This is a genomic window from Formivibrio citricus, from assembly GCF_900115065.1.
Lineage (GTDB): Bacteria > Pseudomonadota > Gammaproteobacteria > Burkholderiales > Chitinibacteraceae > Formivibrio > Formivibrio citricus.
Genome location: NZ_FOVE01000011.1, coordinates 54,924 through 101,841, shown reverse-complemented (window position 1 = coordinate 101,841; position 46,918 = coordinate 54,924). Strand labels below are relative to the sequence as shown.

Sequence of the window (46,918 nt, the reverse complement as noted above, 5' to 3'; positions counted from 1 at the left end):
ATGGGTGGCGAGTTCGGCGGCTTGCCGGGAGTTGCTTTCGGTTTCCCGGGCGCTGGAGGAGATGTGGCTGATGCTGACGGTCATCTGTTCCACTGCAGCAGCCGTGGAGGCGGTGGCTTCGGAGGTCTGCTGGCTGCCGCGGCTGATCTGTTCGGTTTCTTCGGTCAGTTGCTGCGAGGCAGTGGCGAGCGTAGTGGAGGCCTGGTTGAAGCGGGCGACGATGTCGTGCAGCCCTTGCTGCATGACGCGCATGGAGCCCAGCAGGCTGTCGGCCTTGCCGTGGGCGTCAATGCTGCGCGAGAGGTCGCCGTTGGCAATGCCTTGCGCGATTTCGGCGGCGTATTGCGGCTCGCCCCCGAGCTGGCCGAGGATGCTGCGCATGGTGCGGATCGCGAGGAAGGCGACAACGGCCAGCAAGACTGCACCCATACCGAGGAAGGCGGCGGCACGCTTCCAGAAGGTTTGCTCGATATCGTCGGTGAAGAAACCGATGCCGGGCATCCAGCCCCACGGCTCGAACTTCAGTACGCCATTCAATTTGGGATACCGTGCGTCCTTATCCTTGTCTCCCGGCTTGGGTGCCATGATGGAGAAGAACGCCTTGTTATCCTTGCTCTGCGCCAAGCTATCCCGATAGGCTTGGGCTGTGGAACGCCCGTCCGGCATCTTGCCGCCATCGTCCTTCACGCCCACTCGGCTCGGGATGGGATGGAGAACGAACATGTCCTCCTTGAGGGAGCGAATGAAGAAATAGTCGCTGCCTTTTTTCTGTGCGGCAATGGATTCCTTGGCGCGCGCCTGCGCTTCTTCCCGGCTCAGCTTGCCGCTCGTTTCCTGCCCGTGGAAATATTTAAGCTGGGCATCGGCAAAATCCAGCAATTGGGCAATCTGCGCGCGACGCTCTTCCAGCAGGCTCTGGCGCATCTGGTACAAGCCGTCCACAGCCATCACCAGCAACCCCAGCAAGGATGCTGCCACCATGATCCAGATTCGCGTACTCAATCGCATAGCCCGCCTCCAGTTTTGTGTTTTTAATGTTTAAAACAAAAAACGCACGATACCACAGCAGAATTAAATCAACGACAATAGATTTCCCTTTGTATTCAATACCATATTTTTAACTCTTGCCACCATTTCAAATTTTCATCGTGCGTCAGCACAAAGAAACACCTGCAAGTAACAAAAGAAAGTTACTTCAACAGTCGGCGCACTGGGGCGGGCAGCCCGAGTGTTTCGATATCGACAAGGTCAAACCAGCCTGTCCCGGAATCCGTCACGACAACAGCTCCGTTCACGGCACCGGGAAGTGGCGTTATCGCCAGATGGAAGTGGGTAAACGTGTGCCGGACATCCGGCAAAGGGGGATCAAAGTCGACGTTCACGCCATAACGGCAAGCGCAGAGGCTGGCCGCCGACAGGGTGTCCTGCGCTTCGGGCAGGCTCCAGAGCCCGCCCCAGATTCCGGCGGGCGGGCGCCGTTCCAGAAAAATGCGCCCGCGTGCATCGCGGATCAGCAACAGGACCACATGCCGTTCCGGAATGGTCTTGCGCGGTTTGGGCGCAGGCAATTGGGACTGTCGACCGGCAATACAGGCAACGCAATCCTCTTTGACCGGACAAGCCCCGCAACACGGTCGGGTTCGCGTACAAACCTGACTCCCCAGGTCCATGAGTCCTTGCGTATAACCGGCGATACCGGATGACGGCAACAGCGATTCGGCAAGCTGCCACAACGTGTTTTCGACGCGTTTTTCGCCCGGCCAGCCTTCGATCCCGGCCCAGCGCGCCAATACCCGCTTGACATTGCCGTCCAGAATGGCGGCGCGCGCGCCAAAGGCGAAAACGGCGATGGCGGCCGCGGTCGAGCGCCCCACTCCCGGCAATTCGATCAAGGCTTCGGGCGCTTGCGGAAAATGGCCGCCATGGCTGTTCACCAGCATTTGCGCGGCGCGGTGCAGATTGCGCGCCCGGCTGTAATAGCCAAGACCGCTCCATGCTGCCAACACATCGTCCGGCGAAGCAGAAGCCAGTGCAGCCACGTCGGGAAAGCGTGCGATGAAATTCAGGAAATAGGGAATAACCGTGCCGACCTGAGTTTGCTGCAGCATCACCTCGGACAGCCAGATACGGTAAGGATCGCTTACCTGCCAGGGCAAGTCATGCCGCCCGTACTGCTCCTGCCAGGCAATCAGTCGGTCGGCAAAAAGGGGATTGGAAGCCGTCACTTTTTCTTGTCGGTCTTTTTCTTGGCCCGGGACGTGCTCTTTTTGGCTGCGCGGGCCTTCGCCTCTTCCTGCACCTTTTTCCGGGCAACGATCTGCTCGCGCAAGCTGGCATAGTCAACCTTGTAGTCCGGGGCGGACAAAGCGCCGGAAAACAGGATTGGCAACTCCAGCCCGGCCAATTCGGCGAGTTCCGGCACTTTGGGATTGGCGCTGGCTTTCACCGCGTAATCCAGGCTGGAAGCGTCCAGATTGATAGTTCCGCCGCCCTTCAACTTCAACACGCCGGCCGTGACCGCCAGGTCGTTGTTGCTGGCGACACCATGACGCAATACCAGCGAAGCCCTCAGCTCGCTGAAACTGGTACGGGCATCGAGATTGGCTTGCTGCACCGGCGCATTTTCGCCGTTGAGCAACTTCAATTGCCGGTTGGCCGCGCGCAGAACCGATTCGACATCAATGCCGCGGATCGCGCCCTTGTTCAGGACCAGCCGCACACCACCACCGGCGGTTTTGCGCAAGTCAGAAATCTTGCGCCCGACCGCAGCCACATCGAGGTCCAAATGCCCGCGCCCTTCGAAGCGACTGGTCTGCATGGTGTCGGTGAGCAAGGCGTTGATATTCATGTTGGTCAAGCGTTGCTGCAAGCGCCATGCCGGCGCGCGACGACTGGCATCGACCTCGGCACGTCCGGTGAGTTGCCCCTCGTAGATGGTTGCAAACAGTGGATCAACCACGAATTTGCGCTTGCTCACCGCCAGCTTTCCGGAAAGATTGTTGACGTGCAGGCGGCGCATCACAAGCTCGCCGATCTTGAGGATGCCCTGCGCCTCCAACTTGTCCAGCCACCACAAGTCGAACGGCTCGTCCGGATTGATCGCCTTGGCATTTTCGGCCACGGCAGGCAGATAGGGACTCAAATCCAGCTTGGCCAGATCGACATCAAACTTGTACCGCGGCGCCACGAAATCATCGACCCGGACACTGGCGGAAACGGGGGCCCGATCCAAAGTGCCCCGGCTCACCAGCTCAGCATATTCACCCCGCAAATCCAGTTTGCCGTCGCCTTGCAGATCGAAGGGGATCACGCCGCGCGGCAGGTTGCGGTTGCCATAACTCCCTTCCAACCGGTAGCCAGGTAACGATATCTGCGTCCCTCCCAGCAACTCCAGCGGGCTGGAAAACGCCAATGCCAGATTCTGCTCCGGGCTGGTCAACTTCATTTCGATCTGGGCGGTATCCGCGCGCAATACGCCATACCGCTCACCGGCCAAGGCCGGAACCTGGGCCTGAACGGAAAACCCGCCCGAGGGACTTTGCATCGCGGCCTGGAGCTTCAACCGCCCCAGATCAAGACGGGATTCCTTGAAGCGAATCTCCGGCAAGTCGATTTCTGTTTTCCACTTCTGGTCGGCCCGCTGCACCTCTCCGGCCAGCTTGAGCTCGCCGCCGGTCAGGCGCAGGGGGCGCCAGCCATAAATCAGGTTTCCGGTCACCGACAAACTGGTGTTCGCAATGCGCAACGCCTCGGAACTCGTGCCCTCCTGCTGCAGCCTGACATCCAGATCGGCCACTAGCAAACGTCGGTCGTTCGCGCTGTAACGCATCGCGGCACTGCCACTTAGACGGCCTCGCCAGTCTTCGGCCTTGCCTTCCTTGCCAACGACCAGCGAGCCGGACAAATCCAGGTGCCCGTTCTTGGGATCTGCCAGGTTTTCAAAACGGGCATCCAGTCCGGAAAGTCGTAAATTGTTGCCGAGGAACTCATCGTAAAGCCGCAGGTTGGCGGACCTGAAACGCAAATGTTCCACGCCGAACTGCAAGCGATCGCCACCGCTTTGCGCCAGCAGATCGTCAAAATTGTAGCTGCCGTCCTCGCGGCGGACCGCAGCCAGCATCGCACCGTCAAAAACCAGCTCCCGCACCAGCGCTTCGCCCCGTGCCAAGAGCGGCCAGAGCGCCAGCCCGACCTTGATCCGGTCGGCACGGGCAAAAACTTCGCTGCTTCCCGGCTCGGTCAGCACGACATCGTTCAACAGCAAAGCCGGGCGCGGCAGGACAATCACATGCGCATCTCCGCGGATATCCAGCTTGCGGTGCGTGCTCTTGGCGATCTGGGCGACAAGTTCGGCGCGCACCGGATCGATCGAAACGAAATACGGGACGACACCGACCAGCGTGACCAAGGTCACGGCCAGCAGCAAAACGATGCGAAACAAGCGGTTGTGTCGCCAGTCCATACTCTCACGCGAAACAGTCAGGAATCAGGGATTATGCTCAGGTTGCGGCAAAATTCAAAGTATCTGCGAAAGCAGAACCTGTTTAATGATCTGAAGCGGGAAGCCGTCAGCGAAGTAAATATCAGCGCAAGAGCCCCGATCACAGCTTCGCAACAAGATCGCAGACAGGTTCTCGAATGTGGAATAGCCCCATATCCGCATTACCGCTCTTCGATTAAAATCACGCCCTTGCGAATTTCTTTCGACGGGAATGTCACCATGCGCATCACGATTATTGGCACCGGCTATGTAGGTCTTGTTACGGGCACCTGTCTGGCCGAATACGGCAACGACGTACTGTGTCTGGATGTTGACCCGCGCAAGATCGAGATCCTGAAATCCGGCGGCATCCCGATCTACGAACCGGGGCTGGAGGAAATGGTCAAGCGCAACGTCGAGGCCGGCCGCCTGCGTTTCACCACCGATATTGAAGAATCGGTCGCCCACGGCACCATCCAGTTCATCGCGGTCGGCACGCCGCCCGACGAAGACGGTTCGGCCGACCTGAAATACGTGACTGCCGCAGCCCGCAACATCGGCAAGCACATGACCGGTTACAAGGTGATCGTGGACAAATCCACGGTACCGGTCGGCACTGCCGACAAGGTCAAGGCTGCGATTGCCGAAGAACTGGCCGCACGCGACAACACCACTTCGTTCGCCGTGGTTTCCAACCCGGAATTCCTCAAGGAAGGCGCCGCCGTCGAAGACTTCATGCGCCCGGACCGCATCGTGATCGGTGTCGAGGACGACACGGCGCGCGACCTGATGCACAGCATCTACGCGCCCTTCGTGCGCAACCACGACCGCATCCTGTACATGGACGTCCGTTCGGCCGAGCTGACCAAGTACGCCGCCAACGCCATGCTGGCCACGCGCATCTCGTTCATGAACGAGCTGGCCAACCTCGCCGAAAAACTCGGCGCCGACATCGAATTCGTGCGCAAGGGCATCGGCTCCGACCCGCGCATCGGCTATCACTTCCTCTACCCCGGCGTCGGCTACGGCGGCTCGTGCTTCCCCAAGGACGTGCAGGCACTGCAGCGCACCGCAGCCGAGTATGGCCAGAACCTGGAAATCCTCAACGCCGTCGAATCGGTCAACTATGCGCAAAAGAGCGTACTGATCCACAAGATCATCCAGCGTTACGGCGAAAACCTCAAAGGGCTGCATTTCGCCCTGTGGGGCTTGTCCTTCAAGCCCAACACCGACGACATGCGCGAAGCGCCCAGCCGCATCGTGATCGACGGTCTGCTGGCTCGCGGCGCAACCGTCACGGCCTACGACCCGGTTGCCATGCACGAAGCGCAACGCGCCATCGGCGAAAAAACCGGGCTCGCCTATGCCGACAGCCCCAAACAGGCACTGGAAAGCGCCGACGCGCTGGTCGTCGTCACGGAGTGGAAAGCCTTCCGCAGCCCGGACTTCGACGAGGTCAAGACGCTGCTGAAGCAGCCGGTGATCTTCGACGGCCGAAACCTGTACGAGCCGGAGCGGATGAAGGCCGAAGGGTTTGAGTACTATCCGATCGGGCGCAAGCAGCCCTGACGACAAAAAGCCCCCGATGCAAATCGGGGGCTTTTTCGTGCTTGGCGTCTTCTATAGCCGCCCAGCCCTGTCCCGCGCAAACTGCCAGGCCACGCGCCCGCTGCGGGCACCGCGCGCCAGCGCCCATTGCAGCGCCTCGCGCCGCACCTCTTCATCCCAACACCCGAAGCCCAGCCGCGCCAACCAGATCTGCACCGCAGCCAGATAGGCATCCTGATCCATGGCGTAGAAGGTCAGCCACAGGCCAAAGCGCTCCGACAGCGCCATCTTTTCTTCCACCGCATCGGAAAAATGCACCTCGCCGTCGACGTGGCGCGTCGCGGCGTTCTCCTCGAAATACTCCGGCACCAGATGCCGGCGGTTGGACGTGGCATAGACCAGCACGTTGGACGAGGGGGCGGCAATTGAGCCATCCAGCACGGTCTTCAGCGCCTGGTAACCGTGGTCGCCTTCTTCAAATGAGAGATCGTCGCAAAAGATGATGAAACGCTCCGGACGACCAAACAGCAGATCGGTGATTTCCGGCAGATCCTGCAAATGCGCTTTCTCCACTTCGATCAGGCGCAAGCCCTCATGGCGGAACGCCTGCCACACCGCCTTGATCAGCGAAGATTTTCCGGTGCCGCGCGCCCCGGTCAACAGCGCATTGTTGGCCGTACGGCCGGCCACGAACTGGCGGGTGTTTTCGTAAAGACGCGCTTTTTGCACCTCGACTGCCGCCAAGTCTTCAAGACCGATCTCGTGAGGATGGGCCACCGCCTTCATGTAGCCACCTCCATTCCCACTACGCCATCTGAATGCCTGAGACTGCCAATCGACAGCAGGCGGCTTCGGGTCAAGCCACGCATCGGCACGCGCCAGCAAGGCATCCATTCTGGAAACGATCAGCTCGGTATCTCTCATATTTCTTCAATCTCGAATGATTTTATTTTTTAAACAATAAAAAAAATTTTTTGACAAAGCCCGTAAATCTGCTCAGAATTTTTTACATAAAAACCACGCGGATTTGTAGCGAGCAACCATGAACTACATGCCGAGCGTCTCCATCCCCAAATTCCCACCTGAACTTTTCAGTATATCCAGCCCCGCACAGAACCAGTTCACGATCTGTCGCGAGAAGCCGTCAGCGGGGTGAAGAGCAGCGCAAAAACCGGAGTGTACAAGCAGTACATGAGGATTTTGAGCAGCGCATGAGCCCCGATCACGGCTTCGCAGCAAGAGCGCGAACAGGTTCTCAGGCCATACAAACATCATCCTGACGTCGCCAGACACCGGTTTCACCCGCGAAGATTGCGGCCTTCCCATGCTGCGACTTTCGCATATCGATTTGCAGTCATCATCAACCAGCGAGGAGTAATACAGCATGTCACGTAGAGACTTTCTGAAATGCGCTACCGCCAGCGCCGTTGCCGCAGCCGTCGGAACGGTCACCGCCCAGGAAGCACTGGCCGCCCCGGCCGCTCCGCAGACAAACCAGCCCGTCGATCCGCGATTCGACACCATGTTCAAGCTGGGGCCGGACAAGACCAAGTACCGCCTGCTGACCAACAAATACGTTTCCGTCATCAAGATCGACGGCAAGCCGGCACTGAAAGTCGATCCGCAAGGCCTGGCCTTCCTTGCCAACCAGGCGATGCGTGACGTGAACTTCCTGCAGCGCCCTGAACACCTGGGCCAGGTAGCCGCCATCCTCAAGGACAACGAAGCCTCGTCCAACGACAAGAGCGTAGCGCTGGCCCTGCTGCGCAACGCGGAAGTCTCTTCCAAGTTCGTGCTGCCGCTTTGCCAGGACACCGGCACCGCCACCGTGATGGCCAAGAAGGGCCAGCAGGTCTGGACCGGCGCCAACGACGAAGCGCTGATCTCGCAAGGCATCTTCAAGACCTACAACGAAGAAAACCTGCGCTATTCGCAAACCGTCGGCCTCGACATGTACAACGAGGTCAACACCGGCAACAACCTGCCGGCACAGATCGACATCTACGCCAACGAAGGCATGGATTACAAATTCCTGTTCGTGGCCAAGGGCGGCGGCTCTGCCAACAAGATGGTGCTATTCCAGGAAACCAAGGCCATCCTGAATCCGAAGAGCCTGGAAAAATACCTCACCGAAAAAATGCTGACTCTGGGCACGGCAGCCTGCCCGCCCTACCACATCGCCTTCGTCGTGGGCGGCACCTCGTCCGAGCAGTGCATGAAGACGCTGAAGCTCGCCACCACCAAATATCTGGATGGCTTGCCGACCAAGGGTGACAAGTACGGCTCGGCCTTCCGCGATGTCGAACTGGAAAAGAAAATGCTCGAAGCGGCCTACAAGAGCGGCTACGGCGCGCAGTTCGGCGGCAAGTACTTCGCGCTTGACGTGCGCGTCATCCGTCTGCCGCGCCACGGCGCATCCCTGCCGGTGGGCATGGGCGTATCGTGTGCCGGCGACCGCAACATCAAGGCCAAGATCGACAAGAACGGCATCTGGCTGGAAGAGCTGGAACGCAACCCCGGTCGCTTCATCCCGATCGTCGACCGTACCCGCCAGGCCTCGGGCGTCAAGCTGAACATCAACCGCCCGATGCCCGAAGTGCTGGCCGATCTCGACAAGCACCCGGTCGGCACCCAGTTGCTGCTCAACGGCACCGTTATCGTCGCGCGCGACATCGCCCACGCCAAGTTCAAGGAGCGCCTCGACAAGGGCTTGCCGATTCCGGAATACCTGACCAAGTACCCGGTCTATTACGCCGGCCCGGCCAAGCAACCGAAAGACAAGCCGTCCGGCTCGTTCGGCCCGACCACCGCCGGCCGCATGGACAGCTATGTCGACCTGCTGCAATCGAAGGGCGGCTCGATGGTCATGATCGCCAAGGGCAACCGCAGCCAGCAAGTCACCGACTCCTGCAAGAAATACGGCGGCTTCTATCTCGGTTCGATCGGCGGCCCGGCTGCACTGCTGGCCGAGGAGAACATCAAGAAGGTCGAATGCCTGGATTACCCGGAACTGGGCATGGAAGCCGTCTGGAAGATCGACGTCGTCGACTTCCCGGCCTTCGTCCTCGTCGACAACAAGGGCAATGACCTCTACAAGAAGGTCGCCAAGAAGTAATCCGCCCCTGTCTGGCACGCACAAGGCCCGCATCATGCGGGCCTTGTTCATTCGCGGCGGCAGATCGGCCAGAATTGGTCGTTCCATCCATTGATTGACTGGTGTAATCTTCGATTCAGTGTTCCCAAGATGAAAGACGGCGGACTGCAGCGGCAAGCAGCAGAAACACTGAGGGAGCGGATTGTCACGTGTCCTGTTGTTGCGGGGATAATGACAGTGACATTTATTTCAATATGCCACCAATGGTGGCCACACCGCGTTATGCATTGTTTGTTGGAGCCACCATTGGGTAAATTTCTTGCTCCCACCGTTTGCCTGTGCCTTTATTCGGCCGTTTCGCTTGGTGCCTGCGATGACTCCTTCGTGGCTAAAGTACGACGCAACTTTGGATATGCCGATGGACGAAATGAGTGGAGTGAGTTTGTAGCATGCAAGCAGTATCCGCCGTTCGAAGGGAAAAGCATTGTGGCTATCGCCAAACGCCAAGCAGGAACTGCGATCGGCGATAGCGAAACCATGGGAGACTACAACTTAGACATCGCCTTGGTGGACAACAGAACTGCCACCGTTCTTAAGCACGCTTTTTTCAAACGGCGGTTTCTCTCCGACGGGTACCGATTTGACGGCATCGAAATTGATACTGCCAACTACGCTGTTGCACCTAACCTCAGAGCCTTTGGCATTCGCGCCAACTTCCACATTGACTTGGGTTTCACCTCAAGTCAGACACTGAGCCTAGTTATCCCTAGTGGCAAGACATTTAGGGAAGTATTGTCGAACGCCGACATGAACATCATCTTTACCAGGAACTGGCCCTCATGCCGCAATGAAACGAGAGAGGCTACACGGACCCTGGCAATCTCGAATCAAGTTACCCATGGCTATTTCGACCTCATCGTAAGAGAAACCCTGGTCGATACACGAGAGCGTGGAGACGTGAAGAAAACCGACGAATGTGTTTCAAGCGTGGAGCACAAAGAGACGAAGACCTACATACTGAGGTTCAACGGAAGGCATTATGTTGTGCCTGTAAATATGCGTGAGTTTGATTGTCGAATTTGCTAGCCGATGCACATAACCCCTCAATCAACTGGACGCCCGGCAAGCACGTAGGGCGCAATAAGCATCGCGCATTGCGCCGTATGAATTGCCGCCATCAGGCATGCGGCGCAATGCCCTGCGGTTATTGCGTCCTACGGTGTGCGCTGTACATGCTTTGCGGTGCTTCGAGTAGCCGCGCTGTTAAATCCGATCAGACGCCACTGGTCACATAACTAGCACGCCCCCAAGCAGCGTGCTCAGGATTGATGATCCACTTTGACTGAACTCGCAATTCACCCGGAAACCACCGCTCCGCGTCGGGCGGCCATGCGCCGCCCCAGTTCGGTCAGTTCGGTTGCGGTCAGCAGCTTTTCCGCCATCGGATAAATCTGGTCATCCTCGACCCCGGCATGCGCGGGATAGCGGCGCGCGAACGTGTCGGCCAGTTCCTGTGACAACTCGGCTGCCCGGCCTTCGGCAATCGCAACCAAACACACACGGACCTGCTGCCACAACGCGCCCAGCTCGGCATGCTCGGCGGTGATGGCCGCGATCCTTTCGCGCAGGGCAGCATCTCCACGTTGCGACAAGAGCGGGAACAGGTCGTCGTCTTCGTCCTGATGGTGCAACGGCGCGGCTACGTCGAAGTAGCGCAGGATGGCAGCAGCGGCAGACTTGGCCTGCTCGTCCGCGCCGTGTTCCCGGACATGGGCCGAAAGCTTTTTGACCAAGCCGGCATAGTGGCGGACCCGTTCATGGCACGCCATCAGCAGCGCGACGGGCTCATCGAACGAAGCGGCGGGAGAAGCAAAAAAGTCGGTCATGATCGTTCCTTGGTCGCAAAACATCATTATATCCGACTGTTTTACTCAGGATTGGTTTTGTGATTTTTCCCCAACAACAAAAAACCCTCCCGGTTGCTCGGGAGGGTTTCTGCATTACCAGCGGGCAATCATTCCCACTCGATCGTTGCCGGCGGTTTGCCGGAAACGTCGTACACCACGCGGTTGATGCCACGCACTTCGTTGATGATGCGGTTGCTGACCTTGCCCAACAAATCGTAGGGCAGTTCGGCCCACTTGGCGGTCATGAAGTCGCTGGTGCAGACCGCACGCAACGCCACCACGTATTCGTAGGTGCGCCCGTCGCCCATCACGCCGACCGACTTCACCGGCAGGAATACGGCAAACGCCTGGCTGGTCTTGTCGTACCAGTCGAATTCGCGCAGTTCGTCGATGAAGATCGCATCGGCACGACGCAGCAGGTCGCAGTATTCCTGCTTCACTTCGCCGAGCACGCGCACGCCCAGGCCCGGACCAGGGAACGGGTGGCGGTAGACCATTTCGTGCGGCAGGCCGAGCGCCACACCGAGCTCGCGCACTTCGTCCTTGAACAGTTCGCGCAGCGGCTCGAGCAGCGAGAGCTTCAGCGTTTCCGGCAGGCCGCCCACGTTGTGGTGGCTCTTGATCGTGTGCGCCTTCTTGGTCTTGGCACCGGCCGATTCGATCACGTCCGGATAGATCGTGCCCTGCGCGAGCCATTTCGCATTCGGCAGTTTGGCCGATTCGGCCTGGAACACTTCGACGAACTCGCGGCCGATGATCTTGCGCTTGGCTTCCGGATCGGTCACGCCGGCGAGATGGCCCATGAACTGCTCGGTCGCATTGACATGGATCACCTTCACGCCGAGGTGCTTGTTGAAGATGTTCATGACCTGCTCGCCTTCGTTCAGGCGCAACAGGCCATTGTCGACGAACACGCAGGTCAACTGGTCGCCAATCGCGCGATGAATCAGCGCAGCGGCTACCGAGGAATCCACGCCGCCGGAGAGGCCCAGAATCACTTCGTCGCTGCCAACCTGCTCGCGAATCTTTGCGACAGCCTGGTCAATGTAGTTCGGCATCGTCCACGACGGCTTGCAGCCGCAGGCTTCGAGTACGAACTGGTTGATCATCTCGCGCCCCTTGAGGGTATGCGTGACCTCCGGGTGGAACTGCACGGCATAGAATCCGCGCACTTCATCGGCCATGGCCGCAATCGGGCAGGACGGATTGGAAGCGATGGTCTTGAAACCAGCCGGCAGTTCGGTCACCTTGTCGCCGTGGCTCATCCAGACTTCGAGGAAAGTCTTGCCGCCTTCGACACGGTCCGACAGGGAATGGAACAACTTGTTTTCGTTGCAGACTTCGATCTCGGCATAGCCGAACTCGCGCACATGGCCGGCCTCGACCTTGCCGCCAAGCGACTGCGCCATCCATTGCATGCCGTAGCAGATGCCCAGCACCGGCACGCCCAGTTCGAACAGTTTCGGATCGGCCTGATAATCGGATTCGTACACCGAATTCGGCCCGCCGGACAGGATGATGCCCTTGGGGTTGAATTCCTTGATGAAGTCGAGGGAGACATCGAACGAGTGCAGCTCGCAGTAGACATGCGCTTCGCGCACGCGGCGGGCGATCAACTGGGTGACTTGGGAGCCGAAGTCCAGAATCAGGATCTTGTCCATACCGGGCATTTCCGAGGTTTTCATGAGAAGGGCAGCATTTTACCCTGACAGCGGGCAGGCGGCGAGCCTGCAAGCAGGCTCGCGCTACTATCTGGACGGACGGTGCGCCCGATCAGGGGCGTCGGTAGAGAAAGAAGCGCTCCTGGCTCTCGCCCGGACGCGCGCCCTGCCACAGCAGTTTGCCGCGCGTTGCATCCGCAATGCCCGACTGAACCAGCACCAGCGGACAGGCATTTGCGCCAGCCGCATCCGGGCCACGCACGTCAAGCCCGCTAAAATAGGCGATGCCGCCCTGTTGTGCGGAGCCCATCTGCATCAGCTCGATGCACCCTGTTTTGCCGGTCACGGCCTCCTGGAGGCCTTGGCCAACCTCACGGTAGGACTTCGAGGCATCCAGCCAGGGCTGCCACAGCCCGACCAGCAACCCCCATACCAGGGTCAAGCCGCAAGCCCAGCTGGTTGCTGCGCGGCGGCCGAACGGGCGCTTGCCCATGAGAACCCGAACCCAGGCTACGGACAGGCCTACGGCAAACAATGTTCCGATCCCCATGCCCGGCACGTAGGAGGGACTGAGCTGACGCAACTGGCCGGCAAGTCCGTCCGGCCAGCCCAGCATCAAGGCCAGCCAGCAGCCCCACAGGGCGACAGCAATTGCAGCAAAGGTCGTTGTACCGAACCAGAACAGCGACGAGGCCGCGCCGCGCCGCAGGTCATCGACACCACCTGCTGCCAGCACCGCCAAGGGCACGAGGAACAGCAGCGCTTGCGAATCGGAGGGCCTGCCTGCGAATATCAGCCAAGCCACCACGGCAAGCAACTGCACCAACGGCAACAACCAGCGCGAATCGCCCAGATTGCGCCGTACCTGCCAGAGTGCCCAGCCGGCAATCGGCAAAACAGGGAAAGCGAACCAGGCGGCAATCGAATACAGGTAGCCGGGCTGATGAAAAAAGCGTAGCGCACCCAGCCCGCCATAGATGCCAAGAGAATGCGAGACAAGCCAATCGGCAAAAACGGCAGGAGCATGCTGCTGCAGGTAGAGCGGCCACAGCAACCCCAAAGGCAGGGAAACCACAAACGCAGCCAGCAACGCAGCCAGATACCCGCTACGGCGCCAGGCGGGGAAAACCGGCAGCACCAGCGCGCACGCCATGGCCAGCAGCGCTTCGCCCCAAGTCGCACCCAGCAGCAGGACCAGCCAGGTCGCGCCCAGCAACGCGCCAGCATGCAGCGGGCGGCGGCGCGCCAGCGCCAGTGCATACATTTGCCAGGAAAACGCAGTCAAACCCAGAACGGCGGGCGAGGCATGATGCCCCCACTGCAGCAGGCCCACACTTCCCACCAGCAGCACGACAGCCACCCGCCCCTGCCGGCGGCCATGCAGCTCCCGGCCCGCGAGCCCGACGCCCCACAGGGCCAGCGCCATCCAGATGCCGGTGACGATACGCGCCAGATCGTGCAGCGCAATTCCCGTCCAGGCCAGGGTCTTGCCCAGCAAGGCGGCGCACCAGTAATACAGCGGGGAAAAACCAAGATACGGCTGCCCCGCGAGGAGCGGCACACCCCAGTCGCCCCCCTGGAGCATCCGGGCGATCACGGCGACGCTCTGGTTCTCGGCCGGCTTCCAGGGATCGTGACCGACGAGCCCCGGCAACAACCAGAGAACGCATAGAAGCAGCAGGAACCAGGGCTTCTCCGATTGCGGCGGGGTCACCGCCTGCTGGCGCTCGGCCTGCGGGGTATAGGTCAGCATCGGGCGGTCCGAAAATGATTCACAGGGGTGGAAATGATAAACAAAAAAGGCAGCTGGAAGCTGCCTTTTCTGCGCTCATGCCAGCAATTACTTCTTGCTGTACATGGAGTACTTGTTGTTGAACTTCTCGATACGGCCAGCGGTGTCCATTACCTTCTGCTTGCCGGTATAGAACGGGTGGCAGGCTGCGCACACTTCAATGTGCAGATCCTTGCCCAAGGTGGAGCCGGTCTTGAACGTGTTGCCGCAGGAGCAGGTCACGTTGATCTCTTTGTAATTCGGATGAATATCGGTCTTCATTGGGGTTTCCTATCACGAGGCGGCCACTGGGTTGTGCAGCGACCCTTTACACGAAAAGGCGGCATTATCCGCCTCTTTTCCAGCTAAATCAACAATCAACGACGCATCGAATCAAAAAATTCGTTGTTGGTCTTGGTTGCCTTGATCTTGTCGAGCAGGAATTCCATCGCCTCAAGATCGTCCATCGGGTAGAGCAGCTTGCGCAACACCCAGATTTTCTGCAGCTGATCCTGGGGGATCAGCAACTCTTCGCGGCGCGTTCCGGAACGGTTGATGTTGATCGCCGGGAAGGTACGCTTCTCGGCCATGCGGCGATCAAGATGGATTTCGTTGTTGCCGGTTCCCTTGAATTCTTCATAGATCACATCATCCATGCGGCTGCCGGTATCGACGAGCGCCGTGGCGATGATGGTCAGCGAACCGCCTTCCTCGATATTGCGCGCGGCACCGAAGAAACGCTTGGGGCGCTGCAGCGCATTGGCATCGACGCCGCCGGTCAGCACCTTGCCGGAAGCCGGCACCACGGTGTTGTAGGCGCGAGCCAGGCGGGTGATCGAATCGAGCAGGATCACGACATCCTTCTTGTGCTCGACCAGTCGCTTGGCCTTCTCGATCACCATGTCCGCAACCTGCACGTGGCGGGTTGCCGGTTCGTCGAAGGTCGAGGACACCACTTCACCCTTGACCGAACGCTGCATTTCGGTCACTTCTTCGGGGCGCTCATCGATCAGCAGTACGATCAGGATGACTTCGGGATGATTGGCGGTGATGGCATGCGCAATATGCTGCAGCATGACCGTTTTCCCGGTCTTGGGCGGAGCCACCAGCAAGGCGCGCTGCCCCTTGCCGATCGGAGCCATCAGGTCAATGATGCGGCCCGTGACATTTTCCGCGCCCTTGATGTCGCGTTCGAGATTGAGGCGCTTGGTCGGGAACAGCGGGGTCAGGTTCTCGAACAGGATCTTGTGCTTGGAGTTTTCCGGCGGCTCGCTGTTGACCTTGTCCACCTTCACCAGCGCGAAGTAGCGCTCGCCATCCTTGGGTGTGCGAATCTCACCCTCGATCGTGTCGCCGGTATGCAGGTTGAAACGGCGAATCTGGCTGGGACTGACATAAATGTCGTCCGTACCGGCCAGATAAGAGGTATCAGGACTACGCAGAAAACCGAAGCCGTCCGGCAGCACTTCCAGCGTGCCATCGCCAAAAATGCTTTCGCCCTTCTTGGCCTGGTTCTTGAGCAGGGCAAAAATCAGGTCCTGCTTGCGTAATCGGTTAGCACCTTCAAGCTCGTTGGCAATCGCCATCTCGACAAGTTCGGTGATATGCAGGTTTTTCAGATTTGATAAATGCATGGAAGTGGACCGTAGGAAAACGGTTGGGAAGAAATGAAATAAAAAGATTTGTTCTTGGATTAGGCCACGGAGGAAACCGCGGCTCAGAGATGCTGCTAGACTAGTGACTATCCGTCAGGATGTCAAACAATAAAATGGCGCCCCGGCATTCCTTGCCGCAGCGCCATTGTTTTCGATCAAAGATTGCTGTCGATGAATGCGGTCAGTTGTGACTTGGAAAGCGCGCCGACCTTGGTTGCCTTCACTTCACCACCAACAAACAGCATCAGGGTCGGGATGCCGCGGATGCCGTACTTGGGCGGAGTAGCCTGGTTTTCATCAATGTTGAGCTTGGCCACCTTCAGTTTGCCAGCGTACTCGCCCGCGACTTCATCAAGAATCGGCGCAATCATCTTGCACGGGCCGCACCACTCGGCCCAGTAATCGACCAGAACCGGCCCCTGTGCCTGCAGAACTTCAGCTTCGAAAGTTGCATCGCTCAAATAAACGATCTGGTCGCTCATGGGTATCTCCATAGTGGTTTGGTGTGGTTCGCCCGAATCGTAGCGGATTCGGCGTAAAATTGGCAAAGCATCTAGTTTATTTATGCGGACGGAGGGGTACTTTTCAAGCGCCCTCACCCACTTTTTTACAAAGCAGCCGAAACGGCATCTTCCAGTCGCTCAACAGCAGTCACCGTCATGCCGTCTATGGCTTGGCGCGGGCGATTGGCTTTCGGCACGATGGCATGCGTGAATCCCAGCTTGGCGGCCTCCCTGAGTCGCTCCTGCCCTCGCTGCACCGGCCGAACCTCGCCAGCCAGCCCCACTTCGCCGAACACCACCAGCTTTTCCGGCAGCGGACGGTCCTTCAAGGACGAAACAATCGCCAGTAGCACGGCCAGATCGGCCGCCGGCTCGGCAATTCGCACCCCGCCCACGGCGTTGACGAACACGTCCTGATCGAAGGCTGCAATACCGGCATGGCGATGCAACACGGCCAGCAGCAATGCCAGCCGGTTCTGCTCTACACCGACCGCCAGTCGGCGCGGCTGCGGCGCGTGCGCGTCATCGACCAGCGCCTGAACCTCGACCAGCAGCGGGCGAGTTCCTTCCTGCGTCACGAGCACACAGGAACCGGATACCGGATCGCGATGCTGCGAGAGGAACAGCGCCGAAGGGTTGGACACCTCGCGCAAGCCCTTGTCGGTCATGGCGAATACGCCCAGCTCGTTGACCGCGCCGAAGCGGTTCTTGATCGCCCGGATCAGGCGGAAGCTGGAATGGGTATCGCCCTCGAAATACAGCACGGCATCGACGATATGCTCCAGCACGCGCGGCCCCGCCAGCGCCCCTTCCTTGGTCACATGCCCGACCAGCAAAATCGTGGTGCCGTGGCGCTTGGCAAAGCGCGTCAGCTGCGCCGCACATTCGCGCACCTGCGCCACCGATCCCGGCGCCGAGCTCAGGGCATCGGAAAACAGCGTCTGGATCGAATCGATCACCGCGACTTGCGGTTTTTCCCGCTCCAGCGTGGCCAGAATCTTTTCCAGGCCGATTTCAGCCAGCAGCGCCACGGGAGCTGCAGCCAGATCGAGACGCCGCGCGCGCAAGGCGATCTGCTGCGGAGACTCCTCGCCGGACACATAAAGCACTTTGCTCGTGCCTGCGAGTTGCGTCAGCGCCTGCAGCAGCAAGGTCGATTTGCCGATACCGGGGTCGCCGCCGATCAGCACCACGCCACCGGGCACCAGACCGCCGCCCAGCACGCGATCAAGCTCGCCGATGCCGGTCGGGGTGCGCGGCAGTTCGGCCGCATCGACCTCGTGCAACTGGCGCACCGCGCCATCGGCAGCCAATGACTGGAAACGGCTGGTCGATTTTGCTTCCTGAACGGTTTCGACCAGCGTGTTCCACTCGCCACAGCCAGGGCACTGCCCCTGCCATTTGGGAGACGTTGCGCCACATGACTGGCAGGCATAAAGAGTTTTTGATTTGGTCGCCATAAAACACCGCGAGCCCCGCAGGGCTCGCATGATATTGGGGGAAATGGATCAAATATACTTGAAGAGACTCAAGTCCTGCACCTTGGAAAAACTGCTGCGCGTTGCGTCCAGCAACATCTGGTTCATGGCGAAGTCGCTGATCGCCGCGTTGTAGTCCAGGTCTTCCAGCGTGGAAAGCGTTTTCTGATACTGCAGCTTCAGGTCTTCCGTCGTATTTTGCACGGATTCGGTTTCCTTCATCCGCGCGCCAATGGATGCCTGCGTGGTCAACACGGAATTCAACGCATTGTTGAGACTTTGCATCACGCCATTGAGCTGGTTCTGGAATGCGGCCTGCCCCTTGCCTGCCCCGTCGGTGGTGTAACTCGTCAAGGCCGCCGTAAAATTTCCCAGCGTCGTAAAGAGATCGACGTTGGTACTGGCCTTGATCGAGAACGAGTCTGCCGCGCCAGCCGTGTTCGCCACGGGAGGATTACCCGTCGTCGCAGCAGGGGCCTTGGTCAGAGGGTCGATTTCGACCGGCGTGCCGCTGACGCTTGTCTTGATGCCGTAATCCCAAGCTGGAACGGCCACTTCACCGGCCAGCTGCTTGAATTCGATATCACCGCCATCCACATAGGCTCGCGGACCGCTGGTATGACCCGCTGTAGCCGTGCCATCGATCAGCGAATTGCCGGTCGTATTGTCAATCAGGTCGTAAGTGATGACCGGTTTGGTCGAATCGGCCGTATTCGCCTGCCAATAGAACTGGACGCGGACATCCTTGTTTGTCACCGCATTCCATTTGCTGGGGTCCACAACCTCACCGGGACTGATGATGCCTGAGCCCTTGTTGGTCGCCGTCGGAACCGCACCGTTATTGCCGGCCACCGCCGTGATAAAAGTGCCGTTGCCGTTCTTGATCCGCTGGAACACATCCACGCCATTTTCCGACACCGGGATCTGGCGACCTGAAGAGATCTGGATCAGGCGCTGGCCTTCGTCGCCGTTGTAAGTCACGTTGCCGTATGAGGTCTCCGTGAAAGGCTTGCTATTCTGAAAGCCGGAGAACAGGTAAACACCGTTGCCATCCGTGCCATTGGCCAGCCCCAGCAACTCCTGATAGCGCCCCTGCAGTTCGCTGTCGAGCATCTTTTTTTCCGAGACGGTCAGCGAAGGATTGCCGGCATTGACCGCCAGCGTCTGGACATCCTGGATCACACTGATGACCTGTGACAAGGTCGATTCGGTGGTCCGCAATGCAGAGTCTGCGCTGTCGCTGTTGGTCGAATACTGCGTGTTGATCGATGCTGACTGGTTGATGGTCAACACGCGGGCCGAAGCGATGGGATCATCGGAAGGGGTCAGTATCCGTTTCCCGGTCGACAATTGTTCCTGCAGGCGAGCCTGATCAACGCTGTGCTTTTGCAGACCACTGCGGCTGACGTTAAACAGGGTGGAAGTGGCGATTCTCATGATTGCTCTCCTTCAATTCCGCGATCAGGAACCCAGCGTCATAAGCTGATCAAATGCTTTCTGGGCAATCTGGATCACCTTGCTGGCGGCCATGTAGGCTTGCTGGTAACGCAACAGGCTGGCGGCCTCTTCGTCGAGGTTGACCCCGGAAATCGAGTCGCGCTTGTCCTGCGCCTGCGACAGCACGGTTTCCTGTGCTTCGGACATGATCTTGGCTTCGTTGGTCTGGGTGCCAATCGTTGCCACCATCGACCCGTAGGTATCCTGATAGGTCGCGCTGCTGCCCAGCATCTTCTTGCTGGTCTGCAATCCGGCCATTTGCAGGGCATTGCCGTTGTCTTCGGAACCGCCCGTATTCGGCACGATGACGAACTGGTCGCCGGTGGCCGGCACGCCATTCAACGTCAGGTTCCAGCCGTTGAGCTCGATCGGTGTGCCGCTGGTATAGGTATTTCCGGCGGATATCACAACGGGCGCTGCTCCGCTCATGTCGTAAAGGGTGTATTGCGTCGCGCTGGTGAAACGGATGCCGACCTTGTCCTGCAGGTTCGGGTCAGTCGCGGCCGACGTCGTCACCGTAGAGGGGGAGTCCACCGTCAGCGACGTGACCTTGGCTGTTCCGGTATTCGTCGAGGCGCTCAGACTGCCATCGACAAGGCTGAAATTCTTGGTTTGTGCGCGTACCTGCTGGGCTGCAGCCACTTCGCGCGGATCGGTCATCCGCATTGCCAGCGAATTCACAAAACCGGAATACGGCCGAATGGAGAAACGGTCGTTGTTCGCCGGTGCGCCCGCCATCTGCAAGAACAAGCCGGTATTGGGCACCACGTAGCCCGCCGTCATGTTGGCCGCCGTGATCGTGGTCTTCGTGCCGTCGGTCAGCTTGGTCAATGTGTAGTTGGTACTGGTTGCATCGTAAGACAGTTCGAAATCGCTGTTGGTCAGTTGTGACGTATCCTGAATATAGCCAGTCAACGCACCGGTTCCGGTGTTAGTGGAGAATGCCTGGATTGAGCCGATCGCTGGCGGAGTCGCAGTACCGACTGTCGTCGTGTTGTAGGAAAACAGCGTCTTGCCGGCATTGCCGTAAAGATCCATACCGACCTGCTGCTGCTTGTTGAGATTCTCGGCCAGCCCCACAGCCACTTGCGCGAGGCTGTTCTGCGCCACATCCAGCGATTTCGAGCGGTAATCCAGCAAAGCACCAAGCTGCCCACCTCCCAACAGGTTTTCAGGCAGATAGACGATGCTGCCGTTTTGCTGCGTATACCCTACCGTGATGCGGCGCGGATCGGAAAGCGCCTGCGTTGCCACCAGCGAGAAATTGGTGCCTCCGGTCACAAGGCTTTGCCCGGAACCGATGAAGACATTGATGCTGCCGTCCGGTTGAGAAACCGTGCTCGCCTTTACCAGCTTGTTGAGTTCCAGCACCATCTGGTCGCGCTTGTCCAGAAGATCGTTCGGCGGCTGGCCGGCGCTTTGGGCAACCACAATCTGGTTGTTGAGGTCGGCAATTTGCTTGCCGTAGGAGTTGATACTGGAAACGGCATCCGTAATCTCGCCATTGAGCGAATCGCGCATTTCGGTCAGTCGCTGATCGAAGGTCTGGAAGCGGTTGACCAGTGTTTGCGTCATCGACAGCAGCGTTTGCCTCGATGCCGTATCGGAGGGGTTGGTGGCGACATTCTGCACGGCAGAAAAGAAATCCTGCAGGGCGGGCGAAATGCCCGTACTGCTGTCCGCGACGATGTTGTCGATTTCCTGAACGTGATCGAGGTAGGCTTCGTAGTAGCTCGACTTTGTCTGGGCACTGTTCAGTTGCTGGACGGCAAACCGGTCGTAAGCCCGGACGATCGTATCCACTCGCACGCCCAAACCGACATAACCACTGCCGCTGCCTTGCGGATATGGGGCGCTCTGCGTGATCGTCTGCCGGGAGTAGCCTTCCGTGTTGGCATTGGCGATATTGTGCCCGGCAGTGGTCAGCCCCAGATTCGCGGCATTCAGGCCGGTAACGGCGATACCATATACTGACGATCCCATGGTTGCACTCCTTCTCTATTCTCTATCGGCTTCAGGCGGTCTGGCTTGAGCCGGACTGATAGGCGGCCAGCTTGGCCGAAACCCGGTCGGCCACCTTGGCAATCTTGCCGGCATAGCCCGGATCGGTGGCGTAGCCTCCGACTTGCAATGCCTGCCCAAAGCCTGTTGCATCATTGCCCAGCCCCACGGCATTGCCGTAACGGCGCTTGATCAAATTGGCATAATCGGAAAAAGCTGCGGCATAGGAGTCGTAGGAACGGAATTTTTCGACCCGCTTCTGCGCCTTGCCGTCCACATACTCGGTCGTCGTCACGTCCGTCGTTTTTCCGGTCCAGTTTTTCCCGGCCTTGATGCCAAACAGGTTATGACTGTCCGAGCCGTCCGCATTGCGAATCGCCCGCTTGCCCCACCCCGTTTCCAATGCGGCCTGTGCCAGCAACAGGCGAGGGGAAATCCCCAGATCGTTTGCAGCCTTTTCGGCGGAAGCAGACAATTTTCCGATGAAATCACCGGCAGGAGCTGCCGTCGAAGCGGCAGGTTTTGCCGGTTGGCTCACGCCGACGGCAAATTCCGACATGACCTTTTCTTTGGCAGTCGCAACAGTTTCAGAACTCGTTTGCCTGGAGGTAGCCTGCTTGCCGGTACTCGCCGCACTCCGTTGCGCATTGATCTGCCGCACGATGGCATCCGCCAAGCCGGCCCCGCCCTTCATGGCCGTCAACTGGGCAAACTGCTGATCCTGCATGGAGCGGAACAGACCAAACGCGCCGTGACTTTCCTCGCCGAAGCCCTGATTGGCCTGACGCATCGAACTGAGCATTTGCTGAACCAGCAGGGCTTCAAACTGCCGCGCCACTGCCTTTGCGCCCGCCTCGGAATCATTGCGCACGGCACGGCGCAATGATTCGACGCCTTGGGGGTCGAGCGCCAGTTTCTCCTGGGCGACGGCAAAGTTTGAAGAGATGGCCATGACAGCCTCCACACATGATTTTGCTCATGGTGAAGCAATAGGCATGCCAAACAAAGACGTGCCACGGGCTTCGGTCCGAAGTCCGTGGCGCATGGGAAAATCAGATCACTTCCAGTTCAGCCTTCAGGCTGCCGGCTGCTTTCATGGCTTGCAGGATCGCCAGCAGATCCTGCGGTGTCGCACCCACGGCATTGAGCGCGCGGACCACATCTCGCAGCGAAGCCGCCTTCGGAAGCCGCACCACCGGTCCCTTGTCGGCCTGGATCATGATTTCGGAATTCTGGACCCGTTGTGTTTTGCCGCCAGCGGCAGGCGCGGGCTGCGATACCGCATTTTCCGTCGAGATCGTCACCGTCAGGTTGCCGTGAGCGATCGCGCACGGATCGACCTGCACCGCCTGGTTCATGACCACGGAACCGGTTCGCGCATTCACGATCACCTTGGGAACACTCTCGGCCGGGGTAATGGACAACCCCTCAAGCTTGGCCAGGAAAGCCACGCGCTGATTGGGCTCCTGCGGTGCCCGCACCTGAATCACACGACCATCGAGCGCAGCCGAAATCGGCCCGAAACGGCCATTGATGGCATCCACCACACGATTGGCGGTCGTGAAATCGGTCTGCAGCAATTCCAGTTGCACGAATTCTCCGTTACCCAATTGCGTAGGCACAGCTTTTTCCACCGTGGCTCCGGCCGGAATCCGCCCTGTCGCCAGCTGGTTGACCGTAGTACTGGAACCGCCAGCCGCCGCACCGGCTCCCGCAACGATGATATTGCCCTGCGCCATGGCATAGATCTGGCCATCCGCGCCCTTGAGCGGCGAGAGCAGCAAGGTTCCACCCTTGATCGACTTTGCATTACCGATCGAGGAAACCGTCACATCCAGAGGCTGCCCAGGGCGGGCAAACGGCGGCAGCACTGCCGTAACGGTCACGGCAGCGACGTTCTTCAACTGCATGTTGCCACCGCTGGGAACCTGCACCCCCATGTTGGTGAGCATGTTCACCACGGACTGCACGGTAAACGGCGTCTGCGTAGTCTGGTCACCGCTACCATCCAAACCAACCACGAGGCCATAACCCACCAACTGGTTATTACGCACACCGGAAAAACTGGCGATTTCCTTGAGTCTTTCGGCATGAGCCATGCCGGCCAGCAACAGCAACAGAAAAAACAATCGGCGCATTTTCAACCTCACAGCGGCAACACGGACAGGAAGAAACGCAGCAGCCAAGCGATGGTATTGGCGTCGGCGATCACACCTTCACCCACCTGCTCGATGCGGGCATCAGCAATCCGCGTCGAAGAAATTGTATTCCCGGCCTTGATGTCTTTCGGATTGACCACGCCGGTCAGGCGCAAGTTGTTGATCTCGCCATTCACGTTGACGCGCTTTTCTCCGCCGACCACCAGATTTCCATTAGGCAAGGTCTCGACGACGGTCACAGCCAGCGTCCCCTTGAAGGTGTTGGTATTGCTGGTTTCGCCCTTGCCATCCGACTTGTTGCTGCTGGAACCGGAAGGCGAAGCATTCAGCAACTGTTCCAGAGCCGTAGGAAGATGCAATGAACTGGCACCGGAGTTGGTCATGCTGTAACTGCCAGTACGGCTGCTACTGGTATTTGTCTTATTGGCAGTAGCCAGATTTTCTTCAATAGTTACGATCAAAGTATCGCCCACATAGCGCGCGACCGGCTCCTCAAACAGCAGCTTGGCCGAGCCAGGCTGATATATCGCGCCATTGTTGACCTGCGCAAGGCTGGCAGGATGCGGCTTGGCTGTGGTCGGCTGTGTGATCACGGAAGGCGCAGTACAGGCAACCAGAAGCAACGACAAAAAAATACCGGCAAAGAATTTCACGGCCTTATCCTTTTTACAGCGCCGCCAGCTTCTGCAGCATCTCGTCCGAAGTGCGGATGGCCCGCGAGTTGATTTCGTAGGCACGCTGAGCCTGGATCATGTTGATCAACTCCTCGGTCACATTGACGTTGGACGTTTCGACATAGCCCTGGTTGATGGCCCCCAGACCGTTTGTTCCCGGCTGCCCCACGGTCGGCGCGCCCGAGGCCGAGGTTTCACGCAGCAGGTTACCGCCAACCGACAGCAACCCAGGCGGGTTGATGAATGTCGCCAGCTGGATCGTTCCCAACTGAACCGGAGCAGCGGAATTGTTGTTGACGATAGCCGTGACGGTTCCATCCTTGCCGACCGTAATCTTGGTGGTACCGGTAGGCACCTGCAACGCAGGCTGGATTTGATAACCGCTTGTGGTGACCACGTTGCCCTGACTATCCACCTGGAACGAGCCATCTCGGGTATACGCTGTCGTGCCGTCCGGCTGGGCGATCTGGAAAAAGCCTTCACCCTGAATTGCCAGATCCAGCGGGCCGTCGGTCAACTGCAGGTTGCCTTGGGTAAATATCTTGGCTGTTGCCACCGGACGCACGCCAGTCCCCAGCTGCAAACCGGTCGGCAACTGGGTTTGCTGTGAAGTGGCACCGCCGGGCTGACGCAGGTTCTGGTACAGCAAATCCTCGAAAACCGCGCGTTCGCGCTTGTAACCGTTGGTGCTGACATTCGACAGGTTGTGCGAGATGACGTCCACGTTCATCTGCATGGCGTCCATGCCGGTCTTGGCGATCCAGAGCGAGCGAATCATGGTATCGAATCCTTGGTGCTATCAGCCGTTAAGCGAGATCAGTTGCGCGGCGGAGCGGGCATTCTGATCTGCGTTGGAAATCATCTTGAGTTGCAGGTCGTAATGGCGTTGTGCCGAGATCATGGAAACCAGCTCTTCGACCGCATTGACATTGCTGCCCTCCACCGCGCCGGAAACCAGCCTGACCGTCTCGTCGGCTTGCGCCGTCTGGCCGTTGCGCAAACGGAAAAGGCCATCATTCCCTTTTTCCAATTGGGCAGTTGGCGGATTGACCAGCTTTATCTTGCCAATCTCGACCCGCTGGGTCGGGTTATCCAGCGCGGCTCCGCTTACCGTACCATCCGGGGCAATCGATACCCGGGTATTTTCCGGCACGGTCAACGGGCCACTTTCCCCCACCACAATCTGCCCGGTGCGGGTCTTCAGCAGACCGGTCGAATCCGCCGCCAGTTCGCCATTGCGGGTATATGCTTCGCCGCTGGCCGTCTGCACCGCAATCCAGCCTTCGCCATCCACGGCGACGTCCATGTCGTTGCCGGTATGCTGCAAGGGGCCGGAACGCATATCGGAGCCGGTGCTTTGCTCGACCACGAACGCACGCGTCGGCAAGCCGTTACCGCCCACGACCGGCACCGCCCGGAAAGCTGCCAGCTCGGAACGAAACCCTGTGGTTGTCGCGTTGGCCAGATTGTGCGATACCGTCGCCTGCCTCAGTTGGGCATGCTTGGCGCCGGTCATGGCAGTGTAAACGAGTCGGTCCATGCTTCGTGGAGCAACGAGCAGGGAGTCATACAGCCATCTCCTGCCCGCTACCCGCTACCCCCTGTTGTCTTATCTCAGGCTCACCAGCGTCTGCAGGATCGTATCCTGCGCCTTGATCGTCTGGGCATTGGCTTGGTAATTGCGCTGCGCCGTGATCAGATTCACCAGTTCGGCCGTCATGTCGACGTTTGAATCCTCCACGGCCGCAGCTGTCAGCAGACCGGCATTTCCGGCCCCCGGCGCATTGGGCAACGCCGCTCCCGAGGCATAACTCACCGCCCAACGGTTGTCTCCCAAAGGCTGCAGACCTTGCGAGTTATTGAAGGTATAGAGCGCGATCCGCGCCACGTCGCGCGACTGGCCGTTGGAATAGCGCCCTTGTACCACGCCTTCCTTGCTGACCGACAAACCGGTCAGGGAGCCATCGGTGTAACCATCTTGAGTCAGCGTGCTGACGTTGTAATTGCTACCGTACTGGGTGGCTTTGTCGAAGAACATCTGAAAATCAAGCCCGTTGGAACCGTTGCCCAGCGCCGTCGGGGTGACATAAAACCACCGACTGATTGCCCCGGTGTTATGGGGAGACGTTGTCACCACGTTGGAGGCATAAGACGAATAAGCACCGCTGCTCGTGAATGTGAGGGTCCCACGCAGCATGGCATCCTGCGTGGTTGCCGACGTTCCCAGCGTGCCGTCCGGCAAAACCGGACTTCCATCCAGCGCATAGTATACCGACCAGGTATTCGTCACTGTATCATCCGGCGCCGCTCCGACCTGATAGCCACCTTTCACGAAATACATCGTTTGGGTATGGGCCACCCCCAAAGTGTCATAGACGGTGGCCGACGTGGAATAGTTGTATGTCGTCGGGTCCGCCATTGAAAAAACAGCTGTTTTCACCGAGTCCGAAGAATTCAGGTTCAGGCCAACCGAAAGCCCTGCACCACTAACCCCGGAGCCGCCGGTTTCCTGGGCACCGAAATTCGCAAATTTCACCTGGATCGGCGATACCGGACCGCTCGAAGGCAGAAAGTTGGTTGCCGAGTCAGCCTGCCAGCCAGTCAGATAGCGGCCCGTGTTGGTAATGATATAACCGTCTTTATCGAGCTGGAACTGACCGTTTCGGGTATAGCTGGCTGCCTGCGTGGTTGGGCTGTCATATATCTGGTAAAAGCCGTTGCCACTGATCGCCAGATCAAGCGGATTGCTGGTCGAAGAGATATTGCCCTGACCGAACTGCTGTGAAATACCCAGTGTCTTAGCACCAATACCGGCAAGATTCGAAGCCGACCCGAATGTGGCCGCATAGATATCACCGAATTCTGCACGGGACGACTTGAAACCAACCGTATTGGAGTTGGCTACGTTGTTGCCGATTACATCCAAACTCTTGGACGCCGCATTCAAACCGCTCAAACCTTGCTGGAAACCCATTTTTGCCTCCCCGGCAATCCCGACCGGCAATCATTGCCGGTCATTGCCTCAACGAATCTTCGTCACCTTGGCGAAATCGACCGCACTGCCGTCCGCCAGAACCACTTTCACACCACTTGAACTGAGTTCGACGCTACCTGCTTTCTGCCAGGTCAAGGTATCCAAAGCAACATCCTTGCCATCTACGGTGCCACGCGCCACGATCTTGTACTGACCCGCCGGAGCCATGCTGCCATCTGCCAGTTTGCCGTCCCAGTTCATGGAAACGGTACCGGCTGCAGCCGAAGATTGGGTGCGCTGCTCGACTACGTTGCCGTTCTTGTCCACGATACTGATGCGGATATTTTCCGTCGTAGCACTCAAATTCAGCGCCATGTCCATCGCGGTACTGCCATCGAAAGTCATCGTGCTTCCCGGTGCCATCACATCGTGGCCAATCACAGTGGCAGCCTGCATCCCCTGTGAAGCGCTATACGCCGACATGAGTTGTGTCATGGTCGTATTGAGCTTGTTGATCCCCGTCACGGTATTGATCTGCGCCATTTGCGAAGTCATTTCCGCGCTTTCCATCGGATTCATGGGATCCTGGTTCTGCAACTGCGTCACCAGGAGCTTCATGAAGCGATCAGACTGATCCTCCATGTCCGTCTTGGAGGTCGTCGTCGTTTTGTTCAGCGACGTGTAGTCAAAACTGGTCTGCTGGGTGCTGCCCGTACTGCTTGTCGTCGTTGCCATGATCTATTCTCTCCTTAAGCCTGACCCAGCGAAATCGTGCGCAGCATCAGGGTCTTGGCCGTGTTCATCACTTCAAGGTTGGTCTGGTAGGAACGCGAAGCCGAAATCATGTTGGTCATTTCTTCGACCGTATTCACATTGGGCATGGCCACATAGCCATTGGCATCGGCCAGCGGATGGCGAGGATCGAATACCAGCTTGGCGGGCGACTGGTCTTCGACCACACCGGCAACCTTGACCCCCAATGCATCCTTTTCCTGTCCGATCCGGGCAGCCTGAAACACCACTTGTTTCGCCCGATATGGCTGGCCATTGGAACTCGTTACCGACTCGGCATTGGCCAGGTTGGAAGCTACCGCATTCAGTCTGGCCGACTGTGCGTGCATGGCCGAACTGGAGATGTCAAAAATACGAACGAGCGACATTGCCTTTTACCTCGTCTTAATTGCCTTGTACGGCTGTACGCATGGTTTCGATCCGCTTCTGCATGAAGGTCAGCGCGGCCTGGTAACGCAAAGCGTTGTCGGCAAAAGCAGCCAGTTCGGTATCCATGTTCACCGTATTGCCATCCACGGAAGACTGTGTTTCCTGACGATAAAGTACAGCTGAGGATGGAAATATGGAGTTGCCGGCCTGCCCTTGCAGATGTTTGGTATGACTTTTTGCCAAGGAAGCATCGCCCCCCTGGCGCCCTTCCAGTGCCGCACTGAACGCGGCGCTGAAATTCACATCGCGCGCCTTGTAGTTGGGGGTATCCGCATTGGCAATATTGGAAGCCAGCAATTCCTGCCGGGCAGAGCGCAGCTTGAGCGCGGTTTCCTGCACCTTGAAATAGTCGTCGAGCTTGCCGAGCATGATGGACTTCCTCCTGTTGCCGAAACAGGAAGCAGAAAACATGCCACCCCGCCAATGCGACGTTTTTCCTTGCTCAGCGCCCGATTTGCCCGCTCCTGCCGGCAAGCACCGGCAAGGCCTTGCCGCCCATGAACAAATCTGCTCGTCATATTGCCAATGAGATGCGATATCATTTGCAACTATAATGTCTGGCACTCAAAGCCCCGTGCATGCCACGCCTTGTTGCAGAAGGCCTTTTATACAGCCCTCTCACCCAGGAAATATGCCCAACGCGACAGGGAAACATGCATCGTCTTTGAGTTTGCTCGCATCCGACGGCAAGAAAATTTGGTTTTTTTCTGAATTAACTACATATTGACTAATGTGCCGGACAAAATTGCTCCTCCGGAGCCGTCTTTGACATGGCAATTCAATTTGCTTGAATCGCACGGCAGGTACCAGCCCGCACAGAAAGTTTCCGCTGCCTATCAAGGGGAAATCGCCGATTCACGCCAGTGAAGGATGATTCACTGGCGATACGATTTTTTTGCTTTTTGATTTTGATGTCGAACCAGGGAGAACCGAGAATGTCATTGATTATTGGAGTTCCACGAGAAGTTTTTGCAGGGGAGAAGCGCGTCGCGACAGTCCCTGAAGTCGTCGAGAAACTGGTCAAGCTGGGTTTCAGGGTCATCGTTGAATCGGGGGCGGGTGACGCGGCCAATTGCAGCGACGAAACCTATAAAGCAGCCGGCGCGGAAATCGCAGACAACGCTGCCACCCTGTGGGCCAGCTCCGACATCGTGTTCAAGGTTCGCGGCCCCAACGCCGAAGAAGTCGGCTTGCTGCGCGAAGGCGGCACATTGATCTCCTTCATCTGGCCCGCCCAGAATCCCGAACTGATGCAGCAACTGGCCGCCAAGAAAGCCACCGTCCTGGCCATCGATTCGCTGCCGCGCCAGCTTTCCCGCGCCCAGAAGATGGATGCACTGACCTCGATGGCCGGCATCAGCGGCTATCGCGCCGTCATCGAAGCCGCCAACGCCTTCGGCCGCTTCTTCAACGGCCAGATGACCGCTGCCGGCAAGGTTCCACCGGCCAAGGTCTTCATCGCCGGCGCCGGCGTGGCCGGTCTCGCGGCAATCGGTACCGCCGCCAATCTGGGCGCCATCGTGCGCGCCAACGATACGCGCGCCGAAGTGGCCGATCAGGTCAAGTCGCTGGGCGGCGAGTTCGTCAAGGTCGATTACGAAGAAGAAGGCTCGGGCGGCGGCGGCTACGCCAAGGTCATGAGCGAGGGCTTCCAGCAAGCCCAGCGCGAGATGTACGCCAAGCAAGCAAAGGAAGTGGACATCATCATCACCACCGCGCTGATCCCGGGCAAGCCCGCGCCGAAACTCATCACCGCCGAGATGGTGAAGAGCATGAAACCCGGCAGCGTCATCGTCGACATGGCGGCCGAGCAAGGCGGCAACTGCGAGTTGACCGAGCCCGGTCAAGCCGTGGTCAAGCACGGCGTCACCATCATCGGTTACACCGATCTGCCCAGCCGACTCGCCAAGCAATCCTCGACGCTGTATGCAAACAACCTGCTGCGCCTGACCGAAGAGCTGTGCAAAACCAAGGACGGCATCATCAACGTCAATATGGAAGACGATGCCATCCGCGGCCTGACGGTCATCAAGGAAGGGGAGATCACCTGGCCGGCTCCGCCGCCCAAGATTGCAGCAACCCCAGCCCCCGCCGCGTCAGCTGCACCTGCGCCTGCGGCCAAGAAAGCAGCCCATGGCCATGGCGGCAGCGGGGAGCCGATGCCGACGGGCAAGATGGCCATGCTCATCGCCGTAGCCGCCGCAATGTTCTGGCTGATCGGCGCCTACGCTCCGGCAGCGTTCCTCGGCCACTTCACCGTCTTCGTGCTGGCCTGCTTCGTCGGCTACATGGTCGTGTGGAATGTCTCGCCGTCGCTGCACACCCCACTGATGAGCGTGACCAATGCGGTCAGCAGCATCATCGCGATCGGTGCGCTGGTGCAGATCGCCCCGCCGTTCACGGCAGACATTTCGCGTCCGGACGGGATCATCCGCTGGGTCGCCGTCGTGGCAATCGCACTGGCTACCATCAACATGTTCGGCGGTTTCGCCGTCACCCGGCGCATGCTGGAAATGTTCCGCAAGTAAGGAGAATTTGAATATGTCTGCAAGTCTGGCTACGGTCTCCTATCTCGGAGCAACCATCCTCTTCATCCTCTGCCTCGGCGGCCTCTCCAACCAGGAAACGGCACGGCGCGGCAACCTCTACGGCATCATCGGCATGGCAGTTGCCGTGCTGGCCACGGTATTCGGCCCGCGCGTCGGTGCAGCCGGCCTGCCGTGGATCATCGGCGCAATGGTCGTCGGTGGTGCCATCGGTCTTTATGCCGCGCGCGTCGTGCAGATGACCCAGATGCCCGAACTCGTTGCGCTGATGCACAGCCTGGTCGGTCTGGCCGCGTGCCTGGTCGGCTTCGCGAGCTACATCGATACGTCGATTGCCTTCACCGGCGCGGAAAAGACCATCCACGAGGTTGAAATCTACGTCGGCATCCTGATCGGCGCGATCACCTTCTCGGGGTCGATCATCGCCTTCGGCAAGCTCTCGGGCAAGATCGGTGGCAAGCCGGTACTGCTGCCGGGACGGCATTTCATCAACCTGATCGGCCTCTTGATCGTCATCTACTACGGTCGCGAGTTCCTGCATGCGCATACCATCGCCCAAGGCATGATGCCGCTGATCGTGATGACCGTCATCGCGTTGGCATTCGGCGTGCACATGGTCATGGCCATCGGCGGTGCCGACATGCCGGTCGTGGTGTCGATGCTCAACAGCTACTCGGGCTGGGCTGCGGCGGCCACCGGCTTCATGCTGGAAAACGATCTCCTGATCGTGACCGGCGCACTGGTCGGCTCCAGCGGTGCGATCCTGTCGTACATCATGTGCAATGCGATGAACCGCAACTTCATCAGCGTGATCGCCGGCGGCTTCGGTTCCGATGGCAGCGCCCCGGCGAAACCCGCCAGTGGTGCCGAGCCTGCAGGCGAAGTCACGCCGGTATCGGCAACAGAAACAGCCGAGCTGCTGGGTGAGGCCAAGAACGTCATCATCGTTCCGGGCTATGGCATGGCCGTGGCGCAGGCCCAGCACACCGTGAACGAGATCACCAAACTGCTGCGCGAAAAAGGCGTCAACGTGCGCTTCGGCATCCACCCCGTTGCGGGCCGCATGCCGGGCCACATGAACGTGCTGCTCGCCGAAGCCAAGGTGCCTTACGACATCGTGTTCGAGATGGACGAGCTCAACGAGGACTTCCCGGATACCGACGTCGCGATGGTGATCGGCGCCAACGACATCGTGAACCCAGCCGCTCAGGAAGACCCGACCAGCCCGATCGCCGGCATGCCGGTGCTCGAAGTCTGGAAGGCCAAGACCTCGATCGTGATGAAGCGCAGCATGGCCTCGGGCTATGCTGGCGTGGACAACCCGCTGTTCTACAAGGACAACAACCGCATGCTGTTTGGCGACGCCAAGAAGATGCTGGATGAAGTTCTGGTGGCGCTGAAAGGCTGATCGCTTCGTTTCTGCATCCAACAAACAGGGGCCGCGTGACGGCCCCTGTTTGTTTTGATGCTTATGACATCCACAGCATCCGGAAAGTGCTTTTACCAGTCAAAGATCAGATCCGCTTCATGAAATGAATCTTTGCCAAGCCGCCTTCGGCGGTTTCGCGATAGCCGGCCTTCATGTCCTTGCCGGTTTCCAGCATGGTCTTCACCACCTCGTCGAAGCTCACGACATGGCGTCCGTCGGATAGCAGCGCATACGCCGCGCAATCCACCGCGCGCGCCGCTGCAATGGCATTGCGCTCGATACAGGGAATCTGCACGTAGCCGCCGATCGGGTCGCAGGTCAGCCCGAGGTGATGCTCCAGCCCCATTTCCGCCGCATATTCGATCTGGTACACGGAGCCGCCCAGCAACTGGGCCGCAGCCCCGGCCGCCATCGCGCACGCCACGCCGACCTCACCCTGACAACCGACTTCCGCGCCGGAAATCGAGGCGTTGCGCTTGACGAGGTTGCCGATCAGCCCGGCGGTCGCCAAGGCCCGCAGCAGTTTGTCAGTGGGAAATTGATACTGTTTTTGCAGGAAGTGGAGCACCGCCGGCAAGACACCGCTGGCACCGCAGGTCGGCGCGGTAACGACCTCGCCGCCGGACGCATTTTCCTCGGACACCGCCAGCGCATAGGAAAACAGCAATGCCGTCTGGTTGAAGTGCCCCGCCATGTTCAGCGCCTTGGCATGGTAGGAGGACGCCTTGCGCGCCAGGCGCAGCTCGCCCGGCAACACGCCATCGGCATTGATTCCGCGTTCGATGGCCCGCTGCATCGCCTGCCAGATGGTTTCGAGAAACACCCAGACTTCCCGGCCTTCATACTGCTCGACGAACGCCCAGAGCGGGCGCCCCTCTGCTGCTGCTGTTTCCAGAATTTCCTGCATCGAGGCAAACGGATAGCACTCGGCGCCGCCACTAGCGATACCCTGCGCATCCATCAGCGCACCGCCGCCGACCGAATAACCGGTCCAGGAATCGATCAACTGCTCTGCCGCATCGAACGCCTCGAACTTCAAGCCGTTTGGATGCAAGGGCAGGATCCTGGCCGCATCCCAGACGATTTCCGTCGGGATCGGCTTGAACGGCTCGCTGACGGCCCGATCAGTCAAATGCCCCTTGCCGGTCGCGGCAAGACTGCCGTAGAGCGTGATCCGGATCAGCGCAGCATGCGGCACGCGCTCACGAAAAGCTTCCGCGGCAAAGCGCGGCCCCATGGTATGGCTGCTCGAAGGGCCCAGGCCAATTCGATAGAGTTCGCGCAAGGATTTGATTTTGTTCGCTCCGGAGAGGCCCTTCTCGGGCCAGCAGGGGACAGTGTCATTGAGGTCGGCCAATTGTTAAATTGTCGTTATCCCTGAACTTCTCGCTCAGGGGCCAGTAGCAGGCCCAGCGCAAACTCTACCCCGTTGGCCACGTTGCGTGCACAGATGGTTCCGCCCATCTTAGCCATATAGGTTTTGGCGACGAACAAACCCTGGCCGCGATTGCCTTGCGCGCCGGAATCGCTCTCGCTGGAGACCCCATATTCGAAAATCTTGTCCAGCATGTCTTCGCTGATAGGCTGCCCCTGATTGTGAATCACTATCTGAACGCTGGTTTCTGCAGGCTCAAGCCGTATCGTGATCGGGCTACCCGGCGAACGATAACGTTCCGCATTACTCAGTACGTGCGTCACCACGTCTTCCAGCGGATATTCATCAGCCCGCACCGGCACTGGCTTATCCGTGGCCACATAGACAACATTATTGATCCCGGCACATGGAGCGTTGCGGGCGACTTCAGCCAGAAAAGCATTCAGGTCGAGTGCCCGTACTTGCAGACAGGAACTCTCAAAGGCTTCGCTTGGCGACGCGCTACCGTATAGCACACGGATGGCCTGTTGCATGCGCTGGAGGTATCGCTGGCTGGGATTATCCGGCTCGTCGTGCAGCACCAGCAGGGATTGCAAGGGCGACATGATTTCGTGGCCCACGGCGTGCCAGAGGTCTTTTTCCTGCTCGGTACGGATTTTTTCGCGTTCAATGTCTTCGCGCACCCGGCGCAGCAGATCGTGCAGGCATGTCGCCAGGATGCCCAGCTCGTCACCGCCGCGCAAATCGGCCACATCGAGCTGATCCAGCGAGGAGCTGGCCGATTGCTGCACCGCGCGCGTACGTTTGGTGAGGATCGTTATGCGACGAATCAGACCCAGCTCAATCACCAACCAAGCCATGGCAATCGCCAACAGCATAGCACCGACAAACCAGGAGACGCGGGTTACCGCCCCCGCCAGAATTCGATTTGCACTACGAACGTCACCATTGAGTACCAACTCATAACGTCCGGTCTGGGTGCTGATTTCCGTATGTGACTCCAGCCTGAAACCATCGGCTTCGACCGGCAGGCGACGAATCAGCCAGTTGATCAATGGCCAAGGCTCCTCCCCTGCGGCATCAATGCCCGTCATCCGCAAGACATCGGTGTTGCCTGCCTTGCCCAGTTTGCGAATAAGGAGGGATTCGCCCGGCAACAACAGTGTTTGCAACTCAGCCAGCAGGAAAGGGGCGTGGGCATTCTTGTCATTGCTATCGAAGATCGTCCCGGCATTGCCGGGCGCCAACATCTGCACATGAACCTGAATGCTGTCGAGATCACGCGGCGGCCACACGGGTTGTGACGTGCCGGCCAAATCAGCGCGCAGTAAATCGACCGGCAAACGGATCGAATAGAACACTTCGCGCTCGCAATCCGGGGTTGCGATTTCACCACGCGGACACGCCGACTGCCAGAGCCAACCACGGAATTCGTTTTGCGGGCGGGCATTGACATAATCACCGCCAGCCCGTTCGACAAAGCCGGTCAGTCGCCCACGCAAGGCTTTGCCGGCTTTGGGCTGCGTATCCGCCTCCAGCTCGAACGGCGCAATCCAGTTATAGTCCTCCCCCCGCAAGGCAATATGCACATGCACACGGTGAGACTTGGAAAAATCGCGTTCGCCGCGTTCATGCGGCACCAACTCGCGCATTTTCAGACGCCCCGCTGCGTAGATGAACGCCCCGGCCCAGGGGTTGGAGCCGACCGCCACGCAGAGCGCAGCATCGCGCGGGTATTGCACCAGACACCCCGACATCTCGATGGCATTGCGCACCTTGTTGTGCTCATCGAAATCCAGCGCCGAATAGGGCAGCAACAGCGGACGCAACGGCGTTAACGGCTTTGCGCCGGACAGGGGGTTGAGCAAAGCCAATTGGCCGGTAGGATGACGCAAGCGTGCGGCGATCTGGTCGCCGGTTTTTCCGAACCGCTCACGGTAGTTATCGAAACTTTGCTGTTTTTCCTCGCGCAGGACAGTCAGCGCCAGCGTAACCGTGGCCAGCGTCAGCAGCAGAAACACGGCACGAAACAAGGTGCGCAAGCGAATTGAAGCCAGCCAGGCAAGCATGCGTCTTGACATCGGTCAGCCCTCTGCAGACCAGCGAAATCCGCGCATCGGTACATTCTCGATGCCATCGAAATCCGGGTCTATCTCGCGGAAAGCATCGCGGATGGTACTGACATGCTTGCGAATGTTGTCCCGATTACGCCCGCTCTTCACCACCGCAAAGAGGTCCTCGTAGGAAACCACCTGCCCCTTGTGTTCATACAGGGCCAACAGAATGCGCTGCGCGGTCAGCGGCAGATTGACACGTTTGCCACGCCACAGCGTCGCCCCTTGGCGCAATGGATCGATGGAGAGTTCCTCGCGCGGTTTGGCTGCAACGGGCGTACTGTTTTCATTGCGCGATTTGGCCGCACGCAGGATATCGAGAAAGGTGTCGATGAAATCGGCTTCTTCAAACGTGGTCTTTTGCAGGTAATCCCATGCATCCAGCGCCTTCATGATGCTGCGGTAAATGGTCGCCGGCATGGCAGATACCACCAGCACCGGCGTGCTGCATGCCTTGTTGATCGCATTGATGATCGCCACCCCGGCATGGCGTTCGCGCCCCAGTTCGATATCCAGCACCACCACATCATAACGTTCGCGACCGATGGCAGCCTCGGCATCGTCGCGGGTAAACCACTGGTGAACCTCGATGCCCGGCTTGGCCGATTCAATCCAGCCCTTGAGTTGATTGCTGGTCGGAAGATCGTCTTCAATCACGGCGACTTTGAACATGGTTCGCTCCTGCTTGGATGAACCAATTATCCCCGTATTTCTCCCGCAAAGTCATGCCGGTGCTGTGAAGGTTTCTTCCGGGGGCGGCATGGGCTCTTCACGGACGGGAAGCAAGTGGGGGCGCTGCGGCGTTGAGTGCTCCAGACCGCTTCCGTGATGATGCAGTCATGGCAAAGCGACGCCATTGCTGTGACAAACCCACCCAAACCGGAGGAAATCATGCAACTTCCCAAACTGAACAAGATTGCCCAGTCCCTGCGCGCCATCCCGGCTTCCGTTGCCGGTTGGGTACGCACCCCATTGGATATGACGGGAAATGGACTTCGCCGTGCCGCACGCCCACTTTTGCTGCTGAGCCTGATCGGCGCAGCGGGTTATGGGATTGCCAAGCACCCGCCTTATCAAAGCATCGCCAGTGGCGAGGTCGGCCTGCGCACCAACCAAATCACCGGATCGATTGCCGAAATTCGTACCGGATCGGCGCTCGTCATCCCCGGGCTGCATTCACTGAGACGCATCTCCTTGCGCGATCAGGTTTATCGCGCCGAGCGCAGCGCCAAGGCTACTGGTGAAGCACCATTCCAGTCGGTGGAAGGGTTGTCGCTCGGCGTGGACATTACCATCCGCTACGCACTTGACCCGGAACGGATCGGCCGTATGGCCAAAGCCTTGCCGGACGATATCGGCGGCCAAGTGGTTGAGCCGCAGGTACAGGGCGTGATTTACAAGACCTTTACCCGCTATACCGTGCGCGAAATCTTTTCCAGCAAACGCGCAGAAATCCAGCAAAGCATCGAGCAGGAGCTGAAACCCAAACTGGCAGCGGACGGCATCATTTTACGCAACGTCATGATGGGCAAGGTCGATTTGCCTGCTGACTACCGCGCCGGGCTGGATCGCCTGCTGGCAGAAGAACTTGCCACCGAAAAAATGCGCTACACGCTGGAACTGAAGGAAAAGCAGGTCAAACAAACCGAGCTGGAAAGCAAGGCCGAAGCCGTTCGGCGAGAAAAAGCAGCGGAAGCGGCGGCTGCCGAACAAATTATTGCGGCTCGCGGCCAGGCTGAGGCGATGAAGCACGTACTGCCCTTCAAGGAAAAACAGATTCAGCAACGCCAGCTCGAAGCCGATGCCGAAAAGGTATCGCGCATCAAGGGCGCGGAAGCCAATGCCGAGGCCCGCAAAATTGAAGCCGTGGGAGAAGCGGCATCACGCCAGAAGCTGGCCGAAGCCGATGCTTATCGCGTCGAAGTCATGGGCAAAGCCGCCAGCGCACAGATGGAGCGGGACGGTGCCCTGATCAGCAAGCATCCCCTGCTGATCCAGAAGACGCTGGCCGACAAATTGTCCGACAAGATCTCCGTCATCATCGCCCCGCCCAATACCGGGGGATTCATCGGCGCCAATCTGTTGGGCAGCAGCAATACCGAACAACCCGCCAGCAAGCCAATCCGCAGGCAAGTGCCCGCAACTTCCGAAGAAAGGGGCGAATAATGTTAGCCGTTGCCACCCTGGCCTCGCTGGCCATCGTTACCCAGAATCATGTTGCACTCCGCGCGGCGCCGCGTGACACCGCCCAGCAGCAAGCCGTTCTCTGGCAAGGAGACAGCCTGGAAATTCGTGGTGCAAAAGGCGATTACCTGCAAGTCTGGGATCATCGCCGCGAACGCGGCGGCTACATCCGCAGCAATCAGGTCCGCGACTACGCCATGACGCCCGCCGATGCACAACAACTACTCGCCGTAATCCAGTTCGTGCGCGACACACCGGGACAGGAAGCACTGGGTATCGGCCATGCGGCCGCATTTCTCAAGGCCGCTCCGGCAGACGCCATCGGACCGGAAGTTTTCGATGCACTCGGCACTATGGCGGACCGGCTCGCACAGCGCGCTTCGGTCAGCCGGGGCAAGATGGGCGATGCCACCACGGCAGCCCATCTGGAGGTTGCGGCCAATTATGGCGTGGGCATGGTCAGTTTCGAGCGCGAAGGTCGTGTGCAAATCTGCTACAACGGCGAAGCTTTCCGTCGCGTACTGGCGCTGCCGCAATCCACCCCGCTGCAACGCGCCCGCGCGGCGCTGGCCCTGACGCGCCACGAATGCGTCAGCCCGGATCTCACGCCGACGGCTCGCGCAAGCCTGGACGGTTGGCGTGCGGAAGTGCTGGACAAGGTGGACACCGGGAAGCTGCCCGAGCACATCAAGAACCGCGTCCAGATGCGTCGTGCCGGCGTGTTTTCCTCCATCGCGTTCCAGCAGGCACGCCGGGGAGAAAATGCACAAGCCAGCGGCGAGCGCGCCCTGCAAAGTCTGGCTGCGATCAACAAGAAGGAACTGACCGAGGACGATGCCAATACCTACAGCGATGCAGCCGTCCGTGTTGGCGCAACACGCTGGGCCGCAGGCGACATCCCTCGCACCGGTTCGCCTCTGACGATCTCCACCCGCCCCGGCCAGCCCGGCGAGACGTGCGTGCAACTGATTGAAGCCAAACAAAAACAACCGGCTTTTGAACGTTGTACCTATGGGGTTGTCTGGACGGCGTCGGCAGCGGTCAATCCGCAACACAATGCCGTCACCCTCTCGGTACAAACGCTGGATACCTGGCGGGAGTTGTGGCTGTTTCGCAAAGGAGAAAAAGGCTGGGCCGTTGATGTGATTCCACCGGCGGCCAACAACCCGGATATCGGTTACATCGAATTCGCCGGCTGGATTCCGGGCGGAAAGCAAATGCTCACCGTTCGCGAATCCCGCAATGAGGGGCGCTACAAGCGCAGCTTCGAGATCATGAACATGGACAATTTCCAGGTCGAGCGCTGGTCCAGCAGACCCGATGCGCTTTCTGCGTTCTATCGCTGGCAAAACCCGGTCTGGAAACGGGCCACAGTGAGCGTGCGCTGATTTTCACACCTCACTGTGGCAGCCCTCTCCGTCAAGCTTCGGAAACAAAAAAGCGCTCGGAAAGTTCTTCCAGTCCAGTCGTTTCCAGTATTTCGGTCAGGCGAGCTGCCGCGCGCAGGCTGGGCGGGTTCTTGCGGGTAGCGATGATCAACTCGTTTTTCATCGAATGCTCCCAGCCCACGAGCTCGGTCACGTTGAGCTGGTAGCCATGCGCTTCGAGTTGCAGGCAGCGCAGGACATTGGTGAGGTGGCTGCCGAACTCGCGGGTGTGGATCGGATGCCGCCACAATTCGGACAACGGGGATTTGAGCGAGCGGTTCTTGTTCTTGCGCAACGCAGCGGCCACTTCAGCCTGGCAACACGGAACCAGCACGATGAAACGCGCCTGTTTTTTCAGGGCAAAGCGGATCGCATCGTCGGTTGCGGTATCGCAGGCATGCAAGGCGGTCACGATGTCGATATTTTCCGGAAGTTCTTTGGAGACGATCGAATCCGCCACCGACAAATTAAGGAAGGACATCCCGCCGAACCCCAGCCGTGCAGCGAGCTCCCGCGAATGCTTTACCAGCTCGTCACGGGTTTCGATGCCCCAGATGCGCCCTTGCGGCGCATGCTCCCTGAAAAACAGGTCGTAGAGAATGAAGCCCAGGTAGGACTTGCCGGCGCCATGATCCACCAGGCTCACTTGCGGCGAATCCTGCTGAGCTTCTTTCAGCAACGGCTCGATGAACTGGAACAGATGGTAAACCTGCTTGAGCTTGCGCCGGCTGTCCTGGTTCATCTTCCCGTCGCGGGTCAGGATATGCAGTTCCTTGAGCAACTCGACGGACTGGCCGGGGCGGACTTCGTAGGTTTTGGTCATGGGGATTCAATCCGGAAAAAACTGATGTGCGGGGCTATTTTACCCGAGTCCGCGCAATCAGCACCCCAAACAAAAAGACACCGGCCGCAGCCGGTGTCCACCCATGCAAAAAACAGAAGGATTACTTGTAAGCGCCGGAGGCAACGATCACGTCCTCGAACACTTCGATGTAAGCGGTCTTGTTTTCATGTTTTTTGGTGACCGGATCAATGGACTTGTAGTACTGCCAGCCGCTGCCCTTGGTCTTTGCAATATCGATCCGCTCTTTCACGAACAACTTCCCGTCCGGGTCCTTCGATCCCATCATGTTCTCGCCAATCTTTTCCGCATTGCGGCCATGTGCCAGACACTTGCCGGTCATGTCGTAGACAAACACGAACAGATCGCGGTTCACGAATTCGCCGTTCTTGTCGCTGAGATCGGCGAATGCCTTCTGGCGGCCATGCTGCTTGATATGGGCAATCGCGCGCTTCACCAGCGCTTCAGCTTCGGCCGTGGTGCCCTTGAAGAACGAGATCATGCTGCGCAGATCGGATGCTTGCTTGGCCAAGTCACTCGCCGATTGCTTGATCTTCAGCGTGGATTCGACCGACTGGTTGGTAATGTCGGCGATATTCGCGAGACTGTGCGTAACCTCACCCACTGCGACCGACTGTTCCTCGGTAGCCGAAGCAATGCATTGCACCATGTCTTCAGCCTGCCCCGAGGCCGTAACGATGATGTCGAGCGACTCTCTGGCCTCTTTGGCCAGGCCGACACCCTTGCCGACTTCCTGGCTGCCGCGCTGGATGGCGCCGACCGAACCTTCCGCAGCCTGCTGGATACCCTGTACTTTCTGGGCAATGTCCTTGGTCGACTGGCTGGTGCGTTCGGCTAGGCTGCGCACTTCATCGGCCACCACGGCAAAGCCGCGGCCCTGCTCGCCGGCGCGCGCGGCTTCAATAGCGGCGTTAAGCGCCAGAAGGTTGGTTTGTCCGGCAATATCGTTGATGACGTTGACAATCTGACCGATCTGGGCCGAATTCTTGCCCAGTTCGCCAATCGTGTTGGCCGCTTCCTGGATGGCTTGGGCAATCCGCTCCATGTCCGCTGCCGTGGTATCGACCGTATCGCGACCATGTACGGCTGCGTCCAGAACTTTTTCGCTCGCGGCAGTCGTGTTGGCCGCGCTCTTGGCTACATCGGTCACCGCCTGCGACACCTCGTTCATGGCTGTGACAATTTGTTCGACCTGATTCGAAAGATTTTCCGAGCCCTTGCTGAGTTGCTCGGATGCTGAGGAAAGCTGGTGGCTGCCGGTGGCCACGTTGTCTGCGACGATCTTCACGTTGGCAATCACGCCACGCAGCTTGAGGATCATCTGCTGCATGCCGCCCAGCAGTTGTCCGATTTCATCCTTGCTCGTGATTTCGACATCCACGTTCAGGTTGCCGATGGCGATCGCTTCGGCGACATGCAAGGCATCGTTGAGCGGGCGGATAATGCCGCGGGTCAGGAACCAGGCAATCGCGGAGGAAACCGCCGCGACAACAGCCAGCAGGATGAACAGGGTCATCTGGCCTTTTTCCGGGGGAACATTCAGGATGGCGTAAACGGATACCGCCGAGATAAGAACCAGTACCAACCCCGAACCAAGAATCAAACGGGTCCCGATCTTCATGTTGTCCAGCATGTATCGCTCCTGCCTGCATGACGTAGTCTTGAAGAATAACCCCTGCGCCCCTCCTCGCAGCCCCCTCGGAAATGCTTTTTTTATAGCGTTAAATCGTTCCCGAACTGACGCCCTGGCAGACATGACAAGGGGCGGTCTAGCCGCCCCTTTGTTTACTTGCCCCAACTGTCTTTCAACGTCACCGTTCGGTTGAAAACCAGTCTGTCTGCGCCGCACTCCTTGCGGTCGGCAACGAAATAGCCGTGGCGCTCGAACTGGAAACTGGTACCGGCGGTCGTTTGCGCCAGCCCCGGCTCAACATACGCCGTGACCACCCGCTTGCTGTCCGGATTCAGAACCTCCAGGAAATTCCGTCCGCCCGCATCGGGCTGCGCTTCGGTAAACAGGCGGTCGTAGAGGCGCACTTCGGCGCTCAGCCCTTCCGAGGCGGACACCCAGGTAATCACGCCCTTGACCTTGACGCTATCCGCGCCCGGTGTGCCGCTCTTGGTATCGGGAACGATCTCGGCCAATACGGCGGTCACATTGCCTTCGGCATCCTTCTCGCAACCGGTACACTTGATCACGTAGCCGTATTTCAGGCGCGCCATGTTGTCCGGGAACAAACGGCGGAAGCCCTTTTCCGGCACTTCCTGAAAATCCTCGCGCTCGATCCAGACCTCGCGGGTCAGGTTGAATTCGCGCTTGCCCATCTCCTCGTGATGCGGATGCACCGGCGCCGAACACGGCTCGGCATGATTGGCGCCGAACAGCGTATCCCAGTTGGTGAGCTTCAGCTTGAGCGGATCGAGCACCACCATGGCACGCGCCGCCTTTTCTTCGAGATCGTCGCGCAGTGCGCCTTCCAGGACCGAGTAGTCGATCCAGGTATCGGACTTGGTCACGCCGATGCGCTCGCAGAACAACTGGATCGCTTCCGGTGTGAAACCACGGCGACGCAGACCCACGATGGTCGGCATGCGCGGGTCGTCCCAGCCTTCGACGTATTTTTCGTTGACGAGCTGCATCAGCTTGCGCTTGCTGGTGATCACGTAGGTCAGGTTCAGACGTGCGAATTCGTACTGGTGCGGCAGCGGATCAGCCAGCAGGCCGCCTTCGGCCAGACGCGCCAGCAGCCAGTCGTAGAACGGGCGCTGATCTTCGAATTCCAGCGTACAGATCGAATGCGTGATCTGCTCCAGCGCATCCTCGATCGGATGAGCGAAGGTGTACATCGGATACACGCACCACTGGTTGCCGGTACGGTGATGCTCGGCATGGCGGATGCGGTAGATCGCCGGATCGCGCATGTTGATGTTCGGCGAAGCCATGTCGATCTTCGCGCGCACCACCATGCTGCCGTCCGGATGCTTGCCATCGCGCATTTCATGGAACAAGGCCAGCGATTCGGCCGCCGGGCGGTTGCGGAACGGGCTGTCCTTGCCGGGCGTGGTGAAATCGCCGCGGTTGACTCGCATTTCCTCGGCGGTCTGCTGGTCGACATAGGCATGGCCGGCTTCGATCAGATATTCCGCCGCGCGGAACATGAAGCCGAAATAATCGCTGGCATGGTAGAGATGGCTCTGACCGAACTTGTCCCAACCGAAACCCAGCCACTGGATCGCATCCAGGATCGAATCGACGTATTCCTGGTCTTCCTTTTCCGGGTTCGTATCGTCGAAGCGCATGTGGCAGACGCCATCGTAATCGCGCGCCAGCCCGAAATTCAGGCAGATCGACTTGGCATGGCCTACGTGCAGGTAACCATTGGGCTCCGGCGGAAAGCGGGTGCGAATCTTGGCCGGATCGGCCACGCCGGCCGCATGGCTGGCGGCATCGCCCGGCCCGCCCCCCCAGCGACGGCTGGCGAATTTGTTGGCGGCGAGATCGGCATCGATGATGTTGCGAAGGAAATTGCTGACTACAGGGGTTTCGGCGCTCATGGCTTATTGAACTTGAATGCGTTGAAGGTTTGAATTCTACCGGAAACACAAAGGCACTACACGGCCCAACCGTGTAGCGCCTTTGGCGAGAGCCACCTGAATCAGATGTCCTGCCCTTCCTCGATCCCGGCATGGCTCGCCGATTTTTGCGGGAGGATCAGGTTCAACAGGATGGCGAACAAGCTCACCAGGCCGACGCCGGTCAGGGCGAATGCGCCGAACTTGAGCGTCAGGCCGCCGATGCCGCAAGTCAGCACCACGGCGACAATTACCAGATTGCGCGGCTCCATCAGGTCGACCTTGGCGTCGAGCATGGTCTTGAGGCCGATGCCGGCAATCGTGCCGAACAGGAGCACCATGATCCCGCCCATGACCGGCATCGGAATCGACTGCAGCAGCGCGTTGAACTTGCCGAAGAAGGCCATGGCAATGGCAAAGATCGCCGCCCAGGTCATGATGACCGGGTTGAAGTTGCGGGTGATCATGACCGCGCCGGTCACTTCGGCATAGGTGGTCACGGGCGGACCGCCGATCAGGCCGGCGATACACACGCCCAGACCGTCGCCGGCCAGCGTGCGGTGCAGGCCGGGTGATTTGGTGTAGTCGGTCCCGGTCACGCCGCCGATTGCCATCACGCCGCCGACGTGCTCAATCGCGGGGGCAATTGCCACCGGCAGCATGAACAGCGCGGCGTACCAGTTTACTTCCGGCGAGACGAAATGCGGCACGGCGAACCATGCTGCATCGGCCACCTTGGCAAAATCGACGAAGCCGACAAAGCTCGCGGCAATGTAGCCCACCACGACGCCGGCCAGAATCGGCACCAGACGGAACATGCCCTTGGCGTAGATGGCCACCGCAATGGTAGTTGCCAGCGAAATGGCGGCCAGAATCATCGAGGTCTGGTAATCCATGACCTGCTTGCCGCCCGCCTGCCCCATCGCCATGCCGGCAGCAGCGGTTGCCACGGTCAGGCCGATGATCATGATGATCGGGCCGATCACCACCGGCGGCAGCAGTTTGTGCACAAAGTCCATGCCTTTCCAGCGAACCAGCGCGGAAAAAACGAAGTACATGAAGCCGGCGGCGAACAGGCCGAACTGCGTCGCGCCCTGCCCCCAGGTTTGCATGCAGTAGATGATCGGCGCGATAAAGGCGAAGGACGAGCCGAGGAAGATCGGCACCTGACGGCCGGTGCACGCCTGGAACACGAGCGTGCCGATCCCGGCGCCAAGCAAAGCCATGGCCGGGTTCAGCCCGGTCAACAGCGGCACCAGCACCAGCGCGCCGAACGCGACAAACAGAATCTGCGCGCCGGAGACGGCTTGTTTCAAGGTCGCAAACATCGAGTTACTCCCTTACGGTTGAAAACGTACAGGTTTAGAGGGTTCAAAACTCATCGGGCGAGCGAGCCAAAGCAGGTTGAGGAAGGCCGGAACGCAGGGACCGGAATGGACATGTAGTCCATGAGGATTCCGAGTACCGCCCGACCGCAAGATGCGAAGGCGCAGCCGCCCGATCAGCATATAAGATAACGACTTCAGGGCGCGAAGCCCGCAGCACAGACACCGGAATGGGCGTGTTGCCCATGAGGATGTCGAGCAGCGCGCGACAAAGCCATGAGGCCGTTTGCGCCGGTTTTACTTCGTGCCGAAGATTTTGTCTCCGGCATCGCCCAGCCCCGGAATGATGTATCCGAGCTCATTGAGATGGCTGTCCAACGCGGCAGCGACAATTTCGACATCCGGATGCTGCTCGTTCACCAGCTTCACGCCTTCCGGCGCAGCCACCATGACGATGGCCTTGATCTGCTTGCAGCCGTTGCGCTTGAGCATGTCGATGGTGGCCGCGAGCGAGCCGCCGGTCGCCAGCATCGGATCGATGATCAAGGCGATGCGCTCGTCCAGACGGCCGACGAATTTTTCGAAATACGGTTCGGGTTGCAGGGTTTCGTGGTTGCGCGCAAGGCCCACCACACTGATCTTGGCCGACGGAACCAGATCGAGCACGCCGTTGAGCATGCCCAAGCCCGCGCGCAGGATCGGCACGACAGTCAGTTTCTTGCCCTTGATCTGGCGCACTTTGACCGGGCCGCACCAGCCTTCGATGGTGATTTCCTCGGTTTCCAGATCGCGCGTGGCCTCATAGGCCAGAAGCCGGGCAAGCTCTTCCGTCAGAATGCGAAATTTGTTGGTACTGACATCGGCTTCGCGCAGCAGGGAAAGCTTGTGCTGCACGAGGGGATGGTTGACGACGGTAACTTTCATGGCGGCTCCAGAGTAGATGGACGCCGCACAGTTTAAACCAGCCGAAAATTGCCGCCATTGCGGCTTCCGGCAAGTCGTTGACTTATTAGCGGAACATGAAATAAACCGCGCCGACCAGACAGAGTCCGGCCCACAGGAAATCCCATTTGAAAGGCTGGTCCATGTAAAAAACGGCAAAAGGAATGAACACGGCCAGCGTGATGACTTCCTGGATGATCTTGAGCTGGGACAACGAGAAAGAACCAAAACCCATCCGGTTGGCAGGTACTTGCAGCAGATACTCGAACAGCGCCACCCCCCAACTCGCCAGAGCGGCCAGCAACCAGGGTTTGCTCTGCGCATGCTTGAGGTGACCATACCAGGCAAAGGTCATGAAAACGTTGGAGGCGATCAACAGCGGAATCGTAAAGAAGGCGGGAGTAAATTGCATGGGGCGCGGAACAACAGCTTTTGTTAAAATCGCGGCAGTTTAATGCCAACCACCCATCGCATACACGGAAATACTCCATGTCGATCCGCCGCATTCTCGTTGCCGC

The 46,918-nt window shown here is 59.0% G+C and carries 39 protein-coding genes (1 of these 39 running past the window's edge); 8 read left to right on the top strand and 31 right to left on the bottom strand.

From position 1 onward, the window contains the following. From BMZ36_RS08755 to BMZ36_RS08745, 3 genes are all read right to left on the bottom strand, one after another. Nucleotides 1-1,008 (bottom strand): cache domain-containing protein (locus BMZ36_RS08755; protein WP_143086010.1); only part of this gene is annotated, 1,008 nt, incomplete at its 3' end. 182 nt (nt 1,009-1,190) lie between these two features. Further along, on the bottom strand, nt 1,191-2,225 hold the full coding sequence (gene mutY / locus BMZ36_RS08750; protein WP_091194665.1) for an A/G-specific adenine glycosylase: 1,035 nt from the start codon (nt 2,223-2,225) through the stop codon (nt 1,191-1,193). Then, entirely contained in the window at nt 2,222-4,462 is a 2,241-nt protein-coding gene (locus BMZ36_RS08745) for an AsmA family protein (RefSeq protein ID WP_091194660.1), read from the bottom strand. The genes mutY and BMZ36_RS08745 overlap by 4 nt, the downstream gene beginning before the upstream one ends. Before the next feature lie 258 nt (nt 4,463-4,720). On the opposite strand from BMZ36_RS08745, the gene BMZ36_RS08740 reads away from it, so the two are divergent. After that, complete coding sequence (locus BMZ36_RS08740) at nt 4,721-6,049, top strand: UDP-glucose dehydrogenase family protein (RefSeq protein ID WP_091194657.1); 1,329 nt, start codon at nt 4,721-4,723, stop codon at nt 6,047-6,049. Between the two features lie 51 nt (nt 6,050-6,100). Here the strand turns inward: BMZ36_RS08740 and BMZ36_RS08735 are convergent, their stop codons facing one another. Continuing rightward, nucleotides 6,101-6,952, bottom strand: a complete 852-nt coding sequence (locus BMZ36_RS08735) for an ATP-binding protein (RefSeq protein WP_091194654.1) — start codon at nt 6,950-6,952, stop codon at nt 6,101-6,103. Nucleotides 6,953-7,412: 460 nt separating this feature from the next. Between BMZ36_RS08735 and BMZ36_RS08725 the strand changes: the two genes are divergently transcribed. Together BMZ36_RS08725 and BMZ36_RS08720 are read left to right on the top strand one after the other, a co-directional pair. Next, entirely contained in the window at nt 7,413-9,143 is a 1,731-nt protein-coding gene (locus tag BMZ36_RS08725; RefSeq protein WP_091194645.1) for a fumarate hydratase, read from the top strand. A gap of 285 nt (nt 9,144-9,428) precedes the next feature. Next, entirely contained in the window at nt 9,429-10,208 is a 780-nt protein-coding gene (locus BMZ36_RS08720; protein ID WP_143086009.1) for a PA3715 family protein, read from the top strand. A gap of 269 nt (nt 10,209-10,477) precedes the next feature. On the opposite strand, the gene BMZ36_RS08715 is transcribed toward BMZ36_RS08720, so the two are convergent. The 18 genes from BMZ36_RS08715 to flgB form a co-directional block, all read right to left on the bottom strand. Continuing rightward, on the bottom strand, nt 10,478-11,008 hold the full coding sequence (locus BMZ36_RS08715) for a hemerythrin domain-containing protein (RefSeq protein WP_177187834.1): 531 nt from the start codon (nt 11,006-11,008) through the stop codon (nt 10,478-10,480). Between the two features lie 128 nt (nt 11,009-11,136). Then, nucleotides 11,137-12,690, bottom strand: coding sequence for a glutamine-hydrolyzing GMP synthase (gene guaA / locus BMZ36_RS08710; protein ID WP_091194702.1), 1,554 nt, complete (start codon nt 12,688-12,690; stop codon nt 11,137-11,139). Nucleotides 12,691-12,802: 112 nt separating this feature from the next. Beyond that, nucleotides 12,803-14,443: an ArnT family glycosyltransferase gene (locus tag BMZ36_RS08705; RefSeq protein ID WP_091194635.1), complete on the bottom strand. Its 1,641-nt coding sequence runs from the start codon at nt 14,441-14,443 to the stop codon at nt 12,803-12,805. An 87-nt stretch (nt 14,444-14,530) separates the two neighbouring features. Next, nucleotides 14,531-14,743, bottom strand: coding sequence for a 50S ribosomal protein L31 (gene rpmE / locus BMZ36_RS08700; RefSeq protein WP_091194631.1), 213 nt, complete (start codon nt 14,741-14,743; stop codon nt 14,531-14,533). Between the two features lie 95 nt (nt 14,744-14,838). Continuing rightward, a complete protein-coding gene (rho, locus tag BMZ36_RS08695; RefSeq protein ID WP_091194628.1) occupies nt 14,839-16,095 on the bottom strand; it encodes a transcription termination factor Rho in 1,257 nt (418 codons plus the stop codon). Between the two features lie 176 nt (nt 16,096-16,271). After that, nucleotides 16,272-16,598 (bottom strand): thioredoxin TrxA, encoded by a 327-nt coding sequence (gene trxA / locus BMZ36_RS08690; RefSeq protein WP_091194624.1) that lies wholly within the window; start codon nt 16,596-16,598, stop codon nt 16,272-16,274. A 125-nt stretch (nt 16,599-16,723) separates the two neighbouring features. Beyond that, nucleotides 16,724-18,079: a DNA repair protein RadA gene (gene radA, locus BMZ36_RS08685; RefSeq protein WP_091194620.1), complete on the bottom strand. Its 1,356-nt coding sequence runs from the start codon at nt 18,077-18,079 to the stop codon at nt 16,724-16,726. 48 nt (nt 18,080-18,127) lie between these two features. Continuing rightward, on the bottom strand, nt 18,128-19,534 hold the full coding sequence (flgL, locus tag BMZ36_RS08680; RefSeq protein WP_091194616.1) for a flagellar hook-associated protein FlgL: 1,407 nt from the start codon (nt 19,532-19,534) through the stop codon (nt 18,128-18,130). A 24-nt stretch (nt 19,535-19,558) separates the two neighbouring features. After that, entirely contained in the window at nt 19,559-21,577 is a 2,019-nt protein-coding gene (flgK, locus tag BMZ36_RS08675; RefSeq protein ID WP_091194611.1) for a flagellar hook-associated protein FlgK, read from the bottom strand. Nucleotides 21,578-21,608: 31 nt separating this feature from the next. Continuing rightward, nucleotides 21,609-22,547, bottom strand: a complete 939-nt coding sequence (flgJ, locus tag BMZ36_RS08670; RefSeq protein ID WP_091194606.1) for a flagellar assembly peptidoglycan hydrolase FlgJ — start codon at nt 22,545-22,547, stop codon at nt 21,609-21,611. A 100-nt stretch (nt 22,548-22,647) separates the two neighbouring features. Beyond that, nucleotides 22,648-23,733, bottom strand: a complete 1,086-nt coding sequence (locus tag BMZ36_RS08665; protein ID WP_091194698.1) for a flagellar basal body P-ring protein FlgI — start codon at nt 23,731-23,733, stop codon at nt 22,648-22,650. An 8-nt stretch (nt 23,734-23,741) separates the two neighbouring features. Continuing rightward, nucleotides 23,742-24,407 carry a flagellar basal body L-ring protein FlgH gene (locus BMZ36_RS08660; protein ID WP_091194602.1) on the bottom strand — a complete coding sequence of 222 codons (666 nt, stop codon included), beginning with the start codon at nt 24,405-24,407 and terminating at the stop codon, nt 23,742-23,744. Nucleotides 24,408-24,420: 13 nt separating this feature from the next. Continuing rightward, entirely contained in the window at nt 24,421-25,206 is a 786-nt protein-coding gene (flgG, locus tag BMZ36_RS08655; RefSeq protein ID WP_091194598.1) for a flagellar basal-body rod protein FlgG, read from the bottom strand. 21 nt (nt 25,207-25,227) lie between these two features. Next, nucleotides 25,228-25,968 (bottom strand): flagellar basal-body rod protein FlgF, encoded by a 741-nt coding sequence (flgF, locus tag BMZ36_RS08650; RefSeq protein WP_091194593.1) that lies wholly within the window; start codon nt 25,966-25,968, stop codon nt 25,228-25,230. A gap of 69 nt (nt 25,969-26,037) precedes the next feature. Further along, nucleotides 26,038-27,402 carry a flagellar hook protein FlgE gene (gene flgE / locus BMZ36_RS08645; protein WP_091194586.1) on the bottom strand — a complete coding sequence of 455 codons (1,365 nt, stop codon included), beginning with the start codon at nt 27,400-27,402 and terminating at the stop codon, nt 26,038-26,040. 48 nt (nt 27,403-27,450) lie between these two features. Continuing rightward, entirely contained in the window at nt 27,451-28,137 is a 687-nt protein-coding gene (locus tag BMZ36_RS08640; protein ID WP_091194582.1) for a flagellar hook assembly protein FlgD, read from the bottom strand. Between the two features lie 14 nt (nt 28,138-28,151). Beyond that, on the bottom strand, nt 28,152-28,562 hold the full coding sequence (gene flgC / locus BMZ36_RS08635; RefSeq protein WP_091194579.1) for a flagellar basal body rod protein FlgC: 411 nt from the start codon (nt 28,560-28,562) through the stop codon (nt 28,152-28,154). A gap of 16 nt (nt 28,563-28,578) precedes the next feature. Further along, nucleotides 28,579-28,992, bottom strand: coding sequence for a flagellar basal body rod protein FlgB (flgB, locus tag BMZ36_RS08630; RefSeq protein WP_091194576.1), 414 nt, complete (start codon nt 28,990-28,992; stop codon nt 28,579-28,581). 572 nt (nt 28,993-29,564) lie between these two features. Between flgB and BMZ36_RS08625 the strand changes: the two genes are divergently transcribed. Further along, a complete protein-coding gene (locus BMZ36_RS08625) occupies nt 29,565-31,151 on the top strand; it encodes a Re/Si-specific NAD(P)(+) transhydrogenase subunit alpha (RefSeq protein WP_218142679.1) in 1,587 nt (528 codons plus the stop codon). A 13-nt stretch (nt 31,152-31,164) separates the two neighbouring features. Further along, nucleotides 31,165-32,577, top strand: a complete 1,413-nt coding sequence (gene pntB / locus BMZ36_RS08620; RefSeq protein WP_091194567.1) for a Re/Si-specific NAD(P)(+) transhydrogenase subunit beta — start codon at nt 31,165-31,167, stop codon at nt 32,575-32,577. A 106-nt stretch (nt 32,578-32,683) separates the two neighbouring features. Here the strand turns inward: pntB and BMZ36_RS08615 are convergent, their stop codons facing one another. The 3 genes from BMZ36_RS08615 to BMZ36_RS08605 form a co-directional block, all read right to left on the bottom strand. Continuing rightward, complete coding sequence (locus tag BMZ36_RS08615) at nt 32,684-33,883, bottom strand: L-serine ammonia-lyase (protein WP_281242226.1); 1,200 nt, start codon at nt 33,881-33,883, stop codon at nt 32,684-32,686. An 86-nt stretch (nt 33,884-33,969) separates the two neighbouring features. Continuing rightward, nucleotides 33,970-36,054, bottom strand: a complete 2,085-nt coding sequence (locus tag BMZ36_RS08610; RefSeq protein WP_091194563.1) for a sensor histidine kinase — start codon at nt 36,052-36,054, stop codon at nt 33,970-33,972. Between the two features lie 3 nt (nt 36,055-36,057). Continuing rightward, the gene (locus BMZ36_RS08605) at nt 36,058-36,759 is read right to left on the bottom strand and encodes a response regulator (RefSeq protein WP_091194559.1); all 702 of its coding nucleotides are present in this window, start codon (nt 36,757-36,759) and stop codon (nt 36,058-36,060) included. Between the two features lie 219 nt (nt 36,760-36,978). Between BMZ36_RS08605 and BMZ36_RS08600 the strand changes: the two genes are divergently transcribed. Together BMZ36_RS08600 and BMZ36_RS08595 are read left to right on the top strand one after the other, a co-directional pair. Next, on the top strand, nt 36,979-38,253 hold the full coding sequence (locus BMZ36_RS08600; RefSeq protein WP_091194692.1) for an SPFH domain-containing protein: 1,275 nt from the start codon (nt 36,979-36,981) through the stop codon (nt 38,251-38,253). Continuing rightward, nucleotides 38,253-39,659: a hypothetical protein gene (locus BMZ36_RS08595; RefSeq protein WP_091194556.1), complete on the top strand. Its 1,407-nt coding sequence runs from the start codon at nt 38,253-38,255 to the stop codon at nt 39,657-39,659. Before BMZ36_RS08600 ends, BMZ36_RS08595 begins: the two co-directional genes overlap by 1 nt. A 31-nt stretch (nt 39,660-39,690) precedes the next feature. Here BMZ36_RS08595 and BMZ36_RS08590 read toward each other — a convergent pair whose 3' ends face one another. The 6 genes from BMZ36_RS08590 to BMZ36_RS08565 all read right to left on the bottom strand — a co-directional run bounded on the left by BMZ36_RS08590 (nt 39,691) and on the right by BMZ36_RS08565 (nt 46,812). Then, complete coding sequence (locus BMZ36_RS08590) at nt 39,691-40,521, bottom strand: class I SAM-dependent methyltransferase (RefSeq protein WP_091194551.1); 831 nt, start codon at nt 40,519-40,521, stop codon at nt 39,691-39,693. A 121-nt stretch (nt 40,522-40,642) separates the two neighbouring features. Beyond that, nucleotides 40,643-42,193, bottom strand: a complete 1,551-nt coding sequence (locus tag BMZ36_RS08585; protein WP_177187833.1) for a methyl-accepting chemotaxis protein — start codon at nt 42,191-42,193, stop codon at nt 40,643-40,645. A 152-nt stretch (nt 42,194-42,345) separates the two neighbouring features. Continuing rightward, entirely contained in the window at nt 42,346-44,115 is a 1,770-nt protein-coding gene (locus BMZ36_RS08580; protein ID WP_091194544.1) for a glutamine--tRNA ligase/YqeY domain fusion protein, read from the bottom strand. A gap of 101 nt (nt 44,116-44,216) precedes the next feature. Next, the gene (locus BMZ36_RS08575) at nt 44,217-45,461 is read right to left on the bottom strand and encodes a uracil-xanthine permease family protein (RefSeq protein ID WP_091194541.1); all 1,245 of its coding nucleotides are present in this window, start codon (nt 45,459-45,461) and stop codon (nt 44,217-44,219) included. A 294-nt stretch (nt 45,462-45,755) separates the two neighbouring features. Continuing rightward, nucleotides 45,756-46,382: a uracil phosphoribosyltransferase gene (upp, locus tag BMZ36_RS08570; RefSeq protein ID WP_091194537.1), complete on the bottom strand. Its 627-nt coding sequence runs from the start codon at nt 46,380-46,382 to the stop codon at nt 45,756-45,758. Nucleotides 46,383-46,467: 85 nt separating this feature from the next. After that, nucleotides 46,468-46,812 (bottom strand): DMT family protein, encoded by a 345-nt coding sequence (locus BMZ36_RS08565; RefSeq protein ID WP_091194534.1) that lies wholly within the window; start codon nt 46,810-46,812, stop codon nt 46,468-46,470. A gap of 77 nt (nt 46,813-46,889) precedes the next feature. Between BMZ36_RS08565 and BMZ36_RS08560 the strand changes: the two genes are divergently transcribed. Beyond that, nucleotides 46,890-46,918, top strand: partial view of a nuclear transport factor 2 family protein gene (locus tag BMZ36_RS08560; RefSeq protein ID WP_091194530.1) — the start only. It continues 982 nt past the right edge of the window; 29 of the gene's 1,011 nt are visible here — the first part of the coding sequence; its start codon is at nt 46,890-46,892; the stop codon falls past the right edge of the window.

Coding starts and splice junctions, on each gene's coding strand:
- BMZ36_RS08745 (WP_091194660.1), bottom strand. CDS start 4,462: ATGGACTGGCGACACAACCGCTTGTTTCGCATCGTTTTGCTGCTGGCC.
- BMZ36_RS08740 (WP_091194657.1), top strand. CDS start 4,721: ATGCGCATCACGATTATTGGCACCGGCTATGTAGGTCTTGTTACGGGC.
- BMZ36_RS08735 (WP_091194654.1), bottom strand. CDS start 6,952: ATGAGAGATACCGAGCTGATCGTTTCCAGAATGGATGCCTTGCTGGCG.
- BMZ36_RS08725 (WP_091194645.1), top strand. CDS start 7,413: ATGTCACGTAGAGACTTTCTGAAATGCGCTACCGCCAGCGCCGTTGCC.
- BMZ36_RS08715 (WP_177187834.1), bottom strand. CDS start 11,008: ATGACCGACTTTTTTGCTTCTCCCGCCGCTTCGTTCGATGAGCCCGTC.
- guaA (WP_091194702.1), bottom strand. CDS start 12,690: ATGGACAAGATCCTGATTCTGGACTTCGGCTCCCAAGTCACCCAGTTG.
- BMZ36_RS08705 (WP_091194635.1), bottom strand. CDS start 14,443: ATGCTGACCTATACCCCGCAGGCCGAGCGCCAGCAGGCGGTGACCCCG.
- rpmE (WP_091194631.1), bottom strand. CDS start 14,743: ATGAAGACCGATATTCATCCGAATTACAAAGAGATCAACGTGACCTGC.
- rho (WP_091194628.1), bottom strand. CDS start 16,095: ATGCATTTATCAAATCTGAAAAACCTGCATATCACCGAACTTGTCGAG.
- trxA (WP_091194624.1), bottom strand. CDS start 16,598: ATGAGCGACCAGATCGTTTATTTGAGCGATGCAACTTTCGAAGCTGAA.
- radA (WP_091194620.1), bottom strand. CDS start 18,079: ATGGCGACCAAATCAAAAACTCTTTATGCCTGCCAGTCATGTGGCGCA.
- flgL (WP_091194616.1), bottom strand. CDS start 19,534: ATGAGAATCGCCACTTCCACCCTGTTTAACGTCAGCCGCAGTGGTCTG.
- flgK (WP_091194611.1), bottom strand. CDS start 21,577: ATGGGATCGTCAGTATATGGTATCGCCGTTACCGGCCTGAATGCCGCG.
- flgJ (WP_091194606.1), bottom strand. CDS start 22,547: ATGGCCATCTCTTCAAACTTTGCCGTCGCCCAGGAGAAACTGGCGCTC.
- BMZ36_RS08665 (WP_091194698.1), bottom strand. CDS start 23,733: ATGCGCCGATTGTTTTTTCTGTTGCTGTTGCTGGCCGGCATGGCTCAT.
- flgG (WP_091194598.1), bottom strand. CDS start 25,206: ATGATTCGCTCGCTCTGGATCGCCAAGACCGGCATGGACGCCATGCAG.
- flgF (WP_091194593.1), bottom strand. CDS start 25,968: ATGGACCGACTCGTTTACACTGCCATGACCGGCGCCAAGCATGCCCAA.
- flgE (WP_091194586.1), bottom strand. CDS start 27,402: ATGGGTTTCCAGCAAGGTTTGAGCGGTTTGAATGCGGCGTCCAAGAGT.
- BMZ36_RS08640 (WP_091194582.1), bottom strand. CDS start 28,137: ATGGCAACGACGACAAGCAGTACGGGCAGCACCCAGCAGACCAGTTTT.
- flgC (WP_091194579.1), bottom strand. CDS start 28,562: ATGTCGCTCGTTCGTATTTTTGACATCTCCAGTTCGGCCATGCACGCA.
- flgB (WP_091194576.1), bottom strand. CDS start 28,992: ATGCTCGGCAAGCTCGACGACTATTTCAAGGTGCAGGAAACCGCGCTC.
- pntB (WP_091194567.1), top strand. CDS start 31,165: ATGTCTGCAAGTCTGGCTACGGTCTCCTATCTCGGAGCAACCATCCTC.
- BMZ36_RS08610 (WP_091194563.1), bottom strand. CDS start 36,054: ATGTCAAGACGCATGCTTGCCTGGCTGGCTTCAATTCGCTTGCGCACC.
- BMZ36_RS08605 (WP_091194559.1), bottom strand. CDS start 36,759: ATGTTCAAAGTCGCCGTGATTGAAGACGATCTTCCGACCAGCAATCAA.
- BMZ36_RS08600 (WP_091194692.1), top strand. CDS start 36,979: ATGCAACTTCCCAAACTGAACAAGATTGCCCAGTCCCTGCGCGCCATC.
- BMZ36_RS08595 (WP_091194556.1), top strand. CDS start 38,253: ATGTTAGCCGTTGCCACCCTGGCCTCGCTGGCCATCGTTACCCAGAAT.
- BMZ36_RS08590 (WP_091194551.1), bottom strand. CDS start 40,521: ATGACCAAAACCTACGAAGTCCGCCCCGGCCAGTCCGTCGAGTTGCTC.
- BMZ36_RS08585 (WP_177187833.1), bottom strand. CDS start 42,193: ATGCTGGACAACATGAAGATCGGGACCCGTTTGATTCTTGGTTCGGGG.
- BMZ36_RS08580 (WP_091194544.1), bottom strand. CDS start 44,115: ATGAGCGCCGAAACCCCTGTAGTCAGCAATTTCCTTCGCAACATCATC.
- BMZ36_RS08575 (WP_091194541.1), bottom strand. CDS start 45,461: ATGTTTGCGACCTTGAAACAAGCCGTCTCCGGCGCGCAGATTCTGTTT.
- upp (WP_091194537.1), bottom strand. CDS start 46,382: ATGAAAGTTACCGTCGTCAACCATCCCCTCGTGCAGCACAAGCTTTCC.
- BMZ36_RS08565 (WP_091194534.1), bottom strand. CDS start 46,812: ATGCAATTTACTCCCGCCTTCTTTACGATTCCGCTGTTGATCGCCTCC.